Below are 57671 nucleotides of genomic sequence, written 5' to 3'. Positions count from 1 at the left end.
GGTGTCGCCGAGCGACGGGCCACGCGCCTTCCGGCACGAGCTCGGCCTGGTCAACCCCGGCTTCGACGGCGGCACCAGTCATAATCCCGGACTGCCCTGGCGGCTCTGCCCGAGCTTCGTGCCCTGGCGCGACACGTTCCGCTCGGCACTGCTGCACCTGGTCCAGGCGTACGGCGTCCGGGGCTTCAAGCTGGACGGCACCGAGCTCTACTGCCGGGCCGCCGACCATGATCATCTGCCCGGGCTGTGGAGCGTGTTCGCCAACGTCCGCACGCTGCAGTCGACGCTCGACGCGGTCAGCGAGGCCGGCGCGACGTACCTGATGCTCTATTGGGGGCTCCGATCGCCGTGGTGGCTGCGCTGGGCCAGCACGGTCTGGGAGCGCGGCTATCTGGTCGAGGCGGCTGCGCCGTCCGGACGGGCATCCTGGACGATCCGTGGCTCGGTGATGTCGTCGCAGGACATCGGCACCACGAACGACTGGTGGGCGCTGCCGCCGCACCAGCAGGACTCGCTCGGCGTCTGGGTCAGCGACACCCGCTGGGCCAGCCACCAGGGCCTGGCGGGCTGGGACGACGCAACCGTGATGGACGCCGCCCGCGGCAGCCGCGCGCTGCAGCTGTGGGGCGATCTGCGCCCGCTGGTCGGAGCGGAGTCCGACCGGCTCCGGGAGGTGCACGACCTGCTCCGGGCCAGGACCGCCGAGCTCGACGGCGTCGGCACGCCACTCGGCAGCGCCGAGACCGGCTCCGCGGCCTACGGCTACGGCTGGCGGACGCCGGACTCGGCCTGGATCGTGCTGAGCCAGCCCGGCGACGGCAGCGAGGCGTACGTCCGCTGGACCGACCTGGGCGCGCGGCCCGGGGCCGTCGACTCCGCCCGGCTGGACTACCTGAGCCGAGGCTCCGCGGCCGAGGTCACGCTCGAGCCGGACGGCGTACGGATCCGGCAGACCGGCGGCAGCGTGGTGGCCGTGCTCTGCAGCACCGGGCTGACCGGCCCGACGAGGATCGGGGACCCCGAACGGGCCGGCACGGTGCGGGTCGGCGAGTCGGTGACCATCGAGGAGCCGGCCCCCGACGACCGGCTCGCGCCGGCGTACGTCGGTCGCGTTCCGCACCTGGCCAACTGGATGGCGGGTGACATCGACGCCGTCGCGTTCGACCCGGAGATGCTGGTCGGCACCCCGGCCGAGGACCGCGAGCTGAGCCGACGGTCGCAGGCCTGGGCGGTGAGGGTGCAAGCCGAGCGGCCCGCCGAGCTCGCCGTGGTCGTCCGCTTCGCCCGGGACGGGTCGGCCTGGCATCACGACCTGCTGCACGAGATCGCCTCGATCTCGGTGCTGATCGACGGCGAGCCGGCGACGGGAGAGAGCTATCCGACGTTCCGGCACGAGCAGGCCGGCAGCTGGTCCTGGCTGCGCTGGACGAGCCGGCTGGACGCCGGGGCGCACGAGCTGCGGGTGAGCCTCGACGCCACCTGCCCGCGCGACCTCGATACCACCCTCGACGTCTGGCTCCGCTGAATCTCCGGAGTCGGCCACATCTCCGGAGTCGTCAGCGAGCGTCGAGGATCCGGCGGGCGCGTTCGACCACCGGGCGGTCGACCATCCGACCGCCGATCTGCACGGCCCCGCCCTGAACGTCGCCGCCCTCGGCCCCGATCACGGCCCGGGCCCACTCGATCTCGGCAGCGGTCGGCGCGAATCCGGCCCGCACCGCCGGCAGTTGGGCGGGGTGGATGCACAGCATGCCGCCGAACCCCGCCGAGCGGGACTCACGCGCCGCCGCCAGCACCCGCTCGAGATCGCGTACGTCGGTGCACGGCGAGTCCAGCGGCGCCGGGACGCCGGCGGCGCGCGAGCCGATCACCAGCTGCGCTCGGGCCTGCCCGACGGCGGCCGAGTCCAGGTCGGCGGCGACGTCGAGGGTGAAGTCGAGGGCGCCGAAGGCGAGCCGGGTCACTCCCGGCACCGACGCCAGCTCGAACGCCCGGACCACGCCGAGGGCCGACTCGACCAGCGGGATCACCGCGAGCGCCGAGCCGGGCCGAGCGAGGGCTGCTATCAGGCTCGCCAGCGCGGCCGGATCCTCCGCCTTGGGCAGCAGCACGCCGAGCAGACCGTGACCTGGCCGTGCGGCCAGCTCGGCGACGGCGCCCACCTCCCGGTCGTACGTCGCGGTGCCGGCGGCGTTCAACCGAACCAGGGCGCGCAGTCCGGCATCGGGCGACAGGGCCGCCAGCACGGCCGCCAGCGCGGCCTCCTTCGCTCCGGGCGGGACGGCGTCCTCCAAGTCGATGACGACCACGTCCGGGCCGGCCGCGGCCGCCTTGGCGAACCGGTCGGGCCGGTCCCCGGGCACGAACAATGCGGTGACCGCGCTCGCCGGGTGTGCCACCCGCCCACTCTATGGGTGGTGCGCTCACTCGACCGGAGTGATGCCGCCGAAGGGGCGTCGATATATCGTGCTGCAGGCGGGTGGTGACCAGTGCCGGCCCGCTGGCGGCGCTGCCGCCGGAACTGCGTGGAAGGACGGATGCACATGGCAACACTCACCGCCTGGGTCTTCCCGGGCGTGGCGGACGCGGATCGGGCCGTCGAGACGCTGAAGGGTCTGCAGTCCCAGCAGCTGATCAACGTCCAGGACGCCGCGGTCGTGAGCTGGGAACCGGGCAAGAAGAAGCCCAAGACCCGCCAGCTCAACAACATGACCGGCGTCGGCGCGATGGGCGGCGCCTTCTGGGGCATGCTGTTCGGCCTGATCTTCTTCGTGCCGCTGCTCGGTGCCGCGGTCGGTGCGGCGGTCGGTGCGCTCACCGGCTCGATGACCGACGTCGGCATCAACGACGACTTCATCAACGCGGTGAAGCAGAAGGTGACCCCGGGCACCTCCGCCCTGTTCGCGCTCACCTCCGACGCGGTCCAGGACCGGGTGTTCGAGGCGTTCAAGGGCTTCGACGCCGAGCTCGTGGCCAGCAACCTGTCGGCCGACGAGGAGGCCAAGCTCCGCGAGGTGTTCTCCGAGCACGACTGAGTCACCACCGAGTTCTGCCGAACTCCACATCCGACAGCCCCCGGCCACCGGCCGGGGGCTGTCGTGCGTTTGATGCCGGCCAGGATGCACCCGGTTCGAGCGCCGAGCAGTCCCCTGCCGCACGCGTGCCTGGATGAGTCGTCGGCACTGGTTCGTCAGCGCCTGACCTGCGGCGATCCGGGCGCCCGGCCGGCGTCACGCCGCGGTGCCTGGAACCGCTCCCGGTATTGGCTCGGCCGGACGCCGTAGAGCAGCCGGAAGCGCCGGCTCATGTAGTTCGGGTCCTCCCAGCCCACCCGTCGGCCGATCTCGGCGACGGGGACGTCGGTCTGGGCGAGCAGCGTGGCGGCTCGCTCGCCGCGCAGCCGGCGGAGCCACTCCATCGGCGACTGGCCGACCTGGGTGCGGAACTGGCGCTGCAGGCTGGAGGCGGACACCATGGCCAGGGCGGCCAGCTCGGTCAGCGTCCAGGGATGTTCGGGCCGGTCCTCCAACACCGCCATCGTGCCGCGTACCGCAGGCGTCAGCGAGGCGGCCGGGGTGGATGTCGCGGTGAACTCCGCGTCGGCCAGCTCGCCGAGAGCGCAGGTCGCCAGCCCGAGCTGGACTGCCGGTGTCACTGCGGTGCCGAGCCGTTCGAGCTGATCCAGCCAGCCGACGCTGCGGACGAGAGACTGCTCGCCGATCGCGGCGAAGGCGACGCCGGCCCGCAGCAGCCCGGCGACCAACGGCGGATAGTCCAAGAGCCAGCTCAGCTCGCGATGGAGCAGCGCAGGCCGGACGTACGCGTTCGTCACCCGCAGCCCGTCCAGCCGGTCGTACGCGTGCCAGCTGCCCGGTCGCACGATCACCACGTCCCCGCGCTCGACCCGGCGGGCGCCGGCCGAGGACGAGTGCCGGGCGCGGCCGCCGACGACGAACGCGATCTCGATGAACGCGTGAGTATGCCCCGGCACGTCCGCGGTCACATCCAGGGTCGCCGACCCGACCTGCTGCCCGCCGCCGGCGAGCACCTCCTCGATCCCGAACTCGAGCACCCGTCCTCCCCTGGATTGACGCGATCGTGCTAGTGGTCGGTGCGCTCGTCCTAGTGCCGACGCCGTCGATCGACCGATGATGGCAGTGACCATTGTGAAGCCTCCTTGGAAGGACCATCCAGCCATGGCCAGCACCGCAGTCGAACCGACCATCATCCGGCTCGACGAGGACACCGTTTCGTCCTATCGCCGCAACGGCTTCGTGCATGTCCCGTCCGTGCTCACCGCCGACGAGGTGGCCCGCTATCGGGAGGCCGCCGAACGGGTGCATGCCGAGCGCGACGGGCTCGCCTACGCGGGCGCGATCTTCAAGCAGATCATCCAGCTCTGGACGTTCGACGACGTGCTGGGCGAGCTGACCAGGCATCCTGCGCTGGCCTCGCTGGCTACCCAGCTCTCCGGGATCCCGATGCGGATCTGGCACGACCAGCTGCTGGTCAAGGCTCCGCACAACGGCGCTCGGACCGAGTTCCACCAAGATCAGCCGTACTGGCCGCACCACTCGCGGCACAGCCTGTCGGCCTGGATCGCGCTGACCGACGTACCGGTCGAGCGGGGGTGCATGACCTTCATCCCCGGCCAGCAGGAACGCGCCGACATTCGCCCGGTCGACCTGACCAGCGACACGGACATGTTCGCCGCCGCGCCGGATCTGACCTGGCGGCCGCGGGTCACCATTCCGCTGCGGGCCGGGGACGTGACGTTCCACAACGGCTACACGCCGCACACCGCGAACGCGAACGACACCGACGAGTACCGCTGGGCCCAGGTGAACATCTACATCGATCGCGAGACGACGTACAGCGGCACGGCGCATGTCGTCACCGACCCGCTCGGGCTCGAGGTCGGCGACCGGCTGCCGGACGCGGAGTTCCCGCCCGTCGGCTGACCCTCGGTCCACCGCGCCCTGCTTCACACCTCGTGCTGCCGCCTCACACCTCAGGTGGAGGGTGTGCGGCGACATCGGGAGGTGTGAAGCGTGTCGGGGCGGAGCTCTCGGCCAGGCCGACCCTGGACAGCACCGACTCCTCACCGCCGAGCCGGACGCCGAGGCCGGCTGCCGCGCCCAGCGGCAGCTTGCCCGAGATGACGCCGAGCACGGCCTTCGGCGGTCCGCTGATCACCAGATCGGGATTCGGGTCGTCCGCGTCGCGGCCGGTTCGGGCGTGGACCGCGCCACCGGCCACCTCGATCAGCACCGGTTCGTCGCCGGTGCGCAGTTCGATGCTGACGCCGGGCTCGGCCGGTCGCCGGTCGGCGAGCATCGCCTCGGCCGGAAGCACCAGCCACCGGCTGCGGAACTCGCCGTCGGCCGGTGCCGCCGGCACGGCGCCGCCGCCCCAGATTGCCAGCGCCTCGACGGCGGGGCGGAGCTCGGCGCCGCGCTCGGTCAGCCGGAAGACCGGCGTGGCGACCGGCGGGCGCGGCTCCTCCCGGCGAACTACGCCCGCGGCCTCCAGGTCGCGCAGACGGTCGGCAAGCAGGTTCGTGGCGATCCCGGGCAGGCCGTCGCGCAGATCGGTGTAGCGCGCACCGGCCGGCCGGACCAGCAGCTCACGGACGATCAGCAGGCTCCACCGGTCGCCGACCAGATCAAGCGCGAGTGCCAGCCCGCAGAGCTGACCGTACGTCCGGGCCACCATGCACCTCCCCAGTCGTTATGCCCACTCCGATTGACCGAATAACGTCAATGCTTTAGTTTCTCAAGTATGCACGATCCGATCGAGACTTTCACCTCCGTCACCGCCGCCGTGGCCGACATCGTCACCACCGAGCCCGATCCACTGGCGCCGACGCCGTGCCCGGATTGGAACTACGCCCAACTCCTGGGCCACGTCGTGGGCGGCGATCGCCTGTTCGCCCGCATCCTGACCGGACAGGGCGGGCCGCCGCCGAAGGGCGCGCGGATGGCGCCCGATCCGGACCGGCCGGCGCCGAGCCCCGCCGACTACGCGGCGTCCAGCGGCCGCCTCGCCGAGTTGTTGTCCGACGAGACGATCCGCGGCGGTGTCTACCAGGTGCCGGTGGGCACGCTGCCGGGTACGCAGGTGGTGGTGCTCCGCACGGTCGAGCACTTCCTGCACGGGTGGGATCTGGCGAAGGCGGCCGGTGCCCCGACCGGCGCGCTGGCACGGCTGGCCGACCAGGTCGACGGGCCCGCGCACGGGCTGCTGGCGGCGGTCGGCGACAAAACCCTGGGTGAGCGGCGTCCGTTCGGCCCGCCGGTCGAGCTCGACCCTGTGCCGGCGGGGTCGGAGGAGTCCGAGGGGGCAGACGCGGCCTCGAGTGGATCCGGTGCCGGCGGTCCCGCGCTCGATCGGCTGGTGGCCGCGTTCGGCCGCGACCCCCGATGGCAGCCGGACCCGGACTCCGGCTATGCCCGGGTGAAGGAGCAGTTCCTCGGCCGGGACGACGTGGAGCTGCCGGACGGGACGCGTCGAGGATTCGGCGCCGACGGGATGCGGATCGGCGGTTCGGTCTTCGCCTGCTCCCACCGGGGCAGGCTGATGCTCAAGCTGCCCGAGGAGGAGGTGAACGGCCTGATCGGCGCCGGGTTGGGGCTGCCGCTGGCCAAGCCCGGCCAGCGCCCCATGCGGGAGTGGGTGCTGGTCCCCTTCGACGGCGCCGCCGGCCGTCGAGCCGAGCGGGCCTACGCCTTCGCCCACGGCAATCGCGCGAGTTGTCAGGTTCTCAGCGCGCTATAGCGCGCTGAGAACCTGACAACTCGGGAGCGACGGCGAGATCCTGGGCGGATGCGGACCACCTATGGGCCGGACCCGAGCCAGTTCGGCGACCTCTCGGTGCCGGCCGGCTCCGGTCCGTGGCCGGTGGTGGTGGTGATCCACGGCGGCTTCTGGCGGGCCCGGTACGACCTCACGCTCGGCCAGCCGCTGGCCGCCGACCTGGTTCGCCGCGGATTCGCCGCGTGGAACATCGAGTACCGCCGGGTGGGCAACGGTGGCGGCTGGCCGGCGACCCTGCTGGACGTGGCGGCGGCGGTCGATCGGCTCGCGGACCTGGCCGGTGCGGCCGGGCCGGACGGGGAAGCGCTCGACCTCAGGCGGGTGATAGCGCTCGGCCACTCCGCGGGCGGTCACCTCGCGGCCTGGCTCGCCGCCCGGCCGCGGCTTCCCGCGCCCTTCGGACCGGCAGCCGTCCGGGTCACCGGGGTGGTCAGCCAGGCCGGGGTGCTGGACCTGGAGGCGGCCCGCGCGGACCGGCTCGGCGACGGCGCGATCGACGCGTTCATGGCCGGTGCGGCCAAGCCGGATTGGGCGTCCGCCTCGCCGATCCGGCTGCTGCCGGTGGGCGTCCCGGTCGTCTGCGTGCACGGTGACGCCGACGACACGGTGCCGGTCGCTCAGTCGGAGCGGTTCGTCGCGGCAGCCCGCGCTGCCGGCGATCCCGCGCGGTCGATGATCATCCCCGGCGGCGATCACTTCGGGGTGATCACACCGGGCGACCCGGGTTGGGCGGCCTGCGCTCAGGCCGTCGAGGAGCTGGCCGGCGGGAGCTGAGCGAGCTCGTCCCTGATCACCGCCAGGCCGGCGAGCACCTCGGCGAAGGACGTACTCAGCGGGCTCAGCCCGAGTCGAAGTCCTTGCGGAGCACGGAAGTCGGGGATCACGCCGCGCGCCCACAGCCGGTCGAGCAGCGCTCGGAAGGCCGGGTGCTCGACCGTCACGTGGCCGCCGCGGCGGGCCGGGTCGGTAGGGCTGGCCAGTTCCACGCCGAGCGGTTCCAGCCAGGCCCGGTGCAGATCGATCGCGAACTCGGTGAGCACGATCGACTTCTCCCGGAGTGCCGGCATCCCGGCCTCGGCGATCAGGTCGAGGCTGTCCTGCACCGCCAGCATGCCGAGGATCGCCGGCGTGCCGCTGAGCAGCCGCCGGACGCCCTCGGCCGGCTCGTAGCCGGGGCCCATCTCGAACGCGTCCGCACGTCCCATCCATCCCCAGACCGGTTGCCGGAACAGCTGCTGATGATCATGACGGAGGTAGCCGAAGGCCGGCGAGCCCGGCCCGCCGTTGAGGTACTTGTAGGAGCAGCCCACGGCCAGGTCCACGCCCCAGTCGTCGAGCGCGATCGGCACCGAGCCGGCCGAGTGGCAGAGGTCCCACAAGATCAGCGCGCCGGCGTCGTGGGCCTGGCGGGTGATCGTCGCCGCATCGGCGAGGTGCCCGGAGCGATAGGCGACGTGGCTGAGCACCACCAGCGCCGTCCGTTCGGTCAGCACCGGCTCGAGCAGCCCGGGCTCGATCCCGCCGCGCGGATCGGTCCGGACCCAGGCCACGCTCAGCCCGAGCTCGGTGGCGATGCCCTCGACGACGTACCGGTCGGTGGGGAAGTTGTCGGTGTCGATCACGATCTCGCTGCGCCCGGGCCGCAGCTCGACCGCGCCCCGGATCAGCTTGTAGAGCAGCACTGTCGTCGAGTCGCCGATCGTGCTCTGGCCGGGCGCGGCGCCGAGCACCGTCTCGCCGAGCCGATCGCCGATCCGCAGCGGCAGGTCCAGCCACTCCTCGTCCCAGCCGCGGATCAGCCGCCCGGCCCAGGCTTTGGTGACGAAGTCGTTCAGCCGTCCGGCGCTCGCCCGCAGCGGCCGGCCGAGCGAGTTGCCGTCAAGGTAGGCGACGACGTCGTCGTCGGTCGCGACCAGGAACCGGTCCCGGTACGTCCGCAGCGGGTCCGCCGCGTCCAGCTCCGCCGCCCGGAGCGCCCAGTCGTCGGTGTCCATGCTGCTCAGGCTCCGATCTCCGTGCGGACGGCGAACAGCTCGGGGAAGAAGGTCAGCTCCAGCGCCCGCTGCAGGAAGCCGGTGCCCGAGGAGCCGCCGGTCCCCCGCTTGGTCCCGATGGTGCGCAGCACGGTGCGCAGGTGCCGGAACCGCCAGACCTGGAAGTTGTCCTCGAGGTCCACCAGCTCCTCGCATGCCTCGTACGCCCGCCAGTGGGTCTCCGCGCCCTCGTAGATCTCCTTCACCAGCGGGACCAGCTCCGGGTTGAACCGGTACGGCGCGGAGACGTCGCGCTCCAGCGCCGAGGCCGGCACGGCGTATCCGTGCCGGGCGAGGCTGCGCCAGAACTCGTCGTAGAGGGTCGGCGTGACGAGCAGCTCGTGCAGCAGGTCGTACGCGGCCGGGTCGGAGCGGAACACCTCCAGCATGGCCGCGTTCTTGTTGCCCAGCACGAACTCGACCGCGCGGTACTGGAAGGACTGGAAGCCCGACGCGTTGCCGAGGAACCCCCGGAACTGGGCGTATTCGGTCGGGGTCAGCGTGGCCAGCACCGACCACTGCTCGGTGACCACGCGCTGGATGTTCTTCACCCGGGCCACGTTCTTCAGCGCGTGGCCGATCTGGTCGTCCGCGAACGAGCGCCGGGCGGCCTCCAGCTCGTGCAGCATCAGCTTGAACCACAGCTCCGTGGTCTGGTGCTGGACGATGAACAGCAGCTCGTCGTGGTGTTCGGGCCTGCTCACCGGGTGCTGGGCCGCGAGCAGGGTGTCGAGGTCGAGGTATTCCGCGTAACTCATCCGGGCGGAGAAGTCCCGCACGATGTCGCGCTCGACCTCGCGGACGTTCGACCGTTCCGGGCCGCCGGCGCTGGAGGAGGTCACCCCAGAAGCATGGCAGGCCGGGCGCGCGGGCGCCTCAGCGGCGACTCCGCCACCTCCCGGCCGAGGAAGCGCGTCAGCGTGTCGCGGGGGTCGACGAGCCGGAACCGGACGGCGCCGGCGGCGGTCTCCTGCTCGGGCTCCGCCGGGTCGCAGCCGAGCACGAGCAGCGAGTCGAGCACGCGTACGTCGCCGAGCAGGCCGGGTCGGTCGCGGTCGGCCGGGTCGAGCCACAGCTCCTCGTGTAGCACCGGACGGCCGGCCCGCCGGACCAGCGAGGTCGTCCGCAGCCGGCCGCCGCGCTCGGCGCTGCGACCCAGCACGAGCGTCTCCCGCAGGACCGCCGTCGCATCGTCGGCCAGCTCGACGGACGTACGGCGGGTGACATCGGCACCGTCGGCGATCACGAACGGTTCGCCGGCCCAGACCAGCCGCGCACCCGCCTCGAGCCGGATCGTCGTGGTCCAGCCCGCCGCCGCCCCGCGACCGTCGTAGGCCACCGTCGCGGCGACCTCGCTCAGCTCCAGGGTCGCGCCGGGGCCGACCGCGATCTGCAGCTCCACCTCGTCGCCGCCGAGCAGCAGCGCCGTCTGTCCGACCAGCGCGACCCGGGCCAGCTCCGGCGGCCCGTGCAGCCGCTGGGCCCGGAGCAGCCCGTGCCGCATCCGGACCCGGTGCCGGCCGTCGACGCAGTCGACGGCCAGCGATGTCGTCACCATCGAGGGCACCGGCTCAGTGCGTGTGGGCGCGGTCGCCGCCCGCGTGCGTGTGCACGGCCGTGGTCTGCCCCGTCTGATCCGCGTGCACGTGCGGCGCCATCGGACCGGGATCGGTGGGCTCGTGGCTGCCGCCGCGGAAAGCGGCCAGCGTCGCCAGCACCCAGGCCCGGACCCGGGCGACCGCCGCCGGGTCGGTCCGGGACAGCGCGATCACCGGCCGGCCGTCGCGGGCCGACTCGGCGTCGCGGACCATCTGCGCGACGTCCACCCCGACGTAGGGCGCCAGGTCGGTCTTGTTGACGATCAGCACGTCGGCGCCGGCAATGCCCGGGCCACCCTTGCGGGCCACGTCTCCCCCGCCGGCCACGTCGAGCACGAAGAACTGGGCGTCGACCAGCGCCGGCGAGAAGGTGGCGGTCAGATTGTCGCCGCCGGACTCCACCAGCACCACGTCCAGCGGCGCGTAGTCGTGCTCCAGGTCCTCGACGGCGATCAGGTTCTGGGTCACGTCGTCCCGGATCGCGGTGTGCGGGCAGGCGCCGGTCTCGACCGCCCTGATCCGCTCCGGATCGAGCACCCCGGCCGAGCGCAGGAACCGGGCGTCCTCGTCGGTGTAGATGTCGTTGGTGACCACACCGAGGCTGAGCTCGCCGCCGAGCTCGCGGCAGAGGAGCGCGATCAACGAGCTCTTCCCGGTGCCGACCGGACCGGCCACGCCGAGCCGGAGCGCACGATGATCATGGTCGGAACTGGTCGAGTCAGGCACGGAACAACCGCCTCTCGCTGTGTTTGTGCAATTGAGCCCAGTGCTCGAGCTGCGGGGCCGCCGTTGCGGGGATTGCTTCCACCGTGGCGATCCCGGCCACCCGCTCGACCATCGCCTCCACATCGGCACCGGCCGCCACCGCCCAGCTGACGCCCTGCACCGGATCGAACGGCTTCAGCTTCAGCGCCGCGGCGACGGCGGCCTGGACGTCCTCGAAGCCGACGAGGCGGGCCGTCTGCCGAGGATCGAGACCCGCTTGGGCGGCCAGCACGCCGAGCACCACCGGCCGGCACCAGGTACGTCCGCCGAGCGCCCGCAGGTCCCACAGCCGGGCGCCGAGCCGGAGGTAGCCGCGGCCGAGCAGGTCGGAGGCGTCCCGCAGCGCGTCGGACGCCGTGCGTACCCGCCAGGCTCGGTCGACCTCGACCAGCAAAGACACGCGGGCGGTGGAGTCGTCCAGCCACACCTGCCGGGCCATCACCGCGGTGGCGGCCTCGACCTCGGTCACCGTGCGCAGCCGGACGGCGAGGTAGTCCGGCAGCCGATCCAGCGTCATCCCGTTCTGGAACGCCGGTTCGACCCCGGCCGACTGGGTGTGCGCGCCGACGGGTAGCCGGCCGTCGGCGAGCAGCAGGCCGAGATACTCCGCGGACGAACTCATCGCCGTCCGGCTCAGAACAGCTTGTAGAGCTGGGCCAGCGGGAGCCGCTCGGCCGGCACGGGTGTGATCAGGTCACCGTCCACCGTGATCGCGTGCGTCTCCGGGTCGATCTCGATCACCGGCAGCGCGTCGTTGTTGATCATCTGCGCCTTACCGACGTCGCGGGTGGGCCGGATCGCGACCAGCTCACGAGTCAGCCCGAGCCTCGACGCGAGACCGGCTTCCAGGGCGGCGGGGGCGACGTAGGACTGGGACAGGTGGGGCGCGCCCGGGCCGTAGAGGGCGGGGCGCATCAGGATCGGTTGTGGGGTGGGGATCGAGGCGTTGGGATCCCCCAGCGCGCCGACCACGATGCCGCCGCCCTTGATCACCACGCTCGGGCTGACGCCGAAGAACTTCGGCTCCCACAGCACCAGATCGGCCAGCTTGCCGACCTCGATCGAGCCGATCTCGTGATCGACGCCGTGCGAGATCGCGGGATTGACGGTGTATTTCGCGACGTAGCGCCGGGCCCGGAAGTTGTCCGCCGGCAACCCGCCGGCGAGGTCGCCGCGGACGTGCTTCATCAGGTGGGCGACCTGCCAGGTGCGGGTGATCACCTCACCGATCCGGCCCATCGCCTGGGCGTCGGAGGAGGTGATGGAGATGGCGCCCAGGTCGTGCAGATGATCTTCGGCCGCGATCGTGGTGGCCCGGATCCGGGACTCGGCGAACGCCAGGTCCTCCGGCACCGCCGGGTTCAGGTGATGGCAGACCATCAGCATGTCGAGGTGCTCCGCGACCGTGTTCACCGTGTGCGGCAGGGTCGGGTTGGTCGACCCGGGCAGCACGTTCGGCAGTCCGGCGATGGTCAGGATGTCCGGCGCGTGGCCGCCGCCGGCACCCTCGACGTGGAAAGCGGAGATGCTGCGGCCCTTGAACGCGGCGATCGTGCTCGCCACGAAGCCTGCCTCGTTCAGCGAGTCCGAGTGCAGTGCGACCTGGAGCCCCCACCGCTCGGCGCCGGTCAGGGCGGCGTCGATCGCGGCCGGGGTCGAGCCCCAGTCCTCGTGCACCTTGTAGCCGCCGGCCCCGGCCAAGGCCTGCTCCTCGAACGCGGCCTCGGACACGGTGTTTCCCTTGCCGAGCACCAGCAGGTTCACCGGGAACGCGTCCAGCGAGCGGTGGAACTGCTCGAGGTGCCACGCGCCGGGCGTGACCGTGGTCGCCTTCGAGCCCTCCGACGGGCCGGTCCCGCCGCCGCCGAGGGTGGTCAGCCCGGCGGCCAGCGCCTCGGTGATCTGGGACGGGGACAGGAAGTGGACGTGCGAGTCGAACCCGCCGGCGGTGAGGATCTTGCCCTCGCCGGAGATCACGTCGGTGCCGGGCCCGATCACCAGGGCCGGGTCGACCCCGTCGGCGATATCGGGGTTGCCGCTGCGCCCGATGCCGACGATCCGGCCGGCCCGGATCCCGACGTCGGCCCGGACGATCCCCCAGTGGTCGAGGATGATCGCGTTGGTGATCACCGTGTCCGGCGCGCCGTCGGCGGAGGACGCGAGCGACTGGTTCATCGACTCCCGGATCGACTTCCCGCCACCGAAGACCGACTCCTCGCCACCGACGGTCAGGTCCTGCTCGATCTCGATCCACAAGTCGGTGTCGCCGAGCCGGATCTGGTCGCCGGCCGTCGGACCGAAGATCGCCGCATAGTCGTCGCGGCCGATCCTCACCGGTCACCGCCCTTCAGCTGCAGGCCCGGCACCGACCGGCGGCCGCGCAGTGCGACGATGCCGACCGTACGGGAGACGCCCGGCTCGAACCGCACCGACGTACCGGCGGGGATGTCCAGCCGGAAGCCCGCCGCCGCGGCCCGGTCGAACTCCAGCCCCGGGTTCACGTCCGGCAGGTGGATGTGCGACCCGATCTGGATCGGCCGGTCGGCGGTGTTCACGAACCGCAGCTCGCCGCGCTCGTCCGGCCCGCGATCCGCGTTGAGCTCGAGCTCGCCCGGTGCCACCCGGATCGCGCCCGGGCCCGTCGATGATGCCCCCGCCATCTCTGCCTCCTCCGCCGTCGGTTCACCCGTCCCGCGAAACTGTGCGGCTGTTGCCATCTCCGTCGGCGTGTCGCCGCAACAGCCGCACAGTTTTCCGGGGCGTTACTGGATGGGTTGGTGCAGGGTGACCAGCTTGCGGCCGTCGGGGAAGGTGGCCTCGACCTGGACGTCGGTGATCATCTCCGCGACGCCGTCCATCACCTCGTCGCGGCCGAGCACCTCGCGGCCCTCGGCCATCAGGTCCTCGACCCGGGAGCCCTCGCGGGCGCGCTCGATCACCCAGGTGCTGAGCAGCGCGACCGACTCCGGATAGTTCAGTTTGACGCCACGATCGCGCCGGTCCCTGGCGACGATGCCCGCCACGGCCAGCAGCAGCTTCTCGGCATCGGAAGGAGCCAGGTTCATGGGCACATCCGTTCGTCGGCGCTGCTGGTCGCTGGTCACCGTACCTCCGGATTGTTTCGCCCGCATTGCGAGCCTCGGCCGACTTCTGCCGAGTTGTCAGGTTCTCAGCGCGCTATAGCGCGCTGAGAACCTGACAACTCGGCTGGGGGGAGTTGCGGCGGCGCCTAGAGCAGGTCGACGAGGTACGCCGCGGCCCGGGCCGCGCCGTCGGTCTCCACCGGTCGGTACGCGACGGGTCGGTCCAGCCGATCGAGCATCGCGGCCACCAGGGCGTCCGGGTCGCACGCGAGGTCGTAGTCGATGCGGGTGCCGGCGTGGTAGCGGTCGAGCCGGGAGCGGACGTGGAAGTTCTGCTCGAAGTGGTGGCGCAGCGGGACGTACAGGAAGGGGCGGGCGGCCGCGGTCAGCTCCATGCAGGTGCTGAGGCCGCCCTGCACCACCGCCAGGTCGCAGGCCACGATGTGCTCGTCCAGGTCCGGCAGATAGCCCGTCACCGTCGCACCCGTCGGCGTCGGCAGCCCGGCCGGGTCGATCCGTGGCCCGGCGACGATGACGAACCGCAGCTCGGGGGCCCGGCGACGGGCCAGCGGCACCGCGGCGAGAACGCGGCGCAGCAGCGCGTCGCCGACGCCGGAGCCGCCGACCGAGACCAGGCAGACCCGCTCGTCGTCGGCGTACCCGTGCTTGGCGCGCAGCGCCGCCCGTTCATCCGGGCCGACCGGCCCGCGGTCGGTGATGTAGCCGGTGAAGTCGAAGTTCGCCCGGGTCCAGTCCCTGATCGCGGGCAGCCCCGGTCCGAAGGCGTCCGGCACGATGTCGGCCGGCTGGCCGACGAACAACGACCGGTCGCGAAGCCGGCGAAAGCGCGCCCGCTGCTCGATCATCTCGGCGTTGTAGTCCGCGGTCAGGGCGGCCTCGGCCGCGCCGCCGTCGGGCATCGGCAGCCAGCCGACGAAGTCGGTGAACCAGGCGTACGCGAACCGCTTCCGGTCGGGATTCTCGTGCAGGAAGTAGTCCACGTCCCACGCCTCGTCGCCGACCACAAGGTCGTACTCCCCGTCCGCGACGACGTCGTCGAAGACCATGAAGTTGTTGATCAGGATCTCGTCCATCCGCCGCAGGGCACCGAAGGCGTGCAGGTCGTGGTCGAGGGACTCCGCCTCGATGTGCGCCGACTCGTTGGCCAACCAGCGCGACGCCGGGTGCACCGCCTCGCCGCGATCGGCCAGCACCCGGGTCACCGGATGCTGCGCCAGCCAGTCCACCGCGACGTCCGGCCGCAGCCGGCGCAGCTCGTCCGCGACGGCCAGGTCACGCCGGGCGTGACCGAGACCGATCGGTGAGCTCAGGTAGAGCACCCGCGTGGGCCGGCCCAGCGCCCGGCGCCAGGAGCGCTCGACGGTCGGCGGCCAGATCCGCTCGGTGAACCGGCGCAGCTCGGTGTTGACCAGCACCGGGTGGCGGGCCTGCGGGCCGTGGCCGACCCCGTCCAGCCGCAGCAGCTCCCCGCCGGTCAGCTCGGCCAGCCGGGCACCCACCTCGAACGGGACGATCCGGTCGTCGGTGCCGTGGATGACCAGAACCGGGCAGCGCACCCGCGCACAGAGCGGCTCGATCGGGGTCCGGACGGCACCCCGGGCGCCCACCCGGCCGTCCCGGCTGGCCGCCGTGGCCTCCCAGCCGGTGTCGAGTGCCCAGCCGATCCCGTCCTCGATCTGCTTCGTCGAGTGCGGCTCGCAGAAAAGCTGACCGAAGAAGTACGGCACGAACTCGGTGAAACCGCCGCGCTGCCAGAAGGCACGGCTGTAGGTCTGCCAACCGGTCGGGTGCTCCGGATCCTCCTCCCACCAGCTGCGGCTGCGCTCCGGGTGAGCGCTGTCGTCGAACAGGCACGACGGCGCGATCGCGACCAGTCCGGCCACCCGCTCCGGCCAACCGGCGGCCAGATGCACAGCCCAGCTGCCGCCGCTGGAGAAGCCAACGACGACGGCCCGTCGCACGCCGGCGGCGTCGAGCACGGCGACCGCGTCGGCCGCGAACTGCTCGTCGACATAGTCGGCCGGGTCCCGCGGCACGTCGGAGAGCCCGCAGCCGCGGCCGTCGAAGGTGATCACCCGAACGTGTCTGGCCAGATAGCCGACCTGGGCCTTCCATACCCGGGAGTCCACGATCGACCAGGTCGGCAGCAACAGGATCGTGGCCGGGCCGGAACCGTAGGACGACCAGGCCAGCTTGACCCCGTCGCGAACCGCCCAGCCCTCGGCGTCGGGGAGCCGGGCGCGACCGCTGCGGCGGTCCCGTGCTGGGACCGCCGCAGCCGACTCCGACAACGTCACTTGCGCACCTCGAAGACATTGTTGAACGGAGTGCTGGCGACCGTCGAGAACCGGGAGAAACCGGCCGCGAGCGTCACGTCCCGGATCCGGGCCGGGCCGGCCTGGGTGCCCAGGGCCAGACCCGGGCTCTGGGAGAGCGAGGCCGGCGTGCAGAGCAGGGTCGAGAAGCCGTAGTAGACCCGGCCGACCGGGTTGAGGTTGTCCTCGACCCGGTCGCCGGCGATCGGCTCGACGATCATCCAGGTGCCGTCGTCGGCCAGCGCGTCGAAGACCCGGCGAGCCGCGCCGACCGGGTCGCCCATGTCGTGCAGGGCGTCGAACGTGGTCACCAGGTCGAAGTCCTGCCCGGTGAAGGCGGTCGCGGTGGCGACCTCGAACCGGGTCCGGTCTCCGACACCGGCCTCGGCCGCCCGCCTGCGGGCCGTCTCGATCGACGCCTCGTGGTAGTCCGAGCCGACGACCCGGGCACCCGGGAACGCCTGGGCGATCAGCACGCTCGACGCTCCGTAACCACAGCCGATGTCGGCCACCGAGCCACCGTCGTGCAACTTCTCCACCACGCCGTCCAGGGCCGGCAACCAGTTCGGTACGAGGTTGGCCAGGTAGCCCGGTCGGAAGAACCGTTCGCACCCGTCGTGGACCTCGGTGCTGTGCTCGTGCCAGCCGAGCCCGTCGCCGCTTCGGGCGAGCTCGATGATGCGGGGCGCGTCGATCACCGACCCGAAGGCGGTCTGGAACAGTCCGGGCAAGAAGGCCGGACTCGACTCGTCGGTCAGCGCGATCGCATGCTCGGCACACAGCGCGTACGTCCCACTCGCCGGGTCGTAGTCCACGTAGCCGCCCGCCGCCTGCGCGTTCAGCCACTCGCGGGCGTACTTGTCCCCGGTCGAGCTGATCTCGGCGAGCCGGGTTGCGGTCAGCGGTCCGTGCTCGGCCAACGCGCGGTAGTAGCCGAGCCTGTCGCCCATCACCACCAGCGCGGAGTTGAGCGTCGCGCCGACCTCGTCCACGGCGCGGAACACGAACCCCATCAGCTTGTCGGGGTCGATCGTGACGGGCGGGGTCTGCTCGTCGATGGTCATCTGAGATGTCCTCCCTGTCCTGCGGCAGTGCAGCCGAGTGCTGCTGGATGGTGTGCGCCGCGCCTGCAACACTCGGTCCCGGCGACGCCGGGTCGCATCAGGTGGGGCACCTGGTTCCCGGTGCCCGGGCACCCTGGTCAGGCTCGCCGGCACCCGGCCGACCGGCGCCGGGAACCCGCATTGGTCAATCTGATTGACTATCGCGCGATCGCGCACTATGGTCAATCCAGTTGACTAATTCCCGAGGAGACCCCATGAGCGTGATCACTGCACCGACCGAGCCGACCCACGACCTGGGTGACACCCGCTTCACGTCGCTGGCCACCCCGAGCCTCGGCAGCACGGACACCGCGGTCTGGATCGCCGAGCTCGATCCGGGGGTCGAGGCCGTCCCGCACTCGCTGACCCGGGAGGAGATCTTCGTGGTGCTCGCGGGGCGCGCCGGCGTCCGCCTCGACGGCACCGAGCTGATCGCCGGGCGCGCCGACGCGATCGTCGTCCCGCCGGGCGTCGAGCTCGTGCTCCGCAACCTCTCCGAGGACCCGCTGAAGCTGTTGTGCTGCATGCCGGTCGGCGGTGAGGCCCTGATGGCCGACGGATCGCGGCTGAGCCCGCCCTGGTCGCGGTGAGCGACGCCGACGGACGGCCGCCGCTGGCGCGGCTGTTCGCCATCGCGTACCGGCAACTCGTCGACGACCTGCACCGCCGGCTGCGGCAGCGCGGTTGGCACGACGTCCGTCCCGCGTACGGCTTCGTGCTGCTCGCCGCCCGCGACGCGCCGGTGACCGTGACCGGTCTGGTCGAGCTGCTCGGGATGACCAAACAGGCCGCCTCCAAGCTCGCGGATGCCATGGTGTCGGGCGGCTACCTGCAACGTGGCGGGGCCGGCGAGGACGCGCGGGTACGTCCGTTCGAGCTCAGCGATCACGGCCGGCGACTGCTGCACGACGTCGAGCAGATCTATGCCGAGCTCGACGCGCTCTGGGCGGCCCGGATCGGGGCTGATCGCCTCGAGCAGCTGCGGGCCGATCTGCGCGCTGCGGTCGCGGGGCCGGACGGCGCGCTCCCCGCGGTCCGGCCGTTGTGGTGAGTCGGGCGACGCGGCTCTCGGGGTAGATTGTCGCCGCACGCGCCGGTCGCGGAGGAGCCACGGGGATGCTGGTCGGTCGGGACGCCGAGCGTCGCCGGATCGACGCCCTGCTCGCCGAGGCCAGGCTCGGCCAGGGTGGCGCGCTGGTGATCAGCGGCGAGGCGGGGATCGGCAAGACGACACTGCTGGAGGACGCCCGAGCCCGGGCCACCGGCATCCGCGTCCACACCGTGACCGGAACGGTGACCGAGCGTGACCTCCCGTTCGCCGGGCTGGCCCAGCTGCTCCGGATCCAGACGTCCGACCTCGATCGGCTTCCGGCCCCGCAGGCGGAGGCGCTCGGGGTCGCCCTCGCGCTCCGGCAGGGCGGCGGTGTCGATCGCTTCGCCGTCGGTGCCGGGTTGCTCAGCCTGCTGGCACAGCAGAGCGAGGAGACACCCCTCTGCCTGCTCGTCGACGACGCGCACCAGCTCGACCTGCCGTCTCAGGATGCGCTGCTGTTCGTGGCGCGGCGGCTGCTCGCCGACAGCATCTGCCTGCTGATCGCCTACCGGTCGGGCGAACCGTGCCGGCTCGCGGATCCCGGCCTGCCGACGATGACGCTGTCCGGCATCGACGAGAGCGCCACGCGAGAACTCGTCCGGGCGGAGGGTGGCGGCCGGGCCGGGCGGATCGTGGACCAGGTCATCGCGCTGGCGCTGGGCAACCCGCTCGCGATCCGGGAACTGGTCGCCGATCCCGACGCCCTGGTCGACCAGCCGATCGGCTTCCCCAGGACGCTTCCGACCACGTTGACCGATGCCTACGCGCGCCGGGCCGCCGAGCTCAGCCCGGACGGCCTGCTCTCCGCGCGGTGCGCTGCCGTCGCCGGTGAGGATCTCGCCGTGATCGCCCAGATGTGCCACGGGCTCGGCGTCTCGGTGTCCACCCTCGACGAGGCCGAGACCGCGGGCCTGCTCCGGACCGACGGCGGTCACGTCCGGTTCCGGCACCCGCTGATCCGGTCGGCCCTGTATGCCGACGCCCCGGGCACGCTTCGGCGGCAGCTGCACGCCGCGGCCGCACGCGCCATCGGCGACGGCGACCCGGACCGCAGCGCCTGGCACGCCAGCGAGGCGACGCTCGGCCCGGATCGGGCGGTCGCCGAGCAGATGGACGAGGTCGCGATCCGGGCAGCGCGGCGCAGCGCGTACGCCACCGCCGCGCATGCCGCCGAGCGGGCCGCAGAGCTGTCCGCAGCCGGTGCCGAGCGAGGTCGACGGATGGTGCTGGCGGGCACCTGGGCCTGGCGTGCCGGGGACGTCGAGCGAGCGTCCCGGCTGTTGCGGGATGCCCTTGCCCAGCAGCCGGCGGCCGACGTCCACGCTCGCGCGCTGCGCGCGCTCGGCGTCATCGCGGCCCGCAGCGGCGCCATCGACCACGCCCGGGACACTCTGGTCCGGGCCGCGGAGGTCGCACCGGATGCGACCGACGCCCTGGTCGATCTGGCGGAGGCGGTCGACGCCTGCTTCTATCTGGGTGACTCGGTGACGGCCGTCGCCCTGGCCGAGCGGATCGAGCGGATCCTGACCGGCACCGACGTCGATCCGGACGCCCGCGCGCAGGGTTCGATCGCGGCCGGCTGCGCCCGTGTGCTGGTGGGACAGGACGGCACCGGGCTGATCCGCGACGGGCTGCGGCGGATCACGGTCGACGACCCCGACCATGACCCGGCGCTCGCGACGTGGGCGGTGCTGGGGGTGCTCTTCGTCCGCGACACCCGGACCGGACGCGAGCTGATCCAGCGGATCGTCGACGGCCGGCGAGCCAGGTCGGCGGTGGGCGAACTGCCGCACCTGCTGTTCCACGTCGCCCGGGACGAGGCCACCCGCGATCAATGGGATCGGGCCGAGGCCGACTACGGCGAGGCGATCGCGCTGGCCCGCGAGCTCGGCCAGAGCACCGAGCTCGCGGCGTCGCTCGCCGGCCTGGCCTGGCTCGAGGCACGCCGCGGACGGGCCGCCGAGACGACCGCCTACGCGGAGGAGTCGCTCGCGCTGTGCGCGGAGCACCGGATCCGTGCGATGGAGGTCTGGGCTCGGCTGGCACTGGCCGACCTGGCCCACGCGCGGGGCGAGATCGAGACGGCGCTGGATCGCTATCTGCGGCTCGCGGCGCTGCTGGACCGGTGGGAGATCGGAGACCCCGATCTGTCGCCGGCTCCCGAGATCGTCGAGTGCCGGCTCCGGCTCGGTCGAGCCGGTCCGGCGGTGGAGCAGACGGCGGCGGCCTATGCCTCGGCGGCCGCGGCCAAGGGACAACCGTGGGCGCTCGCCCGAGCGGCCAGGACGACCGCTCTGCTGGCCGGCGACGACGAGATCGATGCCGCCTTCACGCGGGCGTTGGGCTTTCACTCCTCGACCCTGGACCAGTTCGAGCGGGCCCGGACTCACCTCGCCTACGGCGGCCGGCTCCGCCGGTCACGGCGCCGGATCGACGCCCGGGCCCAGCTCGAGCCGGCGCTGGAGAGCTTCATTCGGCTCGGGGCGCGACCCTGGGCCGATCTCGCGGCAGACGAGCTGGCAGCCACCGGGGCGACCGTGACCCGTCCGGACGACAGCCCGACGTCCCGGCTCACGCCGCGCGAACTACAGATCGCGATGCTGCTGACCGAGGGGCGGACCACCAAGGAGACGGCCGGCGCGCTGTTCCTGAGCCCGAAGACGGTCGAGTACCACCTGCGCAACATCTACACCAAGCTCGACATCTCCTCCCGGGTCGAGCTCGCCGCGCTCATCTCGTCCGCTCCGTGAGCGCCGTCTTTGCCGAGCCGCCGGCAACTCCGACGGGTCGGGACGGCGGGGATCACCAGGCCGGCGGCAGCGGCGCCCAGTGCTCGGCCGGCACGATCTCCGCCGGACGTGGCGCGCCGGGCGGGGTGCCGTCGCCGAACGGACGGCCCCCCAGCTGCTCGCGGTAGTGCGGGCTCAGCCAGTTGGCCAGGTCCGGGCCGGCCGGCACGATCCGGGTCGGGTTCACGCCGGTGTGCACGACGTAGTAGTGCCGCTTGATCTGGGCGAAGTCGACGGTGTCGCCGAACCCGGGGGTCTGGAACAAGTCCCGCGCGTACGCCCACAGCACCGGCAGCTCCGACAGCTTCTGCCGGTTGCACTTGAAGTGGCCGTGGTAGACCGGGTCGAACCGGGCGAGTGTGGTGAACAGCCGGACGTCGGCCTCGGTGATCGCCTCGCCCATCAGATAGCGCTGGTCGGCCAGCCGGTTCTCCAGCCAGTCCAACCGCTCCCACAGCCGGGCGTAAGCATGGTCGTACGACCGCTGGGACCCGGCGAAGCCGCAGCGGTAGACGCCGTTGTTGACGTCGCGGTAGACGGCGACCATCAGTTCGTCCATCTCCCCGCGCAACCGCTCCGGATACAGCTCGGGCGCGCCGTGACGGTGGAACTCGGCCCACTCGGTGGAGAAGTCGAGGGTCAGCTGGGCGTAGTCGTTGGTGGCGACCGCCCTGCTCGGGACGTCAACCAGCGCCGGAACGGTGATCCCTCTCGGATAGTCCGGGAACCGGGCAAAGTACGCCTGCTGCAGCCGCTCGTAACCGAGCACCGGATCGACCCCACCCGGGTCCAGATCGAACGTCCAGCTGCGCTCGTCGTGGGTCGGTCCGCACAACCCCATCGAGATCGCGTCCTCCAGCCCGAGCAACCGGCGGACGATGATGGCCCGGTTGGCCCACGGGCAGGCTCGGGCGGCGATCAGCCGGTAGCGGCCGGCCTCGACCGGATAGCCGTCCCGGCCGTCGCGGGTGACCCGGCTCGTGATGTAGCGGGTGTCCCGGACGAACTCGCGGTCGTCGGTCTCGGCTGTGCTGGTGTCGGTGTCGCTCACCGAAGAAACCTACCCAGCCGGCGCGATCCTCCCCCGCGCTCAGGGGGTGCCGGTGGTCGGCTCGGTCGCGCTCGGCGTCGAGTCGCTGGGGCCCGGCGACGGCTGGCTGACCGGCAACGTCACCTTGGCCGCCGCGGACGTCACCGCGTTCCCGCTCGGATCGAGTGCGGTGACCGTGTAGCTCACCGACCGGTCGGAGCCGCTCAGTCCGGCGGCGGGATCGGTGTCGACGGTGCTCAGCGTCGGCCGATTCCAGTAGGTCGAGTCCGCCGACTGGGTCGCGATCACCACGCCGTTGCGTCGGAGCTGGTAGGACAGCCGGAGGTCGTCGCGATCCCAGTTTGCCTTCCAGCTCAGCGCAACCGACCCGTCGGACTGGAGCGTCGCGGTCGGCAGCGTGGCCAGACTGGTCACCTGCGGACCGACCTTGTTCGGCGCCTTGCTCGGCACCGCGAACCGGACCAGACCCTGCTGCGCGACCCCGTTCACCGTCGGGAACTCCCCGCCGAGCGAGATGTAGGTGCCGTTGCCGACCACGCTCCAGGCTGCCTGCTTCTGGCCCGTGTAGGACCCGTCGGCGAGGTTCGGGAACCAGGTGTACAGCGCCGGCGCCGGCTGGCCGACGAAGTTCCCGTACGACTGCGAGCCGGCCCTGGCCTGAGCGTTCGGCGCGACCACACCGGCCGCGGACTTGCTGACGGCGAGGGCGCGGTTCCAGATCGTGCGGGGATTGGTGTCGGGAAAGCCGCCGATGTTGGCGCAGTAGTGCGCATGACCGACCGAGTAGACGTAGTCGCCGATCGGGGCGACGTCGTAGGTGTCCCCGTGGCAGTCCTGGATCCAGCGGACCGATCCGTCGCCGGCAGAAGCGGCGAAGACACCCTCGAAGTTGCCGGAGCCGTAGGCGTAGCCAGTGCCGTAGACGGTGGTCCCGTCGGTTTTCAGGCTCCAGATCGCGGACTTGGCGCCGGAGTTCTTCACCACCTTGTTGATCTTCCAGGTGTGCGTCCCGCCGGTCTTGGCGTCGAGCGAGCCCATCCCCGTCGCCGCGGTCTTGTTCAGCTTGGTGAAGCGACCGCCGGCGATCACCCGCTTGCCGTCAGCGGTGGCGACCAGGGCGAGCACGGTGTCGTTCGCGGTCGGCCGCCAGCCGGTCACCTTGCCGGTGCTCGCGTTCACGGCGGCCAGCCGGGCACGCTTCGCCGAGCCGACCTTGCTGAACATCCCGCCGACGTAGACCGTGCTTCCCTTCACCGCGAGCGCGTTGACCTGGCGGTCGAACTTCGGCGCCTGCTTGCGCAGCGAGCCGGTCTTGGCGTCGACCGCGGCGAAGCGGCCGCGGGCGGACGAGCCGACCTTGGTGAACGCGCCACCGACGTACAGCGTCTTCTTGTCGGCGGACACCGCCAGCGTCTTGACGGCCTTGTCGAATGCCCCGGGGCGGAAGGTCGTGACGAGCTTCCCGGTGGTGATGTCGTAGGCGAGCAGGTTCTTCCGGGCGACCTCGTTCTTGCCCTTGGCAGACCCGGCCGGCCGCGCGGAGGTGAACTCGCCCCCGGCGTAGACGATGTTGCCGATCATCACCTGGGTCCAGACGACGCCGTTGATCTGCACGGTGGGCAGCGCGTCGGCCGTGACTCCGGTGGTCGCCCGCGCCCGCAGGGTCGGCACGGCGGCGCTCGCGGTGGTGGGACTGACCAACGCCGCGACCAGGAGCAGGCAACCCACCGCGGCGACGATCCGACGCATGACGACGACGGGCGCGCCGGACGACAAAGGCGACGACGCCTGCGAACGCAACTGCACGATGTGACTTCCCCCCGAAAGTCGGCATCGCCGCGGCCCCACCCGGCAACGACGCCAGAAATCCCCAAATCCCCAGCTTCATTGTACGGCCCGAGGCCGTCCGCCGTGGTCCGTTCGAGCACTCCGTCGCACCGGAGGAGATCGGCGTCACAATGAGAACCATGCGCTTCCTGACCGGCTCTCCGAACTACGACCTGACCTACTCCGACGTGTTCATGGTCCCGCGCCGATCGGCCGTCTCCTCCCGCCTCGATGTCGACCTGACCAGTGCGGACGGCGTCGGCACCACGTTGCCGCTGGTGGTCGCCAACATGACGGCGATCTCCGGCCGGCGGATGGCCGAGACGGTCGCGCGCCGCGGCGGGGTGGCGATCATCCCGCAGGACATCCCCACCGACGTGGTCGCCAACTCGGTCCGCAAGGTCAAGGCCTCGCACCCCGTGTTCGACACCCCGGTCTCGGTCTCGCCGCACACCACGGTCGGGGAGGCGATGTCGCTGCTGCCGAAGCGCGCGCACGGCCTCGTCGTCGTGGTCGACGACGGACGCCCGGTCGGCACGGTCAGCGAGGCCGAGGCGAGCGGCGTCGACCGGTTCGCACAGGTGCACGAAGTGATGTCCGCCGACCTGCTGACGGTCTCGCCCGACGGCTCGCCGCGGGAGATCTTCGACCAGCTGGCGGCCCACCACCTCGACGTGGCGCTGGTGGTCGCCGACGACCGCCTGATCGGCGTGATGACGCCGAAGCACGCGCTGCGCTCGACCCTGTATCGACCCGCGCTCGATCCGGACGGGAGGCTCATCGTCGGCGCCGCCGTCGGGGTCAACGGCGACGTGGCCGGGCGGGCGGAGCAGCTGCTGCGGGGCGGCATCGACGTCCTCGTGGTGGACACCGCACACGGCCACCAGGAGAAGATGGTGATCGCGCTGAAGGCGGTCCGTGAGGTCCGCGACCACTGGGCCGACACGTCCGGCCGGCGGGTGCCCCTGGTCGCCGGCAACGTGGTGTCGGCCGACGGCGTCACGGATCTGATCGAGGCCGGCGCCGACGTGGCCAAGGTCGGGGTCGGTCCGGGCGCGATGTGCACGACCCGGATGATGACCGGGGTCGGGCGGCCTCAGTTCAGCGCGGTGCTGGAGTGCGCGGCCGCAGCCCAGGAACTGGGCAAGACGATCTGGGCCGACGGCGGGGTGCGCTACCCCCGCGATGTCGCGCTGGCGTTGGCGGCGGGGGCGGGCTCGGTGATGATCGGCTCGTGGTTCGCCGGAACGTACGAGAGCACGGGCAACCTGCTCACCGACGCGCAGGGCCGGATGTACAAGGAGTCGTACGGAATGGCCTCGGCGCGGGCGGTGAAGATGCGGACCAAGGACTCCAGCGGCTACGACCGGGCCAGGGCGGCCCTGTTCGAGGAGGGCATCTCCTCCTCCCGGATGTATCTGGATCCGGAGCGGCCGAGCGTGGAGGACTTGATCGACGCGATCGTGGCCGGCGTGCGGAGCAGCTTCACCTACGCGGGGGCGACGAGCCTGGCGGAGTTCCACGAGCTGGCGCTGGTCGGCGTGCAGTCGGGGTCGGGGTATGAGGAGGGGCGCCCGCTGCACGCGAGCTGGTGAGCCCATCCGTCACAGCGGTCACAGAATTCTCACAAAGTCGCTCGGCGTGTCTATCGCCGCCCTGAGGCCCTGCGTTAGGTTGCTGACGTAAACTTGGCGGCCCTCCGGTTGGTGGGGCCCTGAGGAAGGGCTCCCCCCCATGCCGCTGAAGGGTCGTCGCCGTCGCTCTCGCAGACGCCTGCTTCTCCTCCTCGTCGCCTATCTGATCGCCGTCGTGGGATTCGGCGCACCGACCGTGGCGTACGCCGAGCCCACGCCGAGTGCATCCGACACCGCCGCGCCGGACGCCACGAAGGCGGCCGCGCCGTCGGCCGAGAAGGCGGATCCATCAGCCAGCCCGACGGCCGCGCCGTCGGCGGACCCGACGAAGAGCGCAGAGTCCAGCGCGACGCCGTCGGAGGAGCCCACCAGCGCGAGCCCGGCCCCGAAGGACGAGGCGTCCGCCGAGCCGTCGGACTCGGAGAGCACGTCGCCGTCGGCAACGCCGGACAAGGCGGCCACGAAGACGCCGGCGCAGGACGAGGAGCCGGGACGCGTCGCTCCTCGGGTCGTGCCCGGGGCGCAGGGCGACGTTGCGGTCATCACGGTCAAGGTGGCGGGCAACCGAACCTCACTCAACGCTATCGGCGGGCTGGCCGGTGTTCAGCTCGGCTTCTATGACACTCAGACCGGGACGACACCGGCGTTCACCTGCACCTCCGACGCAGACGGCGACTGCTCGATCTCGGTGCCGAACACCGGCGGGACCAGTCAAAATCCCCAGGCAAACCGCGACCGGCGGTTCTGGGTGCGCCAGATCTCCACGGCCTCCGGGTACTACCAGAACTCCCAGCTCGGCACCGGCGAGACCGTCGCGGCGAACCCGTATCGGTTCCAGACCGGAACCGAGTTGCGCGCCGGCCAGACCTACTTCTCCACCGACGACTTCATGATCGGCACCGGCAACAGCAACAACAACGCCTCGAGCGGCCTCTGGCAGAACTCCCTCGACAACCCCGAGTTCCCGGCGAAGTGCGGGATCAACGTGGCCCTCGTGCTGGACCTGTCTGGTTCGGTCGGCAGCGATCTCGGCAACCTGAAAACCGCCGCACGAACGTTCGTGAACAGCCTGCAGGGCACACCATCGGCCGTCGGCGTGTTCACGTTCGCCAGCGCCGCCCCGGCGAACGGCTCCGCGAACACGACGCTCGCCCTGACCCCGGTCTCCACCGCAGCCGGCGCGACGACGGTGAACACCAAGATCAACGGGCTCACCCTCGGCACCGGTCAGGGCGCCGGCACCAACTGGGATCGGGGGATCTACCAGGTGGCCCAGTCGTCGTCCGACTTCGACGTCGCGGTCGTCATCACCGACGGCAACCCGACGTTCTACGGCGCGACCAACGACAACGGCAGCGCCCAGGGGCCGGGTAGCCGGACCCGCTTCCGCGAGGTGGAGAACGGCATCTACTCCGCCAACGCGGTCAAGGCCGAGAACACCAAGGTGATCGCCTTCGGGGTGGGCAGCGGCATCAACAACGCCGGCAGCGGTCTCAACCTGCGCGCGATCTCCGGCGAGACCCTCAACGACGACTACTACCAGACGTCGGACTACCAGGCGGCCGGCGACCAGCTGAAGGCCCTGGCGCTCGGCAACTGCACCGGCTCCATCACGGTCGTCAAGGAGGTCGTCCCGTCGGACACCCCGGCCAACTCGACGGCCGGCGCCACGCCGCAGGGTGGCTGGACCTTCACCGGCACCACCAGCGCCGCCGGCGTCGGTTTCGACGACCCGAATGTCCGCCAGACGGCCAGCGGCACCGGTGCCGCGAACTTCCCGCTGACGTTCAGCGGCGGCGCCACCACCGGGGATGTCACCCTGACCGAGACCCAGCAGGCCGGCTATACCCTGCACCCGATCGACGGCAACAACGCCACCTGCACCCGTGTCGACACCGGCGCCACCGTTCCTTCCAGCAACAGCAACGACACCGGCTTCACCGTCCAGGCGGACTCAGGGTTCCCGATCAGCTGCACGGTCTACAACCAGGCACCGCAGCCGCTCGCCTCCGTCGTCCTGCACAAGCGGTGGTCGATCAACGGCCTGCCGTCGGTGCCGGACGGGTCGCAGCCCGATGCCCTGGTCGCCACCGCGACCCTGGATGGCGACAACGCGCCGTGGGAGCAGGAACAGACCGGCTACCGGTCCGGCCAGTCGATCTCGGTCGGCGAGGCGACCGACATCAGCGGTCTGCCACTGTGCACGCTGACGAGCGCCCTGTTGACCGACGCGAACGGAACCACTGTCAGCCTCGGACTCCCCAGCTCGCAGACCCTGCAGGGCGGGGTGAACAACTACACGATCACCAACGCGGTCAGCTGCGACACCAGACTCAAGCTGACCAAGACTGTCGACGGCGGCGTGAACCCGCCGCCGGCGTCGGATTGGACCCTGTTCGCGACCACGCGAACCGGAGCCGCAGGTCCCAGCGGAACGACCGGAGTGAACGGCAGCGTCACCCCGCTCGCGACGTACACCCTGAGCGAGAACAACCCCCACCCCGAGTATCTCCAGTTCGTCGACCCGAACGCCGAGCTGGCCCAGGGCTCCTCCGGATCGTGGAACTGTCAGCAGGTCGAGGAGGACGGCGAAACGGTCATTCCCGGCTTCCAGGACGGCCTGAACGGCAACGTCAACGTCCCGTTCGGGACGTACGTCCGCTGCAACGCGGTGAACCAGACCGCGGTCCTCGGCATGATCAAGGAGGTCGACAACAACTTCGGCGGCACCGCGGAACCGTCGGACTGGACGCTGCACGCCACGCCGACCGGCGACATCCCGGCGGGCCTCCAACCGGTGACCCAGACCGGCACCGACGCAGCCAACGTGGTGTACGTGAACGTCAGGCCGAGGACCACCTACCTGCTGACCGAGACGCCCGTGGTCGTCCCCGGCTACCGGCTGGTGAGCACCCAGTGCTCGTACGAGGGACGGCAGCGCTCTCCCATCACCGATGTCTTCCTCCAGCCCGGCTTCACCGCGACCTGTTGGTTCACCAACCAGGACCAGCCGTCGCACCTGAGCTTGGTCAAGCACGTCGAGAACGACGACACCGGCGGCACGCTCGGGTCGAGCGACTTCATCCTGAGCGCCATCGGGCCCAGCACCGTGATCGGTCCGGGCAACAGCGGCGCGGTCACCGACCAGCAGGTGCTGCCGGGCGACTACGACCTGAGCGAGGTGGGCGTCGCCGGTTACACCGCCAGCGACTGGACCTGCACGGGCGGCACCCTGACCGGCAGCAGCGTCAACGTGCCGCTCGGGGGCGACGTCACCTGCGAGATCACCAATACCGCGCAGCAGGCGCACCTGACCCTGGTCAAGACGGTCACCAACGACAACGGCGGCACCGCTGAGGCCACCGACTGGACGTTGAGCGCGACGGGTGGTCCGACGGGCAGCATCAGCGGGCCGACCGGTGACACGGCGGTGACCGACGTGCCGGTGGCTCCCGGCGCGTACGACCTGGCCGAGTCCGGAGGCCCGGCGGGGTATGCCGCGGGCGAATGGTCATGTGTGGGCGGAGAGCAGGACGGTGCCTCGGTGCAGGTGCGCCTCGGCGATGACGTCACCTGCACGATCAACAACGACGACACGGCCGCGCTGCTGACGCTGGTGAAGGTGGTCGACAACGGCGACACCGGAGCGACGTACGAGCCGGCGGACTGGACGCTGACGGCGACCGGAGCGACGACGGTCACCGGACCGGGCAACTCGCCCGCGGTCACCGGCCAGCCGGTCGGCGCGGGGACGTACGCGCTGGCGGAGTCCGGTGGCCCGGACGGCTACACCGCGAGCGACTGGTCCTGCACCGGCGGCGAGCTGACCGGCACCAGCGTGGTCGTGCCGAACGGCGGTGACGTCACGTGCACGATCACCAACACTGCTCAGCCGGCGACCCTGACCCTGGTCAAGGTGGTCGACAACGGCGACACCGGGGCGGCCGCGGCGCCGGCCGACTGGACGCTCAGCGCCGCCGGACCGGACACCGTCACCGGCGACGGCAACTCGCCCGAGGTCACCGACCAGACCGTGCAGGTGGGCGACTACGACCTGTCCGAGGCCGGCGGGCCAGACGGGTACACCGCGAGCGACTGGGTCTGCACCGGCGCGGACGTCTCCGCGGCCACCAGTGTCACCGTCGCGCCCGGGGACGACGTCACCTGCACGATCACCAACACCGCGATCGCCCCGACCCTGACCCTGATCAAGGTCGTCGACAACGGCGACACCGGCGCGACCACCGAGGCGACCGCCTGGACGCTGACCGCCGTCAACGGCGCGTCGACGATCAGCGGCGTCACCGGCAACGGCGACGTCACCGGCGCCGCGGCGATCGTGGGGACGTACGACCTGTCCGAGTCCGGACCGCCCGGGTACGACGCCTCCGACTGGGTCTGCACCGGCGGCCAGTCCAGCAGCGCGACGTCGGTCACGCTCGGCTTGGACGACGACGCCACCTGCACGATCACGAACACGGCAGGTCAACCACGCCTGACGCTGATCAAGACGGTCACCAACGACGACGGCGGCACGGCCGAACCGACCGACTGGACGTTGTCGGCCACCGGTCCGACGCCCGACGTGGTCGGCCGGGTTGGCGACGACAGCGTCACCAACGTCCCCGTCGAGGCCGGCACCTACCTGCTGGGCGAGGGAGAGGGCCCGGCCGGCTACACCCCCGGTGACTGGAGCTGCACGGGTGGCAGCCTGGACGGGTCCGTGGTGTCGATCGCGCTGGGCGACGACGTGACCTGCACGATCAACAACGACGACCAGCCGGCCAAGCTGACGCTGAGAAAGGTCGTCGACAACGGTGACACGGGGGCCACGCACGGGGCCACCGACTGGACGCTCACGGCGAGCGGACCGACGCCGGGGATCTCGGGGTCGATGGGCGACCCCGCGGTGACCGGCGCGACGGTGGACGCCGGCGACTACACGCTGTCGGAGTCCGGGCCGAGCGGCTACACGGCCGGCGCGTGGTCCTGCGGCGAAGGTGCCCAGGTGACCGACGGGGTGGTCACCGTTCCGCTCGGCGGCGACGTCACCTGCGCGATCCTCAATACGGCCCAGCCCGGCGTCTGGCGGCTGGCCAAGACCAGCGATCCGGCCACCGGCTCCACCGTGGATCCGGGCGACGAGATCACCTACACCGTCACCGCGACCAAGGTCAGCGGCGTCGACCCGACCGATCTGACGGTCACCGACGACCTGAGCGACGTGGTGAACCATGCCGTGCTGGTCTCGGGGCCGACCGCCAGCACCGGAACCGCGGTGGTCTCGGGCACGACCATGACCTGGTCGATCCCCACGCTGTCGGACGAGGCGACGTTGACCTACACGGTGCGGGTGAACGACGACGCGTACGGCGTCGAGCTCGCCAACGTGGTCACCGGCAGCGGGTCCGAGACGTGCGCGGAGCCGGGCGACGGCGGCCGGGCGGCGGCCGTGCAGGGCCGCGCCGCCGGCGTCGCCGCGGACGACGAGGAGTGCGAGACCCATCACGACACCCCGCCACCGCCGAACGAGCCGAACCTGCCGAACACCGGCGGCCCGGGGCTGGCCGTGGTCGGGATCGGTTCGGCCCTCGTGATCGGCGGCGGCGGCCTGATGCTGTGGACCCGACGTCGCAGGACCGACTGAGCTCGTCCGAGCAGTCCGGGGTCGGCGACCAGCACGCCGTGATGCGGTCGTCCGGCGTCCGTCCCGTGCTGCCGGCGGCACCGTCACTCCTGGTCAGGACCGGTTCGAGAAGTTGCTCGGCGTGTCTTCCGCGCGCATGACAGATGCGTTAGGTTGCTGCCGTAAACTCGACTGCCCACCGGGGGGGCGGGCTCTGAGGGGGCTCGCCCATGCCGTTCAACGACGGTCGGCAGAAGCCGCGCGCGCGGCTGCCGTTCCTCGTGGTGGCCTTCCTGATCGCCGTTCTGAGCTTCGGCCAGCCGGTTGCCGCGTACGCCGACCCGACGCCGTCGACATCGCAGAGCGCGAGCGCGGACACCGCGAAGGCCGACGAGGCGTCCACACCGTCGGCGACACCCTCGGGCACGCCCAGTAGCACTCCCGCCGGCGACGGCGCGTCGACGAAACCCACCGAGACGCCGGCCCAGACCCCGTCGGCCGACGCATCGACGGCCGAGCCGAGCAGGACACCGAGCGACGCGCCGACCAGCGAGAAGCCGTCCAGCGAGCCTCCTTCGCCCGAGCTGTCGTCGAGCGAACCGTCCACCCCGAGCACCTCCACCACTTCCCCGTCACCGAGCAAGACCAGCCGACCGGCACCCGCCTCCGGGGACGGCGGCGTCACCGCCAAGGTGGTCCCGCCCGCCACCGGCAACAATGCGGTGATCACGGTGAAGGTCGGCGGGAACCGCACGTCGCAGACCGCGGTCGGCAATCTGGCCGGAGTTCAACTGGGCTTCTACGCAGCCCAGACCGGCGGCACAGCACTATTCATCTGCACCTCGGACTCCGACGGTGACTGTTCGATCACGGTCCCCAACACGCAGTCCGGCGGTGCCAATCGCGACGCGCGCTATTGGGTGCGGCAGATTTCGACCGCATCCGGCTACTACACGAATCCCAACCTCGGCACCGGCACCACCGTGGCCTCCGACGCGTACACCTTCCAGACCGGCAACCAGCTGCGCAACGGCACGACCTACTCCTCGACCGTCGACTTCATGATCTCCACCGGCAGCACCAACAACGAGGCGTCCGGCGGCATCTGGCAGAACTCGCTGGTCAACCCGACCTTCCCGGCCAAGTGCGGGATCAACGTCGGCGTCCTGGTCGACCTGTCGAACTCCGTCAGTAGCGACCTACCGAACCTCAAGACAGCGGCCAAGACCTTCGTCAGTGCCCTCGGAGGTACGCCGTCACAGGTCGGGCTGTTCACGTTCGCCACATCCGCACCCGCCGCGGGCTCGGCCAACGCGACGCTGCCGCTGACCCCGGTTTCGACCACTGCTGGCGTCAACACCGTGAACGCCAGGATCGACGGGCTCGCCCTTCCCGGCGGAAACGACGGTGGCACGAACTGGGACACGGGGATCTATCAGGTGGCCCAGTCGGCATCGGCATTCGACGTGCTGGTCATCATCACCGACGGCAATCCGACCTTCTACGGCAGTCCGGCTCAAGGACCCGGCAACCGAACCCGGTTCCGAGAGGTCGAGAACGGAATCTTCTCGGCCAATGCGGTCAAGGCCGAGGGCACCAAGGTCATCGCGTTCGGCGTTGGTAGCGGAATCGAGAACGCGGGCAGCGGCCTCAATCTGCGCTCCATCTCCGGAACGACTGCGGGGACCGACTACTACCAGACCGCCGACTACACGGCCGCGGGCAACCAGCTCAAAGCCCTCGCTCTCGGCAACTGCCTCGGCTCTGTCACCGTCGTCAAGCAAGTTGTGCCCTCGACAACGGCGACGGGGAGTACCGCCGGCGCGCAGCCGCAGGGCGGCTGGACCTTCACGGGCTCGGCAACGAACTCGATCAGCGTCGGCAACTCACCGGGCACAACCGCCACCGTCACCGGCGCGGTGAACTTCCCACTCACCTTCCCGGGCGGGACGTCCTCGGGCACGGCGACGTTCACCGAGACGCTGCAGTCGGGTTACAGCTTGCACCAAGGTGTCGCCGGCCAGAACGCCGTCTGTACGCGGACGGACACAGGCGCCACCATCGTCCCGGGCAACGCCACCAACGGGTTCACCGTGGCGGTCAACTCGGCCTATCCGGTCAGCTGCATCGTGTACAACAAGGCACCCGTGCCGCTGGCGTCGGTCGTCGTCAACAAGCAGTGGCGGATCAACGGCACGGACTACCCCGACGGCAGCCAGCCGACCAACTTCGTCGCAGGTGCCACGATCGCCGGAACGGCCCAGGGGTGGGGGGTCGAACGGACCGGCTTCCGGCAGGGCGACACCCCGGCCATCAACGAGTCGATCAGCAACATCCCGATCCAGTGCACGCTGACGTCCAATCAGGTGGTGCTGGCCAACGGAGCGACGGTCACCCAGAACCTGCCCTACACCCCGACGCTGATCGCCGGGCAGAACACGTACACGATCCGGAACGTCGTCACCTGCCAGACGAAGCTCACGCTGACCAAGACAGTGCAGGGCGGCACCGAACCGCTGGCGAGCTGGACGCTGGATGCCGTGGCGCCGAGCGGCGCGCTCGCCGGCCCGAACGGGACCAGCGGCTCGGCGGGTGCCACCGGAGCCGCCGTCACGCCGGGCGTCACCTATCCGCTGGCCGAGATCGGCAACGGTGGAAGCACCCTCAACTACGTCCAGTTCGTCAACCCGAACGCAACCTTGATCGACGGGTCGACCGGCAGCTGGACGTGCCAGGAGGTCGGCACCGACGGAACGACCGTCATTCCGGGCTTTGCCGATGGGCTGAACGGTGGGGTGACCGTCCCACTCGGCAAATGGGTCCGCTGCAACGCGATCAATCAGACCGCCACCGCAATACTGAGAAAGGTCGTCCAGAACACGCACGGCGGCACGGCGGTGCCGGCGAACTGGACGCTGACCGCTACCCCGACCGGGACCTTCCCCGCGGGCCTGCCGTCGCATACCGTGACGGGGTCGACGGCGGGGTCCTCGTTCAACGTGCGGCCGGGCACCACCTACACGATCAGTGAGTCCACGGGGCCCTCGGGATACACGCTCGACTCCGTGACCTGCGACGTCTTGCCGGGGCAGACCAGGGCCACCCAGATCGGGCTCAACCCGCTCGACACCGCGACCTGCACCTTCACCAACGTCGACCAGCCGGCGACCCTGACGCTGCAAAAGACCGTGACCAACGACAACGGCGGCACGGCGACCGCGGGCCAGTGGACCCTCTCGGCCAGCGGGCCGACGCCGATCTCGGGCGCCACCGGCACCACGCCCGTCACGAACGCCGCCGTGAGCGCCGGGACGTACGCGCTGTCCGAGACCGGACCGTCCGGCTACACGGCAGGCGCCTGGTCCTGCACCGGTGGAACCGTGACCGGCAGCAGTGTGGCCGTCACCAACGGCGCCAACGTCACCTGCACGATCAACAACAACGACCAGCAGCCCCGGCTCACCCTGCGCAAGACCGTCACCAACGACAACGGCGGCACCGCATCCCCGCTCGCCTGGACCCTTGCCGCCGCCGGCCCGACCCCGATCATGGGCGTCGACGGCGTGACGTCCTTGGTCAACTCGGGGACGTACACGCTGTCGGAGTCGGGCGGGCCCACCGGCTACACGGCCGGGAACTGGTCCTGCACCGCCGGCACGCTGACCGGCGCCAGTCTGGTCCTGACGCCTGGCGTCACCGCGGTCTGCACCATCAACAACAACGACAATCCGGCGACGCTGACGCTGCGCAAGACCGTCACCAACGACAACGGCGGCACCGCGGTCCCGACCGCCTGGACCCTCGCCGCCGCGGGCCCGACCCCGATCTCCGGTGGCAGCGGGACCACCCCGGTCACCAACGCCACGGTCAACGCCGGCAGCTATACCCTGTCGGAGTCCGGCGGGCCTCCCGGCTACGCGGCCGGTTCCTGGTCCTGCACGGGTGGCAGTGTCACCGGCAGCAACGTCACCGTGACGATCGGCGCGAACGTCGTCTGCACGATCAACAACGACGACCAGGCGGCGCACCTCACGCTCGTCAAGACGGTCACCAACAACAGCGGCGGAACCGCGGTCATCACCGACTGGACTCTGACCGCATCGGGTCCGACGAGCATCAGCGGCGTCACCGGTGCCGGCTCGGTCACGAACGCCCCGGTCAGTGCGGGCACGTACACCCTGAGCGAGTCGGGTCCGCCGGGCTATGCCGCCGGCACCTGGTCGTGCAGCGCGGGCACCCTGACCAACAACAGCCTGGTGCTCCCGCTGAACACCAGTGCCACCTGCACCATCAACAACGACGACCAGCCGTCGACGCTGACCCTGCGCAAGACCGTCACCAACGACAGCGGCGGCACCGCGATTCCGACCGCCTGGACACTGACCGCGACCGGTCCGACGACCATCTCGGGCGCGACCGGCAGCGGGACGGTGACCAACGCGACCGTCGACGCCGGCACCTACACGCTGTCCGAGTCCGGCGGTCCCACCGGCTACACGGCCGGCGCCTGGTCGTGCGACGCGGGCACCCTGACCGGAGCCACTCTGGTCCTGCCGCTGAACACCAGCGCGATCTGCACGATCGACAACGACGACCAGCCGGGCACGCTCACGCTGGTCAAGAACGTGAACAACGGCACCAGCGGCGCCACCGCCGCCCCGGCCGACTGGACCCTCACCGCCGACGGCCCGGTCACCGTGACCGGTCCCGGCAACTCGGGCGCCGTCACCGGTCAGACGGTGCCGGCGGGCAGCTTCCAGCTCTCGGAGTCCGGCGGCCCGGCCGGCTACACCGCCGGCACCTGGTCGTGCACGGGTGGCGCCCTGACCGGAACGTCGGTCGCGGTGCCGAACGGCGGCACTGTCCGGTGTGAGATCACCAACACCGCCGTGGCGCCGACCCTGACCCTGGTCAAGACGGTCGATCCCGCCGGCAGCGGTTCGACCGATCCGGCCACGGCCTGGACCTTGTCCGCGATCGGAGCAGCGAGCATCAGCGGGCCCACCGGCTCGGACACCGTGACCGGCGCGACCGTGCCGGTCGGCCAGTACGACCTCGGCGAGTCCGGACCGGCCGGCTACACCGCCTCCGACTGGGTCTGCATCGGAGGTGCCGCGACGACGGCCACCACGGTCACCCTGACTGCCGGCAGCAACGCCACCTGCACCATCATCAATACCGCGATCCGGCCGACCCTGACGCTGCGGAAGGTCGTCGACAACGGCGACACCGGGGCGACCACTCCGGCCACGGCGTGGACCCTGATCGCGGTGAACGGCGGTTCGACCATCCTCGGCGCCACCGGCAGCGACGCGGCAACCGGCGCACCGGCGACGGTCGGCACCTACCACCTGTCCGAGAGCACCATCCCCGGCTACGACGCGTCGGCCTGGGTCTGCACCGGCGGCACCGCGACCACGGCAACCTCGGTCACGTTGGCGCTGAACCAGAACGCCACCTGCACGATCACGAACACCGCCCGGCAGCCGACGCTGACCCTGGTCAAGCAGGTCGTCAACGACAACGGCGGCACCCGGGTGCCGACCGACTGGACCCTGACCGCGGACGGGCCGACGAGCGGTATCAGTGGCCCCACCGGCGACCCAGCGGTGACCGGCGTGCCGGTCCAGGTCGGGTCGTACGTCCTCGACGAGAACGCGCTGCTGACCGGATACACCGCCTCCGCCTGGTCCTGCGACGCGGGCGACCTGGCGGAATCCACCGTCACCATCGGGCTTGGCGAGAACGTCACCTGCACCATCGTCAACAACGACCAGCCCGCGCACCTCACGCTCCGCAAGACCGTCACGAACGGCACGACCGGCGGCGAGGCCGAGCCGACCGACTGGGTGCTGACCGCGGCCGGGCCCGCCACCACGATCTCCGGCGCGACCGGCGACGCGACCGTCACCCGTGCGACCGTGCCCGCCGGTGACTACACGCTGAGCGAGTCCGGGCCGGACGGCTACACCGCCGGAGCCTGGTCCTGCGGCAACGGAGCCCAGGTGAACGGGGACGTCGTCACCGTGCCGAACGGTGGCGACGTGACCTGCACGATCCACAACACCGCCGAGCAAGCGCATCTGACCCTGGTCAAGAACGTCCGCAACCTCAGCGGCGGCACGGCGGTCGCCACCGACTGGACCCTGTCGGCCACCGGTCCGACCCTGGGCGTGCTCGGCCGGTCCGGAGACGACGAGGTGACGAACGTGCCGGTGCAGACCGGGACGTACGAGCTGGCCGAGTCCGGCGGCCCGGCCGGCTACACCGCGAGCGGCTGGTTCTGCGATGCCGGCACCCAGAGCGGCAGCAGCGTGACGCTCGACCTGGGCGAGGACGTCACCTGCACGATCACCAACACCGACTCGCCGGCGGAATGGACGCTGGCCAAGACCAGCGACCCGGCCAGCGGGTCGACGGTCGAGCCGGGCGACCTGATCACCTACACGGTCACGGCCACCCGGACCGGCGGGATCAACCAGACGAACATCGTGATCGAGGACGACCTGTCGGACGTGCTGAGCAACGCCACCGTGGTCGGGGACCCAGATCCGAGCACGGGCACCGCGAGCATCACCGGAACGACCATGACCTGGTCGATCCCGCTGCTGTCGAGCACCGCGACCGTGACCTATCAGGTGCGGGTGAACGCGGGCGCCTTCGGCGTCACGCTGGCCAATGCGGTCACCTCCGAGCAGAGCGTCCAGTGCCCGCCCCAGTCGCCCGGGCCCGAGTGCCGGACGACCCACGTCACCCCGCACTTCACCCTCAGCAAGACCTCCGATCCGGCGACCGGCGCCACCGTGCAGCCCGGGGACACGATCAGCTACACGCTGACCGCGACCAACGACTCCGACGGCGTGCTCACCGGCGCGACCGTCGCCGACGACCTGTCCGGGGTGCTGGCGAACGCCGCCCTTGGTACGGTCGGATCCGGCGGCACGGTCAGCGGGACCACCCTGACCTGGGACGTGCCCTCGCTCCAGCCCGGTGACGAGGCGACCCTGACCTACACGGTCACGGTGAACGCCGACGCGTTCGGCGTCGCGCTGGCCAACGTCGCGACGCCGGGCGAGGGCGGCGACTGCGTGCCGCCGGGCTGCGCCACCACGCACCCGACACCGCACTACACGCTGACCAAGTCCTCGGATCCCTCGACCGGTTCGACCGTGCTGCCCGGTGACACGATCACCTACACCCTGACGGTGAGCAACGACTCCGACGGCGTCGTCACCGGCGCGCAGGTGAGCGACGACCTGTCCGACGTGCTCGACAACGCCGCGATCGGCACGATCGGCACCGGCGGCTCCCTCACCGGCACGACCCTGACCTGGACGGTGCCGACCGTTCGGCCGGGAGACAGTGCGACCCTGAGCTACACGGTCACGGTGAACGCCGGCGCGTACAACGAGAGGCTCGCCAACGTCGCCACCCCGGGCCCGGGCGGTGAGTGCGAGGCGGCCGCCGACTGCACGACGACGCACCCGACCCCGCACTACACCCTGGCGAAGAGCAGCGATCCGGCGACCGGGTCGACGGTACTGCCGGGTGACACCATCACGTACACCCTGAGCGTCACCAACGACTCCGACGGAATCGTCTCCGGCGCCATCGTCACCGACGACCTCAGCGACGTCCTCGACAACGCGACGGTCGGCACGATCGGCACCGGCGCCGCGGTCGTCGGCGACACACTGACCTGGCAGGTGCCCGACGTCCGGCCCGGCGATACCGCCACTCTCACCTACACCATCACCGTCAACGCAGGAGCGTACGACCAGGCCCTCGGCAACGTCGCCACACCCGGACCGGGCGGCGAGTGCGAGACGGCAGCCGACTGCACGACGACCCACCCCACCCCGCACTACACGCTCACCAAGTCGTCCAACCCGGCGTCGGGATCGACGGTGCTCCCCGGCGACACGATCACCTACACCCTGACCGTCAGCAACGACTCCGCCGGCATCGTCACCGGCGCGCAGGTGACCGACGACCTGTCCGACGTCCTCGCCAACGCCACCCTCGGCACCGTCGGCAGCGGCGGCTCCGTCACCGGCACAACCCTGACCTGGACCGTGCCCACGCTCCAGCCCGGCAACACCGCCACCCTCAGCTACACCGTGACCGTGAATCCCGACACTTACAACGAGACGTTGGCCAACGTCGCCACCCCCGGACCTGGCGGGACCTGCGACGAACCGGTCGAGTGCACGACCACTCACCCGACCCCGCACTACACGTTGACCAAGAACAGCGACCCGGGCTCCGGAGCGACGGTCAATCCCGGTGACGTGATCGACTACACGCTGCTCGTCAGCAACGACTCCGACGGCGTGGTGTCCGGCGCCATCGTCACCGACGACCTGTCCGATGTCCTAGCACACGCCACCCTCAACAGTGTCGGCGAAGGCGGGTCGGTCACCGGGAGCACTCTGACCTGGACCGTGCCCGACGTGCAGCCCGGGGAGATCGCCACCCTGGACTACAGCGTCATCGTCAACGACGACGCCTTCGACCAGACCCTGACCAACGTCGCCACCCCCGGACCCGGCGGCGAGTGCATTCAACCGCAGGACTGCACGACCAGCAATCCGACGCCGCACTACACACTCACCAAGACGTCCCACCCGGCCTCGGGGTCGACAGTGCTGCCCGGCGACACCGTCAGCTACACCCTGACGATGACCAACGACTCCGCCGGCGTGGTCAGCGACGCCGTCGTCACCGACGACCTGTCCGGCGTGCTCGACAACGCCACCCTCCAGCAGCCGCTGCCCGCCGGCGCAACGCTGAACGGCACCACTCTCACCTGGACCGTGAACCAGCTCGACCCGGGCCTGACCGCCACGGTGACGTACGTCGTCACCGTCGACCCGGGCGCCTACGACCGGACCCTCGCCAATGTCGCCACACCCGGACCGGGCGGTGAGTGCGAGACGGCGTGCGCGACGACGCATCCGACCCCGCACTACACCCTGACCAAGTCCAGCGACCCGGCGACCGGTTCGACCGTGCTCCCCGGTGACACGATCACGTACACACTCACGGTCATGAACGACTCCGCCGGCGTGGTGTCCGGCGCGGTCGTCACGGACGACCTGTCCGACGTCCTGGACAACGCCACCCTCGGCACCGTCGGCAGCGGCGGATCGGTCAGCGGCACCACCCTGAGCTGGGCGGTGCCGACCATCCAGCCCGACGACACCGCCACTCTCACCTACACCGTCACCGTCAACGCAGGAGCGTACGACCAGACCCTCGGCAACGTCGCCACACCCGGACCGGGCGGCGAGTGCGAGACGGCAGCCGACTGCACGACGACCCACCCCACCCCGCACTACACGCTCACCAAGTCGTCCAACCCGGCGTCGGGATCGACGGTGCTCCCCGGCGACACGATCACCTACACCCTGACAGTCAGCAACGACTCCGCCGGCATCGTCACCGGCGCGCAGGTGACCGACGACCTGTCCGACGTCCTCGCCAACGCCACCCTCGGCACCGTCGGCAGCGGCGGCTCCGTCACCGGCACAACCCTCACCTGGACCGTGCCCACGCTCCAGCCCGGCAACACCGCCACCCTCAGTTACACCGTCACGGTGAACGCGGGGGCGTACGGCCAGATGCTGGCCAACGTCGCCGCCCCCGGACCCGGCGGCGAGTGCACCGAGCCCGACGACTGCACCACCACGCACCCGACCCCGCACTACGTCCTGGAGAAGTCCTCCGACCCGCCGACCGGATCCGATGTGCAGCCCGGCGACACGATCACGTACACGCTGAGGATGACCAACGACTCCGCCGGCGTGGTCAGCGACGCCGTCGTCACCGACGACCTGTCCGGCGTCCTCGACGACGCCACCCTGGAACAGCCGCTGCCCGCCGGCGTGACGCTCGACGGCACCACCCTCACCTGGACCGTGAACCGGCTCGACCCGGGGCTCGTCTCCACGGTGTCCTACACCGTCACCGTGAAGGAGGACGCGCACGGCGTGGTCCTCCGCAACGTCGCGACGCCCGGACCGGGCGGCGAGTGCTCCGGCGCGTGCTCGACCACCCACGCGACGCCGCACTACACCCTGGCCAAGTCCTCCCAGCCGGCCGACGGCGCGGACGTCCAGCCAGGGTCCACCATCACCTACACGCTCACCGTCGCCAATGACTCGCAAGCGACGGTCACCGGGGCCACCGTCACCGACGACCTGTCGGACGTCCTCGACGACGCGATCGTGTCCTCGGTCGGCGGCGGTGCGGCGATCTCAGGGACGAGCCTGACCTGGGCGGTGCCCGACGTTGCGCCCGGGGCGTCGGCCCGACTCGAGTACAGCGTCATCGTGAAGAGCGACGCCTGGAATGCCACCTTGCGGAACGTGGCGACTCCCGACTCGACAGGCGGCTGCGTCGGATCCTGCTCGACGACGCACCACACCTCGCACTTCACCCTCACCAAGTCCTCCGACCCGGCCTCGGGTGCGACCGTCGAGCCGGGAGACACCGTCACCTACACGCTGACCGTGCACAACGACTCGCAGGCCACCGTGACCGGAGCGGTCGTCAGCGACGACCTGACCGACGTGTTGGACAACGCCGCACTGACCGGCGTGCCGGACGGGGCCGCGGTCAGCGGCACCACCCTGACCTGGCCCGTCCCCGACCTGGCGCCGGGCGACGACGTGTCGCTGTCGTACGCGGTGACGGTGAACCCGGACCAGTGGGGCGTGACGATCCGCAACCTGGCCACGCCCGGACCGGGCGGTGACTGCCCCGCATCGTGCTCGACGGACGCGTTCACGCCCCGCTGGCTACTCGCCAAGTCGAGCGACCCGGCCTCGGCCTCGACGGTCGAGCCGGGCTCGAAGGTGACCTACACACTGACCGCCCGGAACGTCTCGGCGGTGATCATCAGCAACGCGGTGGCCACCGACGACCTGTCCGACGTGCTGGACAACGCCACGCTCGACGCCGTGCCGGACGGTGCGACGCTGTCCGGGACCATGCTGACCTGGAACGTGCCGACGATGGCACCGGACGCGATCGAGACGCTGGCCTACACCGTGACGGTGAACGACGACGCGCTCGGCCAGACGCTCCGCAACCTGGCCGCGCCGAACCCGTCGGGCGAGTGCGTACCCGCGGGCGACCTGCGCAACCTGCGGGCAGCGGTGGTCGGCGATGTCCGCGCGGCGGCCGATCCGGAGGTCTGCAGCACCAGCCACTACACCCCGGAGTGGACACTCGCCAAGACCAGCGATCCCGCGTCGGGCTCCACCGTGAATCCCGGCAGCACCGTCGCGTACACCCTGACCGCGACCAACACCTCGGATGCGGTGGTGAGAGGTGCGACGGCGACCGACGATCTGTCCGCGGTGCTGAACCACGCCACGCTGGAGCAGCAACTGCCGGGCGGTGCAACGCTCAGCGGGACGACGCTGACCTGGGCGATCCCGGATCTGGCCGCGGGTGAGTCGACGACCCTCACCTATCGGATCACGCTCGCCGAGGATGCCTACGACACCACGATCGAGAACGTCGTGACGCCGGGTCGGAACGGGCACTGCGCCGAGTCCTGCAGCACCGAACACGACACGCCGCCGACGCCCGTCCCCCCGACACCGACGCCCACACCTCCGCCGCACCAGACGGACCTGCCGAACACCGGCGGGCCGGAACTGGCAACGGTCGGAGTCGGGCTCGCGCTCCTGGTCGCTGGTGGCACCTTGCTGCTGTGGAACCGCCGCCGGCGGCGGACGCACTGAGCGGGCATTCAGGCGATCGGGCCGGCGTGTCCGCGAACTCGGACGCCGGGCTCACCGCGGACCAGCTCGACCGTGAGCTCGCTGGACCGGCCCATGTCCTCGCCCTGCCGGATGGTGAACGTCGCCGGCACCTCGATCAGGCCAAGCTCGCGCAGATAGCCGCCGAACGCCGCGGCCGCCGCCCCGGTCGCCGGGTCCTCGACCACTCCCCCGGGCGGGAACGGGTCGCGGGCGTGAAACAGCAGGGCTGATTCCGGCCAGACCAGCTGCAGGGTGACCAGGTCGTGCTCGCGCATCAGGGCCGCGAGCACACCGAAGTCGTACGCCAGCTCGGCCAGCCGGCGTCGGGTCCGGACCACGAGGATCAGATGAGCGGCGCCGGCGTCGGCGATCATGACGGGATACGCCGGATCCAGCTCGTCAGCGGTCCAGTGCAGCGCGCCCAAGGCGGCGTCGACGAGCTCTGGATCGGGCTGCCGAACGGTCGGCTCGACGCTGGTCAGCTCGGCGATCGGGCCGTCGACGTCGCTCGACGTGCGGACCCCGACCAGTCCCGCCGGCGTCCGGAACGCCAGGTCCGCCGGTGCGCCGCGCTCGGCCAGGGCGACCGCCGACGCGATCGTCGCGTGACCGCAGAACGGCACCTCCCGCTCCGGCGCGAAGTAGCGGACGTCGTACGTCCCCGACTCCGCCCGGGCGGTCAGGAAGGCGGTCTCGGAGTAGCCGACCTCGGCGGCAACGGCCAGCATCTCCGTCTCGGACATGCCGTCGGCATCGAGAACGATGCCCGCTGGATTGCCGCCGTCACCCCCCACGGTGAACGCGGCGTACCGGAGGACTTCGCGAGCCGTCATGGCCTCAGGCGGTGGCGTAGCGCTTCTCGGCCCGAGCACGCGCCTTGATCGCCTCTTCCTCGCGATTCTTCGGCGGGGCGGAGGTGGTCAGGTGGTCGAGCAGGTGCTGGGTGGCGTGCGCGATCGCGTGTACGGCCTCGTCGAACGCCGCCTGATTGGACTGAGACGGCTTCGTCGTCCCCGCGACCTTGCGGACGTACTGCAGCGCGGCATCGTGCACCTCCCGGCTGGTGGCCGGCGGCTCGAAGTTGTGGAGCTGACGAATGTTGCGGCACATGCCGACCATTGTGCCCGCCGGAACCGGCCGGGCCGCTGCTCGCCGCCTCGCGATCTGCCGTAGGTGATGGTTCGTTGCTTATTGACCGTCTAGTCAATATTATTGACTGCATGGTCAACAGCATCGAAACCAGCTCGTCCGTCCGGCTGCTGAGCGGTCTGGTCACCGGGTACGTCGCCGTCGTCGCCGGTACGATCGCCGCGCTCGTCGTGCTGACCGCGGTCGGCTCGCCGCGGGCGACGACCGAGGCCTGGGTACATGCCGCCATCGTGGCCGTCTTCGCGATCTTGCTGCCCCTCCGATTGCGAGCCGCTCGCCAGGGTTCGCGAGGCGCTCTGCGGGCCGTCGGCATCATCGCGGGAGTATTGGCGGTCGTGAACGTCGTCGAATCATTGATCCCCGGTCTGTTTCCCGGCTGGATGCGAGTCGAGATGATCGGCATCGCCGTGCTGATGGGGCTGGTGGTGCTCGCGGTGGTCCGGGTCGCGCGACACGGATGAGCGATCCGGTCCCCCAGCCCCGCCGGCGCCTCGGTGCCGAGGAACGTCGTGACCAGCTGGTCTCGGCGGCGGTCGCCGTGCTCGCCGCGCAGGGCTACCGCGGGGCGACCGCGGACGCGATCGTCCAGCAGGCAGGAGTGTCCAAGGGACTGCTCTGGCACTACTTCGCCGACCTCGACGACCTGATGGTGCAGACGGCGCGACGGACCGTGATGGCTATCGCGCGTTCCATCGGCGGTCGCCTCGACCTCACGGCGCCCGCCCCCGTAGTGATTCGCGATGCCATCCGGGCGGCCACCCGGATCCTGACCGAGCATCGGGCCGAGCGGCGCGCGGTGCAGGAGATCATCGCGAACCTGCGCACCCCCGACGGGTCACAACGGCTCAGCCTCGCCGACTACGAGGACATGTTCGCCGCCCAGGAGGCGATCTTCCGACGCGGCCAACGCGAGGGAGACATCAACCCGTCGCTCGACCCCCGGATCCTGGCCGTCAGCTACCAGGCGGCGGTCGACGGCATGCTCGACTACCTCGAGGAACACCCCGACCTCGACAAGGACCGCTACGCCGCCGACCTCGCCACCATCCTCCTCGACGGCGCCCGCAGTCCTCATCCCCGGTGAGCTCGGGTGAGCGCCGCCCTTCGACAGAGCCTGCCTGAGCTTGTCGAAGGGCTCAGGGAACGTTAGCGGCCGAGCGGACAGAGGGGCGAACGTCAGAGGCAGCGTCCTGCACCGAGCGCAAGCCGACGGCGAAACGAGCGGAGGACGGCGCCGCGGCGAGTGAGGAGGGATCCGCACGACAACGCTCTTCCGTCGTGCGCATCCTGACGAATCGAGTCGCGTTCAGCGCCGCCGGAGCGAGTGAGCCCAAAGGCTAGTGCGCGTGGTCTCCGCGGTAGAACTCGTACACCCAGCCGGTCAGCGCCACGCCGCCGAGCCCGAGGCCGAGCAGCAGCAGCCACCAACCGAACACCGGGCCCAGCACCGCCAGCACCACGGTCCCGGCGAGCAGCAGCGGCCAGGCCGACCGAGGCGGGAAGAAGCCCAGCTCCCCCGCACCCTCGGCGATCTCGCCGTCCTTGCGATCCTCCGGCCGCTCGTCGATCCGCCGGGCGACCAGGGTCAGGAACAACGAGAGCATCAAGCAGAGGAAGAAGGTCAGCGTGAGCGCGACCGCGCCGGTGATCTCGTGGCTGATGAACCAGTAGATCGGGGTGACCAGCAGGAAGAAGATCGTCAGGATGATGAAGATCCGGGCCTCGATCCTCACGGGCGTTCTCCCTCACCGGGCTCGGGCGACTGACTGGGATGATCCGCCTCGTAGGCGACCGCCGGATCGTCGGACTTGCCCTGCGCCCGGGCGACGAGCTCCTCGGCCCTTCCGGTGTCGTCACCGGCGTCGACCAGCTTGCCCGACGGGGTCAGGTTGTCGGCGTACTCGGCCGCGGCGACCTCGGGATGGTGCAGGTCGAAGGCCGGCGACTCCGACCGGATCCGCGGCAGCGAGGTGAAGTTGTGCCGCGGCGGCGGGCAGGAGGTGGCCCACTCCAGCGACCGGCCCCAGCCCCACGGATCGTCGGTGTTCACCAGCGGGTTCTTCCGCGACTTGATCACGTTCCAGAAGAAGGGGATCACGGACGCGCCGAGCAGGAACGCGCCGGCGGAGGAGATCTCGTTCAGCGTGGTGAAGCCCTCGTTCGGCAGATAGTCGGCATAGCGACGCGGCATGCCCTCGACGCCGAGCCAGTGCTGCACCAAGAAGGTGGTGTGGAAGCCGATGAACAGCATCCAGAAGTGGACCTTGCCGAGGTTCTCGTCCAGCATCCGGCCGGTGAACTTCGGCCACCAGAAGTAGTAGCCGGCGAACATGGCGAACACGACCGTGCCGAAGACCACGTAGTGGAAGTGCGCGACCACGAAGTAGGAGTCGGACAGCTGGAAGTCCAGCGGCGGGCTGGCCAGGATGACGCCGGTGATGCCGCCGAACAGGAACGTGGTGAGGAACCCGACGGCCCACAGCATGGGCGTCTGCATGGATATGTTCCCGCCCCACATCGTGCCGATCCAGTTGAAGAACTTCACCCCGGTCGGTACGGCGATGAGGAAGGTCATGAACGAGAAGAAGGGCAGGTTGACCGCGCCGGTGACGTACATGTGGTGCGCCCACACCGCCATCGACAACGCCGCGATCATCAGCGTCGCACCGACCAGACCGACGTAGCCGAAGATCGGCTTCTTGGAGAAGACGGGCAGGACTTCGGTGATGATGCCGAAGAACGGCAACGCGATGATGTACACCTCGGGGTGGCCGAAGAACCAGAACAGGTGCTGCCACAGGATCGGTCCGCCGTTGGCGGCGTCCAGCACGTGCGCGCCGAGGCGCCGATCGGCTTCCAGCACCAACAGCGCAGCCCCGAACACCGGGAACACCATCAGCACCAGGATCGAGGTGACGAAGATGTTCCAAGTGAAGATCGGCATCCGGAACATGGTCAGGCCCGGAGCCCGCATGGTGAGGATCGTGGTGACGAAGTTGACCGCGCCGAGGATGGTGCCGAGGCCGGCGATGTAGAAGCCCATGATCCACAGGTCGGAGCCGGCGCCGGGCGAGTTCACGGCGTCGTTCAGCGGTGCGTACGCGAACCAGCCGAAGCTCGCTGCGCCGGACGGCATCAAGAAGCCGGAGCAGGCCATCAGGCCGCCGAACAGGTACAGCCAGTAGGAGAACATGTTCAGCCGCGGGAACGCGACGTCGGGCGAGCCGATCTGCAGCGGCATGATCGCGTTCGCGAAGCCCGCGAACAGCGGGGTCGCGAACAGCAGCAGCATGATCGCGCCGTGCATGGTGAAGAACTGGTTGTAGACCTCGTAGGAGAGGAACTGCAGCCCGGGATGCGCAAGCTCGGCTCGGATGCCGAGGGCGAGCACGCCGCCGAACAGGAAGAAGCCCATCGAGGTGGCGAAGTAGAGGTTACCGATCACCTTGTGGTCGGTGGTGGTCAGCCAGCCCCAGATCCTCGTTCCGAGGGCTCGGGTCGGCTGGGCGATCTCAGCCGGCGTTGCGGTGCGCTCGAGGGTGGTCATCCCTCTCCCTCCTCGCTCTTCGGCGTGGCTTCAGGAGTCGGGTTCACCGGCGAGTTCGCGTTCGCCGGGCCCTTGGCCTCCCCGACCTGACCCTTGGCGATCAGCGTCTTCAGGTAGGCGTTGTATTCGTCGACGCTGACGATGTGCACGTTGAAGATCATCGCCGAGTGGTACGTCCCACACAGCTCCGCGCACTTGCCCGGGAAGGTGCCCTCGGTCGTCGGCGTCGTGTAGAAGTGGTTGTCCCGGCCGGGGACGACGTCCAGCTTGGTGTAGAACGACGGGATCCAGAACGAGTGGATGACGTCCGGTGAGGAGAGGTTGAACCGGATCGACTGGCCGACCGGCAGGTAGAGGTCGGGCGAGGTGTTGATCGTTCCGGACTCGTAGACGTCCTGCCCGACCGCCGGGTTGTCCTTCTCCTTGTAGTTGAACGTCCAGGACCACTTCTGGCCCACCACGTCGATCGTGTGATCCGGATTCGGCACCGTCGCGAGCACCTTGTTCTGGGTCACCACGGTGTAGTAGAAGAGCACCCCGATGATGATGAACGGCACGATCGTGTACATGATCTCCATCGGGAGGTTGTACCGATTCTGCTTCGGGATGTAGCTCGGGTCCTTGCGCTTGTAGCGCCGCGATGCCCAGCCGATCAAGCCCCAGACCAGAACGCCGACGAACGCCGCCGCGATCCAGGCGCCGATCCACAAATGCTCGATATAGGAGGTGTGGTTCCCCGACGGCGCTGGCAGGCCGAGCCGCTTCCACTGCTGGATGTCGGCCTCCGTGCACCCGGAGAGCGCCAGGACACCGAGGGACAGCCCGGCCAGCAGCAGCCGGCGTGCGGACCGCGATGTGATGCCACCCACGTCGAGCCTTTCTGGTTCACCGTCTGGTCGAACTGCAGCGCGACGCACGGCCGGACGATCATGAAACCGACCGACGTCGTAGGCACACACTAACGCAGGCCGACGCGGGCGACATCGCTTGGTCTGGCGTAAGTTTCGGGTGTGCCGCCGCTGGGAAGACCTGTGTATCTGGACGGGTCCTCCGCCGAGCCGCTGCTGCCGGAGGCGAGGGACGCCTGGCTGGCCGGCCAGCAGGCAGGCTGGGGCGACCCGCTGCGGCTGCACCGACCCGGGCGGCTGGCCGCGCAGGCGCTCGACCGGGCGCGCGAGGTGGTGGCCGCCGCGGTCGGCGCCCGCCCCGACGAGGTGGTCTTCACCGGCTCCGGAGTGCAGTCGAGTTATGCCGCGGTCGCCGGCCTGGCGCGCGGACGGCGCCGGGTCGGGACGCGGATCGTGACGTCCGCGATCGAGCACTCCTCGGTGCTGGCGGCCGCCGGCGGCCACGGTCGGCCGGTGAGCGTTCCGGTGGACGGGCAGGGGCATCTCGACCTCGACCGCTGGCGCGCGGCGCTCGCCGAGGGCGAGGTCGCCGCCGCCGCCCTCCAGGTCGCCAACCACGAAGTCGGCACCGTGCAGCCCTATCCGGCGGCGGCGCAGCTGTGCCGGGCGGCGGACGTACCACTGCTGCTCGACGCGACATCCGCCCTGGGCCGGCTCGACCTGACCTCACCGGAGGCCGGTTGGTCGGTGCTGACCGGCGCCGCGGCAGCGTTCGGCGGGCCGGCGTCGGTCGGGATCCTGGTGATCCGGCGAGGGGTCCGGTGGCGGGCGCCGTACCCGGTCGACGACTACCAGAACGGGCGGTGGCCGGGCGCGCCGGACGTACCGGCGATCGTGGCGGCGGCGGTCGCGCTGGAGACCTGGCTGGCAGACCGCGCGCGGCTGGCAGCGCACCAGCACGCGCTGGTCGGGCGGCTGCGCCACGGCATCGGGGAGCGGGTGCCGGACGTGGACGTGGTCGGCGATCCCGACGCTCGGGTGCCTCATCTGCTCACCTGCTCGGTGCTGTACGTCGACGGCGAGACCCTGACCCTCGAGCTGGACCGGGCCGGTTTCGCGGTCGCCAGCGGGTCGGCCTGCAGCGCGAGCAGCGAGACCCCGTCGCACGTGCTGGCGGCGATGGGCGCGCTGACCCACGGCAACATCCGGATCGGGCTGACCCGGACCACCACGGCCGCCGACGTGGACGCCCTGCTCGACGCCCTGCCGCCGATCGTGAGCCGGATCCGCGCGGATCTCGGGGCGCCGTGAGCGGGCCCGCGGTGACGCTGGACTGCCGCGGGATGGCCTGCCCGCGCCCGATCATCGAGCTGGCCCGGCGGATCGGCGAGATCGAGATCGGCGCCGAGCTTGAGCTGCTGGCCGACGACCCTGCCGCCCACGCCGACCTGATCGCCTGGTGCCGGATGCGCGGCCATACCCTGGTCGTCGCCGACCCGCCGCGGTTCGTGGTCAGGCGCGTTGGGCCGCCGACCACGCGGGCAGCTGCTGCAGGGTGAAACGGTTGCCGTCCAGGTCGCGGAACCGGACGAACCGGCCCCAGGGCTGATCGTCCACCGCGTCCGCGTCGACGCCCTGCTCGGTCAGCAGCGCGTGCGCGGCGTCCGCGTCGGCGATGACCAGCTGGACCGCGTCGAGCGAGCCCGGCTCCATCGGGCTGATCCCCTTGCCGAGCGCGATCGAGCAGGCCGAGCCCGGCGGGGTGATCTGGACGAACCTGATCTCCTCGCTCACCGTGTTGTCGTAGTCGACGTGCCAGCCGAGCCCGGCCCAGAAGTCACGCGCCCGGTCGATATCGGTCACCGGCACCGCGATCAACTCGATCTTCCAGTCCATCCCGCCTCCTGAAGTCATCGTCCGCCTCGTCGAGGGTATGGCCGGCCGCTGACAGTTCCGCCGCCCGCGACTCCCGAGAACACGAAACTCCCTGCCCCGGGACTCGGTCGGGGCAGGGAGTTTCGCGAGATTCGGTTGCGGCCTGAGCCTCAGTGGAAGCTGTCGCCGCAGGCGCAGGAGCCGGTGGCGTTAGGGTTGTCGATGGTGAACCCCTGCTTCTCGATCGTGTCGACGAAATCGATGGTCGCACCCATCAGATACGGCGCGCTCATCCGGTCGGTCACCACGTTCACGCCGCCGAACTCCTTGACGATGTCGCCGTCCAGGCTCCGCTCGTCGAAGAACAGCTGGTAGCGCAGACCCGAGCAGCCACCCGGCTGCACGGCCACCCGCAGCGACAGGTCGTCTCGGCCCTCGCCGTCGAGCAGCGCCTTCACCTTGCCGGCGGCGCCGTCGGTGAGGATGATGCCGTCGAGCGCCGGGCCGGCGCTCGTGCCCTGATCCGTTGCCGTCATATCTGTCTCCTGAACTGGGTGGACGCGACTTGCTCCGAAACGCAACCGACATACGGCGTCGGCTATTCCGCTCGCACTCAGTCTAGACGGTGCAGGCGCTCGCCTTACCAGGTCCAGGTACGGGCGACGCGCCGGGACAGGTCGGCGAGCGCGGCTTCGCTCGGGGACCAGCCCGGGTCGTGCGGCGCAACGCCGGCTCGCCCGGTGCGGCTGTCCCCACGGACGGCGTACGACGCCTCGATGCCCATCGCGCGCTGCTCACGCGAGCCGACGAACACCTCCCCGGCGAGCAGGACGCAGGGAACGAGCAACGAGGTGGCCAGCCGCGCCGCCGCGCCGACCACCTCGCCGCCGCGGTGGGCGAAGTCGAACACCGAGCAGCCCGTCAGCACCAGGTCCGGCCTGGGCTCCTCGTCGGTTGTGGTCAAAGTCACGCTCGGTCCAGTCGCCAGCCGTCCGCCAAGCGCCAGCAGCGCAAGGCCGAGCCCACCGCAGGCGCCCGACCCGGCCGCCGCGGCCAGCCCGGGTGCGACCACGCCCGCGAAGCGCTCCAGCGCCGCGTCGGCCGCCAACATCCGGGCGGGATCCTCGCCGTATTCTCGTCCGCGCCGCGACGTGATGCCGCGCAGCCCGAGCAGCAGGGCCGCCGGCTCACCCTCGGGCACGACCCCGATCAGTTCGGTCTTCCCGACCGCTGTGCGCACCGCGTCGAGGTCGAGCGTGCTCAATCGAGCCAGCGGCTCGACTCCGCCGTCGAGCGGAACGTCCGCCCGCGCACCCAGGGCGGCCAGCAGGCCGGCGCCCGCGTCGTGCACGTCCGGTCCGGCGAGATCGACGAAGACCCTGGACGCACCGCCGGCCAGCGCCGACCGGAGCGCGGTGCCCAGCGGCGCGGAACTCACCCCGTACGGCAGCTCGGCGGCGGGGGCGGCCGCCGGCTCCCAGCCGACCGCCCAGCCAGCGGTCGACCGCACGGTCGTCGCCACACCGTCGGGGCCGGCGGCGCGCTCGGCCTCGACGCCGATCGCGGCCGCGTACGCCTCGATGAAGCCGGCTCCGGCCGCACCGACGGGCATGACGCGGGTCGCCGCCTCCGGCCAGCCGGCGGCGATCAGACGTCCGGCGCGCAGCGAGCTCGCCGAGCCGATCCGGTCGCTGGCTACCAGGATGCGCACCGCGCCCATGCTGCCAGTCGATCCCGCTCTGCCTCCGACGGTCCCGGGCGATCCGGCCGAATCGCAGAGCTGTCAGTGCCGACTGCAAACCTGGGCACATGGTGCAGAGTCCCTCCCCCATCAACTGGAACGCCGAGCTGCTCGACCAGCTCGGCTGGCACTGGACGGCCCAGGCCCGACCGCGATTGGACGGTCTGGTCAACGAGGAGTACTTCTGGGAGCCCGTCGACGGTGCCTGGAATGTCCGAGCGCGGGCCGCGGCCGAAGCCGGGCCCGGCGGGAACGACTACGTGATCGACTGGGCCTTTCCACCGCCGGAACCGCCGCCGGTGACGACCATCGCCTGGCGGCTGACCCACCTGATCGTCGGCGTCTTCGGTGACCGGAACGCACGCTACTTCGGTGGACCGGCGGTCTCGTACGACTCGGAGCTGCCCGGCTCGGCGGACGAGGCGCTCCGCCGGCTGGACGAGGGCTACCGGGTCTGGACCGAGGGCGTGCGCGGTCTCGGCGAGGCCGGGCTGGCCGGTCGGTGTCGGGAGCAGGGCCGCGAGCAGCTGAGCATGGCCGCCTTGGTTCTGCACATCCACCGCGAGTGCATCCACCACCTCGCGGAGGTCGCGCTGCTCCGCGATCTGTGGGCGGTCATCCCCGGATGGGCACCCCTGCAGCGGCTACCCTGATCGAATGACCACCACCTCGCCCGAGCTGCCGACGGCACCGGGCAAGCGGAGCCTCTCGCTCTACATTCTGGGCACCCAGTCGGACCTGCACTCCGAGCGCGGGGTGGAGTGCCCCGGCGACCTGCCGCCGGCGTCGGATCCGGGCCTGGTCGAGCGGGCGCGGCGGGCCAAGGAGGCGCTCGGCAGCCGGGTGTTCGTGCTGGGCCACCACTACCAGCGCGACGAGGTCATCCAGTTCGCCGACGTCACCGGCGACTCGTTCAAGCTCGCCAAGGACGCGGCCGCCCGGCCGGACGCCGAGTACATCGTGTTCTGCGGCGTCCATTTCATGGCCGAGTCCGCCGACATCCTCACCGCGCCGGAGCAGAAGGTGATCCTGCCCGACCTGGCCGCGGGCTGCTCGATGGCCGACATGGCCCGGCTGGCGCAGGTCGAGGACGCCTGGGACACCCTGGCCGACGCCGGGATCGCGGACGTGACCGTGCCGGTCACCTACATGAACTCCTCCGCCGACATCAAGGCGTTCTGCGGCCGCAACGGCGGCGTCGTCTGCACGTCCTCGAATGCCCAGGCCGTGCTGGAGTGGGCCTTCCGCCGGGGCCAGAAGGTCTTGTTCCTGCCCGACCAGCATCTCGGTCGCAACACCGCCGTGCTCCAGCTCGGGTTGGGGCTCGACGACTGCGTTGTCTATGACCCGCGCCGCCCCGGCGGCGGCGTCAGCCCCGAGCAGCTCCGGGCCGCCACGATGATCCTCTGGAAGGGCCACTGCTCGGTGCACGGGCGCTTCACTCCCGAGGCCGTGGACGAGGTGCGGGGCCGGATCCCGGGGGTCCAGGTCATGGTCCATCCGGAGTGCCAGCACGAGGTGGTGCTCAAGGCCGACCAGATCGGGTCCACCGAGTTCATCATCCGCACCATCGAGCAGGCCCCCGCGGGCTCGTCCTGGGCGATCGGGACCGAGCTGAATCTGGTCAAGCGGCTCGCCGCGAATCATCCGGACAAGCAGATCTCGTTCCTGGAGCAGCACGTCTGCTACTGCGCGACGATGAACCGGATCGACCTGCCGCACCTGGTGTGGGCTCTGGAGAGCCTGGTCGCGGGCGAGGTGGTCAACCAGATCACCGTGGACGCGGAGACCGAGCGCTATGCCAAGGAGGCGCTGCAGCGGATGCTCGACCTGCCGGGCGAGACCTCGCGCGACTGAGCACCCGGCGCGAACCGATTCCGTTCAGCGCCGTTCCGGCGCCGGTGATCGCGGCGGCAGATAGCAGTCGTACGTCTCGTGGCGGAGGATCCGGCCGTCTCGCACGGTCACGAACGCTCCGATCTCGGCCATGAGTCGAGTGCCGGCCGCGAGCGGCCCGCGATCGTGAGCCGTGACGCCGGACCAGGTCGCCTGCAACGCCACCCGGTCCTCGTCGACCATCAGCGCCGTGATCACGAACGACTGCTCGGCGAGCAGCTCCCGCCCGGCACGGAGCGCGGCCAGCGCACCGGCCCGGTCGGTGCGAGACCCGGTGGGTGAGATCGGGTTCGGGTGCTCGACCAGTTCCAGCTCGGGGTCGAGCAGCTCGGCCACCTCTGCCTCGTCGACGCCGAGGTCGGCGACGGCGGCGACGTACCGGCGAACCAGTTCTTCAACCTTGGTTGTGGACATGCTCGACCATATCCACAACTATGGTTGTGTGTCTACGCCCGATCTGTCCTTCGTCGTGCTGCTGTCGCTGCTCGGCCCCGCCGTCGACGAGTACGTCCTCTCCACGCTCGCCGGCGACGGGCTGACCGAGCTCAGGGTCAGCCACGGGTACGTGGTGCAGCGGCTGATCGACGGCCCGCGTTCGATCGGCGACATCGCGGGCGAGCTCGGGATCACCCAGCAGGCGGTCTCGAAGTCGGTGGGTCAGCTCGTCACTGCCGGCTACGCGGCCTTGTCGTCCGATCCGGCCGACGGCCGCCGGCGGCTGGTCTCGCTCACCGACCGCGGCCACACGACGGTCTCCCGCGCTCGCGCCGCCCGGTCGGACCTCACCGAGCGGCTGGGCCGACGAGTCGGCGCGGCCGATCTTGCGACCGCGGGCCGCGTGGCTTCTGCGGTCGCCGAGGAACTGGGCGTGGCCGACGACCTGCGTCACCGTAGCGTGCGGCCACCACGGGAAATGTCGGCATGACCGCCCGCGAATCGTTCCGCGGAACTGAACCTGTTCCGGTCATCCGCACCGACGCATTGCCGGAACGGCGCAGGTGTCCGAGAGCCTCAGCCCGGGATCAGGCCCTCGCCGGTCGGGTTCAGCAGAGCTCGCACGTCGACCACCGTCGCGTCGGCGCCCGGCAGGATCAGGTCGGAGTCGCGCAGGTCGTCGTCCGACAGCGCGGTGCCGGCGCTGCGGACCTCGCCCAGCAGCCGGCTCAGCGCCGCCGTCAACTCCTCCTGGTCGTCGGCGGCGACGGCACGCTCGACCTCGGCGTCCAGGTCGTTCAGATCCGAGACCGCGGCGTCGCCCACCTCCCACTGGCCTTCACCGAGGATGCGAACGATCACCGCAGCTCCCCCGCGTTCGGCTGCGTCTGCTGCGGGTCGTACTGCTGGGGCTGTTGATAGCCGCCCGGCTGACCCTGACCCGGAAGCTGCGGGGGCGACTGTTGCGGGGCCGCCTGCTGGGACGCCTGCGGCACGCCCTGACCCGGCATCACCTGCCCGGTCGGCTGGCCCTCGATCGCCGGCGCCGACGCACTCGATCCGGCGCCGAGCGACGCCTTCATCCGAGCCAGCTCGTTCTCCACGTCGGAGCTCGACGCGAGTTGCTCCAGCTCCAGGGTGATGTCGTCCTTCGCCATCCCGGTCGGATCCTCCAGCGCACCGCTGGCGAGCAGCTCGTCGATCGCGCCGGCCCGCGCCTGCATCTGTGCCGTCTTGTCCTCGGCCCGCTGGATCGCGAGACCGACGTCGCCCATCTCCTCGCTGATCCCGGAGAACGCCTCGTTGATCCGGGTCTGCGCCTCGGCCGCCGAGTACGTCGCTTTGATCGTCTCCTTGCGGGTCCGGAACGCGTCGACCTTGGCCTGCAGCCGCTGGCTGGCCCGGGTCAGCTTCTCCTCCTCCCCCTGCAGCTGCGCGTGCTGCTGCTGCAGGTCGGCGAGCTGTTGCTGCAGACCGGACCGGCGGGTCAGCGCTTCGCGCGCCAGGTCCTCGCGACCGACCTCCAGCGCCTTCTGCGCCTGCTGGGTCAGCTTGTCGATCTGCAGGTTGAGCTGGTTCGCCTGGATCTCCACCCGCTTGCGGCTGGTCGCGACGTCGGCCACCCCCCGGCGCACCTTCTGGAGCAGTTCCAGCTGCCGCTGGTAGGAGTAGTCGAGCGTCTCGCGTGGATCCTCGAGCTTGTCCAAGGCCTTGTCGGTCTTCGCGCGGAAGATCGTCGACATGCGCTGAAAGATGCCCATGAGCTGTGGCTGGTCCTTCCGGTCACGAGTGCGCGGCTCTCCGACAAGCCGTACGCTCCCGGCCGGCCACGCGACATCACAGGCTTCCAGCGTATGCCCGACCCGAAACCACGACACAGCGCGTCACAGGGAGTAGTTTCGTTTTGGGTCGACCCCCTGAGAGAATTCCGGGGTTCGGCGGTCCGACCCTGACCCGCGGCAGTAGCGCCGCAGTCGGATCCGCTGCTTCGAGGAGAGGACATCGTGGCACTGTTCGGGCGAAAGCCGGCCTCCGAGGAGGAGCCGGAGACTCCCCCGCCGCTGGTGCAGGAGGTCGGACTCGGCGGCCAGACGCCGAAGAAGGGTCGCCCCACGCCCAGCCGCAAGGAGGCCGAGGACGCCCGGCGCCAGCGGGTCACCCGCACCATGACGAAGAAGGAGGCCCGGGCCGAGTCCTCCCGGCAGAACCGGATCGAGCGGGCGAAGTCGATGAGCGCTCGCGAGGCGGTGCCGGAGAAGGCACTGATGCGCGACTACGTCGACTCGCGGTTCAGCATCGGCGAGTTCCTGCTGCCCGCGCTGGTGGTCATCCTCGCGCTGACCTTCCTCAGCACCACCATCCCGAAGATCGCCCTGATCAGCACCGTCGTGATGTACGCCTTCATCCTGCTCGTGCTGCTGGACTGCTTCTTGATGTGGCGCGGGTTCAAGAAGGTGCTCGCTGAGCGACTGCCGAAGGCCTCGACCAAGGGCCTGCTGATGTACGGCATGAACCGCTCGATCCAGATCCGTCGGTTCCGGATGCCCGCCCCGCGGCTCAAGCGCGGCGAAGAGTACTGAGTTTTGATTGCTCCGCTCGGCAAGCCTCGCTCTCGCGCTCCGCTGCGCTCCAGGCCGGCTCGTTCGTCGG

At 70.8% G+C, this 57671-nt stretch carries 46 protein-coding genes (1 of these 46 only partly in view); 19 read left to right on the top strand and 27 right to left on the bottom strand.

Annotation, left to right across the window (positions count from 1 at the left end; genetic code table 11):
- A protein-coding gene (locus ABD747_RS10165) for an alpha-amylase family protein (protein ID WP_344804028.1) crosses the window boundary here: on the top strand, positions 1–1525 show its 3' portion. The gene continues 1346 nt to the left of window position 1, outside the view; only the last 1525 of its 2871 coding nucleotides appear in the window; its start codon lies beyond the left edge, outside the window; it ends in the stop codon at positions 1523–1525.
- A 31-nt stretch (positions 1526–1556) separates the two neighbouring features.
- Here the strand turns inward: ABD747_RS10165 and ABD747_RS10160 are convergent, their stop codons facing one another.
- Positions 1557–2399 carry an HpcH/HpaI aldolase/citrate lyase family protein gene (locus tag ABD747_RS10160; protein ID WP_344804026.1) on the bottom strand — a complete coding sequence of 281 codons (843 nt, stop codon included), beginning with the start codon at positions 2397–2399 and terminating at the stop codon, positions 1557–1559.
- Between the two features lie 144 nt (positions 2400–2543).
- On the opposite strand from ABD747_RS10160, the gene ABD747_RS10155 reads away from it, so the two are divergent.
- The gene (locus ABD747_RS10155; protein ID WP_344804024.1) at positions 2544–3035 is read left to right on the top strand and encodes a DUF1269 domain-containing protein; all 492 of its coding nucleotides are present in this window, start codon (positions 2544–2546) and stop codon (positions 3033–3035) included.
- Between the two features lie 155 nt (positions 3036–3190).
- Here the strand turns inward: ABD747_RS10155 and ABD747_RS10150 are convergent, their stop codons facing one another.
- Positions 3191–4072: an AraC family transcriptional regulator gene (locus ABD747_RS10150; protein WP_344804022.1), complete on the bottom strand. Its 882-nt coding sequence runs from the start codon at positions 4070–4072 to the stop codon at positions 3191–3193.
- Between the two features lie 124 nt (positions 4073–4196).
- Here ABD747_RS10150 and ABD747_RS10145 point away from each other — a divergent pair, with 124 nt between their 5' ends.
- Positions 4197–4961 carry a phytanoyl-CoA dioxygenase family protein gene (locus ABD747_RS10145; RefSeq protein ID WP_344804020.1) on the top strand — a complete coding sequence of 255 codons (765 nt, stop codon included), beginning with the start codon at positions 4197–4199 and terminating at the stop codon, positions 4959–4961.
- Positions 4962–5004: 43 nt separating this feature from the next.
- Here the strand turns inward: ABD747_RS10145 and ABD747_RS10140 are convergent, their stop codons facing one another.
- Positions 5005–5715 carry a winged helix-turn-helix transcriptional regulator gene (locus ABD747_RS10140; protein WP_344804018.1) on the bottom strand — a complete coding sequence of 237 codons (711 nt, stop codon included), beginning with the start codon at positions 5713–5715 and terminating at the stop codon, positions 5005–5007.
- 66 nt (positions 5716–5781) lie between these two features.
- On the opposite strand from ABD747_RS10140, the gene ABD747_RS10135 reads away from it, so the two are divergent.
- Together ABD747_RS10135 and ABD747_RS10130 are read left to right on the top strand one after the other, a co-directional pair.
- Complete coding sequence (locus ABD747_RS10135) at positions 5782–6777, top strand: maleylpyruvate isomerase family mycothiol-dependent enzyme (RefSeq protein ID WP_344804016.1); 996 nt, start codon at positions 5782–5784, stop codon at positions 6775–6777.
- A 48-nt stretch (positions 6778–6825) separates the two neighbouring features.
- Entirely contained in the window at positions 6826–7590 is a 765-nt protein-coding gene (locus ABD747_RS10130) for an alpha/beta hydrolase family protein (protein WP_344804014.1), read from the top strand.
- On the opposite strand, the gene kynU is transcribed toward ABD747_RS10130, so the two are convergent.
- From kynU to ABD747_RS10080, 10 genes are all read right to left on the bottom strand, one after another.
- Positions 7557–8810 (bottom strand): kynureninase, encoded by a 1254-nt coding sequence (kynU, locus tag ABD747_RS10125; RefSeq protein ID WP_344804012.1) that lies wholly within the window; start codon positions 8808–8810, stop codon positions 7557–7559. The genes ABD747_RS10130 and kynU overlap by 34 nt on opposite strands.
- Positions 8811–8815: 5 nt before the next feature.
- Positions 8816–9691, bottom strand: coding sequence for a tryptophan 2,3-dioxygenase (locus ABD747_RS10120; protein WP_344804010.1), 876 nt, complete (start codon positions 9689–9691; stop codon positions 8816–8818).
- Complete coding sequence (locus tag ABD747_RS10115) at positions 9688–10407, bottom strand: urease accessory protein UreD (protein ID WP_344804008.1); 720 nt, start codon at positions 10405–10407, stop codon at positions 9688–9690. Before ABD747_RS10115 ends, ABD747_RS10120 begins: the two co-directional genes overlap by 4 nt.
- A 13-nt stretch (positions 10408–10420) precedes the next feature.
- Positions 10421–11173, bottom strand: coding sequence for an urease accessory protein UreG (ureG, locus tag ABD747_RS10110; protein ID WP_344804006.1), 753 nt, complete (start codon positions 11171–11173; stop codon positions 10421–10423).
- Positions 11166–11834 (bottom strand): urease accessory protein UreF, encoded by a 669-nt coding sequence (locus ABD747_RS10105; RefSeq protein ID WP_344804004.1) that lies wholly within the window; start codon positions 11832–11834, stop codon positions 11166–11168. Before ABD747_RS10105 ends, ureG begins: the two co-directional genes overlap by 8 nt.
- A gap of 11 nt (positions 11835–11845) precedes the next feature.
- The gene (locus ABD747_RS10100; protein ID WP_344804000.1) at positions 11846–13546 is read right to left on the bottom strand and encodes an urease subunit alpha; all 1701 of its coding nucleotides are present in this window, start codon (positions 13544–13546) and stop codon (positions 11846–11848) included.
- Entirely contained in the window at positions 13543–13872 is a 330-nt protein-coding gene (ureB, locus tag ABD747_RS10095) for an urease subunit beta (protein WP_344803998.1), read from the bottom strand. The genes ABD747_RS10100 and ureB overlap by 4 nt, the downstream gene beginning before the upstream one ends.
- Before the next feature lie 102 nt (positions 13873–13974).
- A complete protein-coding gene (locus tag ABD747_RS10090; protein WP_344803996.1) occupies positions 13975–14277 on the bottom strand; it encodes an urease subunit gamma in 303 nt (100 codons plus the stop codon).
- 164 nt (positions 14278–14441) lie between these two features.
- On the bottom strand, positions 14442–16613 hold the full coding sequence (locus ABD747_RS10085; protein WP_344803994.1) for an alpha/beta hydrolase: 2172 nt from the start codon (positions 16611–16613) through the stop codon (positions 14442–14444).
- The gene (locus ABD747_RS10080) at positions 16610–17695 is read right to left on the bottom strand and encodes a class I SAM-dependent methyltransferase (protein WP_344803992.1); all 1086 of its coding nucleotides are present in this window, start codon (positions 17693–17695) and stop codon (positions 16610–16612) included. Before ABD747_RS10080 ends, ABD747_RS10085 begins: the two co-directional genes overlap by 4 nt.
- Before the next feature lie 254 nt (positions 17696–17949).
- Here ABD747_RS10080 and ABD747_RS10075 point away from each other — a divergent pair, with 254 nt between their 5' ends.
- From ABD747_RS10075 to ABD747_RS10065, 3 genes are all read left to right on the top strand, one after another.
- Positions 17950–18324 (top strand): cupin domain-containing protein, encoded by a 375-nt coding sequence (locus ABD747_RS10075; RefSeq protein WP_344803990.1) that lies wholly within the window; start codon positions 17950–17952, stop codon positions 18322–18324.
- Positions 18321–18785 (top strand): MarR family winged helix-turn-helix transcriptional regulator, encoded by a 465-nt coding sequence (locus ABD747_RS10070; protein ID WP_344803988.1) that lies wholly within the window; start codon positions 18321–18323, stop codon positions 18783–18785. Before ABD747_RS10075 ends, ABD747_RS10070 begins: the two co-directional genes overlap by 4 nt.
- A gap of 65 nt (positions 18786–18850) precedes the next feature.
- Complete coding sequence (locus ABD747_RS10065; protein WP_344803986.1) at positions 18851–21577, top strand: helix-turn-helix transcriptional regulator; 2727 nt, start codon at positions 18851–18853, stop codon at positions 21575–21577.
- A 52-nt stretch (positions 21578–21629) separates the two neighbouring features.
- On the opposite strand, the gene ABD747_RS10060 is transcribed toward ABD747_RS10065, so the two are convergent.
- Positions 21630–22667, bottom strand: a complete 1038-nt coding sequence (locus ABD747_RS10060; protein ID WP_344803984.1) for a glutathione S-transferase family protein — start codon at positions 22665–22667, stop codon at positions 21630–21632.
- A gap of 39 nt (positions 22668–22706) precedes the next feature.
- Entirely contained in the window at positions 22707–24416 is a 1710-nt protein-coding gene (locus tag ABD747_RS10055) for a PQQ-binding-like beta-propeller repeat protein (RefSeq protein WP_344803982.1), read from the bottom strand.
- Between the two features lie 218 nt (positions 24417–24634).
- Here ABD747_RS10055 and ABD747_RS10050 point away from each other — a divergent pair, with 218 nt between their 5' ends.
- On the top strand, positions 24635–26089 hold the full coding sequence (locus tag ABD747_RS10050; protein WP_344803980.1) for a GuaB1 family IMP dehydrogenase-related protein: 1455 nt from the start codon (positions 24635–24637) through the stop codon (positions 26087–26089).
- A gap of 198 nt (positions 26090–26287) precedes the next feature.
- Here ABD747_RS10050 and ABD747_RS10045 read toward each other — a convergent pair whose 3' ends face one another.
- Positions 26288–26671, bottom strand: a complete 384-nt coding sequence (locus ABD747_RS10045; RefSeq protein ID WP_344803978.1) for a hypothetical protein — start codon at positions 26669–26671, stop codon at positions 26288–26290.
- 10 nt (positions 26672–26681) lie between these two features.
- Between ABD747_RS10045 and ABD747_RS10040 the strand changes: the two genes are divergently transcribed.
- Both ABD747_RS10040 and ABD747_RS10035 read left to right on the top strand, forming a co-directional pair.
- A complete protein-coding gene (locus ABD747_RS10040; protein WP_344803976.1) occupies positions 26682–31775 on the top strand; it encodes a DUF7927 domain-containing protein in 5094 nt (1697 codons plus the stop codon).
- A gap of 209 nt (positions 31776–31984) precedes the next feature.
- Positions 31985–43510: a DUF7927 domain-containing protein gene (locus ABD747_RS10035; protein WP_344803974.1), complete on the top strand. Its 11526-nt coding sequence runs from the start codon at positions 31985–31987 to the stop codon at positions 43508–43510.
- A gap of 8 nt (positions 43511–43518) precedes the next feature.
- Here ABD747_RS10035 and ABD747_RS10030 read toward each other — a convergent pair whose 3' ends face one another.
- Positions 43519–44364 (bottom strand): PhzF family phenazine biosynthesis protein, encoded by an 846-nt coding sequence (locus ABD747_RS10030; protein WP_344803972.1) that lies wholly within the window; start codon positions 44362–44364, stop codon positions 43519–43521.
- 4 nt (positions 44365–44368) lie between these two features.
- Complete coding sequence (locus ABD747_RS10025) at positions 44369–44641, bottom strand: DUF2277 domain-containing protein (protein ID WP_344803970.1); 273 nt, start codon at positions 44639–44641, stop codon at positions 44369–44371.
- A gap of 110 nt (positions 44642–44751) precedes the next feature.
- Between ABD747_RS10025 and ABD747_RS10020 the strand changes: the two genes are divergently transcribed.
- The gene (locus tag ABD747_RS10020) at positions 44752–45141 is read left to right on the top strand and encodes a hypothetical protein (protein ID WP_344803968.1); all 390 of its coding nucleotides are present in this window, start codon (positions 44752–44754) and stop codon (positions 45139–45141) included.
- Positions 45138–45764, top strand: coding sequence for a TetR/AcrR family transcriptional regulator (locus tag ABD747_RS10015; RefSeq protein ID WP_344803966.1), 627 nt, complete (start codon positions 45138–45140; stop codon positions 45762–45764). The genes ABD747_RS10020 and ABD747_RS10015 overlap by 4 nt, the downstream gene beginning before the upstream one ends.
- A gap of 253 nt (positions 45765–46017) precedes the next feature.
- On the opposite strand, the gene ABD747_RS10010 is transcribed toward ABD747_RS10015, so the two are convergent.
- The 3 genes from ABD747_RS10010 to ctaC are packed head-to-tail and all read right to left on the bottom strand — an operon-like array spanning position 46018 to position 49096.
- Positions 46018–46413 carry a cytochrome c oxidase subunit 4 gene (locus ABD747_RS10010; RefSeq protein ID WP_344803964.1) on the bottom strand — a complete coding sequence of 132 codons (396 nt, stop codon included), beginning with the start codon at positions 46411–46413 and terminating at the stop codon, positions 46018–46020.
- Positions 46410–48227 carry an aa3-type cytochrome oxidase subunit I gene (gene ctaD / locus ABD747_RS10005; protein ID WP_344803962.1) on the bottom strand — a complete coding sequence of 606 codons (1818 nt, stop codon included), beginning with the start codon at positions 48225–48227 and terminating at the stop codon, positions 46410–46412. The genes ABD747_RS10010 and ctaD overlap by 4 nt, the downstream gene beginning before the upstream one ends.
- Positions 48224–49096 (bottom strand): aa3-type cytochrome oxidase subunit II, encoded by an 873-nt coding sequence (ctaC, locus tag ABD747_RS10000; RefSeq protein WP_344803960.1) that lies wholly within the window; start codon positions 49094–49096, stop codon positions 48224–48226. The genes ctaD and ctaC overlap by 4 nt, the downstream gene beginning before the upstream one ends.
- 141 nt (positions 49097–49237) lie before the next feature.
- Between ctaC and ABD747_RS09995 the strand changes: the two genes are divergently transcribed.
- Positions 49238–50386, top strand: coding sequence for a cysteine desulfurase family protein (locus ABD747_RS09995; protein ID WP_344803958.1), 1149 nt, complete (start codon positions 49238–49240; stop codon positions 50384–50386).
- Positions 50383–50634, top strand: a complete 252-nt coding sequence (locus tag ABD747_RS09990) for a sulfurtransferase TusA family protein (protein WP_344803956.1) — start codon at positions 50383–50385, stop codon at positions 50632–50634. Before ABD747_RS09995 ends, ABD747_RS09990 begins: the two co-directional genes overlap by 4 nt.
- Here the strand turns inward: ABD747_RS09990 and ABD747_RS09985 are convergent.
- The 3 genes from ABD747_RS09985 to ABD747_RS09975 all read right to left on the bottom strand — a co-directional run bounded on the left by ABD747_RS09985 (position 50588) and on the right by ABD747_RS09975 (position 52661).
- The gene (locus tag ABD747_RS09985) at positions 50588–50971 is read right to left on the bottom strand and encodes a VOC family protein (RefSeq protein WP_344803954.1); all 384 of its coding nucleotides are present in this window, start codon (positions 50969–50971) and stop codon (positions 50588–50590) included. The two genes, ABD747_RS09990 and ABD747_RS09985, sit on opposite strands and share 47 nt — an antisense overlap.
- A gap of 149 nt (positions 50972–51120) precedes the next feature.
- A complete protein-coding gene (locus ABD747_RS09980; RefSeq protein ID WP_344803952.1) occupies positions 51121–51486 on the bottom strand; it encodes a HesB/IscA family protein in 366 nt (121 codons plus the stop codon).
- Positions 51487–51590: 104 nt separating this feature from the next.
- Positions 51591–52661, bottom strand: coding sequence for a glycerate kinase (locus ABD747_RS09975; RefSeq protein WP_344803950.1), 1071 nt, complete (start codon positions 52659–52661; stop codon positions 51591–51593).
- 98 nt (positions 52662–52759) lie between these two features.
- On the opposite strand from ABD747_RS09975, the gene ABD747_RS09970 reads away from it, so the two are divergent.
- The gene (locus ABD747_RS09970; protein WP_344803948.1) at positions 52760–53344 is read left to right on the top strand and encodes a DinB family protein; all 585 of its coding nucleotides are present in this window, start codon (positions 52760–52762) and stop codon (positions 53342–53344) included.
- Positions 53345–53348: 4 nt separating this feature from the next.
- Positions 53349–54548: a quinolinate synthase NadA gene (nadA, locus tag ABD747_RS09965; RefSeq protein ID WP_344803946.1), complete on the top strand. Its 1200-nt coding sequence runs from the start codon at positions 53349–53351 to the stop codon at positions 54546–54548.
- A gap of 24 nt (positions 54549–54572) precedes the next feature.
- On the opposite strand, the gene ABD747_RS09960 is transcribed toward nadA, so the two are convergent.
- Complete coding sequence (locus ABD747_RS09960; RefSeq protein ID WP_344803944.1) at positions 54573–55001, bottom strand: nuclear transport factor 2 family protein; 429 nt, start codon at positions 54999–55001, stop codon at positions 54573–54575.
- Between the two features lie 28 nt (positions 55002–55029).
- Between ABD747_RS09960 and ABD747_RS09955 the strand changes: the two genes are divergently transcribed.
- Positions 55030–55512, top strand: a complete 483-nt coding sequence (locus ABD747_RS09955; RefSeq protein ID WP_344803942.1) for a MarR family winged helix-turn-helix transcriptional regulator — start codon at positions 55030–55032, stop codon at positions 55510–55512.
- Between the two features lie 86 nt (positions 55513–55598).
- Here the strand turns inward: ABD747_RS09955 and pspAA are convergent, their stop codons facing one another.
- Positions 55599–55883 carry a PspA-associated protein PspAA gene (gene pspAA / locus ABD747_RS09950; protein ID WP_344803940.1) on the bottom strand — a complete coding sequence of 95 codons (285 nt, stop codon included), beginning with the start codon at positions 55881–55883 and terminating at the stop codon, positions 55599–55601.
- Complete coding sequence (locus tag ABD747_RS09945) at positions 55880–56782, bottom strand: PspA/IM30 family protein (RefSeq protein WP_344803938.1); 903 nt, start codon at positions 56780–56782, stop codon at positions 55880–55882. Before ABD747_RS09945 ends, pspAA begins: the two co-directional genes overlap by 4 nt.
- Positions 56783–57025: 243 nt before the next feature.
- Between ABD747_RS09945 and ABD747_RS09940 the strand changes: the two genes are divergently transcribed.
- Positions 57026–57601 (top strand): DUF3043 domain-containing protein, encoded by a 576-nt coding sequence (locus ABD747_RS09940; protein WP_344803936.1) that lies wholly within the window; start codon positions 57026–57028, stop codon positions 57599–57601.
- Positions 57602–57671 lie beyond the last annotated feature (70 nt).

Source organism: Microlunatus ginsengisoli (genome assembly GCF_039537205.1).
Lineage (GTDB): Bacteria > Actinomycetota > Actinomycetes > Propionibacteriales > Propionibacteriaceae > Microlunatus > Microlunatus ginsengisoli.
The sequence above is the reverse complement of the archived record's forward strand: the minus strand, read 5'-3'. Positions and strand labels throughout refer to the sequence as shown.

Coding starts and splice junctions, on each gene's coding strand:
- ABD747_RS10045 (WP_344803978.1), bottom strand. CDS start 26,671: ATGACCGCAACGTCGCCCTGCGCCCCGGGCACGACCCGAGGAGCGACG.
- kynU (WP_344804012.1), bottom strand. CDS start 8,810: ATGGACACCGACGACTGGGCGCTCCGGGCGGCGGAGCTGGACGCGGCG.
- ABD747_RS10055 (WP_344803982.1), bottom strand. CDS start 24,416: ATGCGTCGGATCGTCGCCGCGGTGGGTTGCCTGCTCCTGGTCGCGGCG.
- ureB (WP_344803998.1), bottom strand. CDS start 13,872: ATGGCGGGGGCATCATCGACGGGCCCGGGCGCGATCCGGGTGGCACCG.
- ABD747_RS10075 (WP_344803990.1), top strand. CDS start 17,950: ATGAGCGTGATCACTGCACCGACCGAGCCGACCCACGACCTGGGTGAC.
- ctaD (WP_344803962.1), bottom strand. CDS start 48,227: ATGACCACCCTCGAGCGCACCGCAACGCCGGCTGAGATCGCCCAGCCG.
- ABD747_RS10065 (WP_344803986.1), top strand. CDS start 18,851: ATGCTGGTCGGTCGGGACGCCGAGCGTCGCCGGATCGACGCCCTGCTC.
- ABD747_RS10035 (WP_344803974.1), top strand. CDS start 31,985: ATGCCGTTCAACGACGGTCGGCAGAAGCCGCGCGCGCGGCTGCCGTTC.
- ABD747_RS10145 (WP_344804020.1), top strand. CDS start 4,197: ATGGCCAGCACCGCAGTCGAACCGACCATCATCCGGCTCGACGAGGAC.
- ABD747_RS10115 (WP_344804008.1), bottom strand. CDS start 10,407: ATGGTGACGACATCGCTGGCCGTCGACTGCGTCGACGGCCGGCACCGG.
- ABD747_RS10030 (WP_344803972.1), bottom strand. CDS start 44,364: ATGACGGCTCGCGAAGTCCTCCGGTACGCCGCGTTCACCGTGGGGGGT.
- ABD747_RS09960 (WP_344803944.1), bottom strand. CDS start 55,001: ATGTCCACAACCAAGGTTGAAGAACTGGTTCGCCGGTACGTCGCCGCC.
- ABD747_RS10105 (WP_344804004.1), bottom strand. CDS start 11,834: ATGAGTTCGTCCGCGGAGTATCTCGGCCTGCTGCTCGCCGACGGCCGG.
- ABD747_RS09980 (WP_344803952.1), bottom strand. CDS start 51,486: ATGACGGCAACGGATCAGGGCACGAGCGCCGGCCCGGCGCTCGACGGC.
- ABD747_RS10155 (WP_344804024.1), top strand. CDS start 2,544: ATGGCAACACTCACCGCCTGGGTCTTCCCGGGCGTGGCGGACGCGGAT.
- ABD747_RS10140 (WP_344804018.1), bottom strand. CDS start 5,715: ATGGTGGCCCGGACGTACGGTCAGCTCTGCGGGCTGGCACTCGCGCTT.
- ABD747_RS09970 (WP_344803948.1), top strand. CDS start 52,760: ATGGTGCAGAGTCCCTCCCCCATCAACTGGAACGCCGAGCTGCTCGAC.
- nadA (WP_344803946.1), top strand. CDS start 53,349: ATGACCACCACCTCGCCCGAGCTGCCGACGGCACCGGGCAAGCGGAGC.
- ABD747_RS10090 (WP_344803996.1), bottom strand. CDS start 14,277: ATGAACCTGGCTCCTTCCGATGCCGAGAAGCTGCTGCTGGCCGTGGCG.
- ABD747_RS09985 (WP_344803954.1), bottom strand. CDS start 50,971: ATGGACTGGAAGATCGAGTTGATCGCGGTGCCGGTGACCGATATCGAC.
- ABD747_RS10135 (WP_344804016.1), top strand. CDS start 5,782: ATGCACGATCCGATCGAGACTTTCACCTCCGTCACCGCCGCCGTGGCC.
- ABD747_RS09945 (WP_344803938.1), bottom strand. CDS start 56,782: ATGGGCATCTTTCAGCGCATGTCGACGATCTTCCGCGCGAAGACCGAC.
- ABD747_RS10080 (WP_344803992.1), bottom strand. CDS start 17,695: ATGACCATCGACGAGCAGACCCCGCCCGTCACGATCGACCCCGACAAG.
- ABD747_RS10025 (WP_344803970.1), bottom strand. CDS start 44,641: ATGTGCCGCAACATTCGTCAGCTCCACAACTTCGAGCCGCCGGCCACC.
- ABD747_RS10020 (WP_344803968.1), top strand. CDS start 44,752: ATGGTCAACAGCATCGAAACCAGCTCGTCCGTCCGGCTGCTGAGCGGT.
- ABD747_RS10050 (WP_344803980.1), top strand. CDS start 24,635: ATGCGCTTCCTGACCGGCTCTCCGAACTACGACCTGACCTACTCCGAC.
- ABD747_RS10015 (WP_344803966.1), top strand. CDS start 45,138: ATGAGCGATCCGGTCCCCCAGCCCCGCCGGCGCCTCGGTGCCGAGGAA.
- ABD747_RS10130 (WP_344804014.1), top strand. CDS start 6,826: ATGCGGACCACCTATGGGCCGGACCCGAGCCAGTTCGGCGACCTCTCG.